This is a genomic window from Saccharothrix sp. NBAS 001, assembly GCF_056640475.1.
In genome coordinates this window covers 569550-627220 of the sequence record NZ_CM153251.1, presented here as the reverse complement: position 1 = coordinate 627220, position 57671 = coordinate 569550, and the positions used below count along the sequence as shown (strand labels likewise).

The 57671-nt window shown below is 68.3% G+C and carries 55 protein-coding genes and 4 tRNA genes (2 of these 59 cut by a window edge); 22 read left to right on the top strand and 37 right to left on the bottom strand.

Annotation, left to right across the window (positions count from 1 at the left end; genetic code table 11):
• Positions 1–1881, top strand: the 3' portion of a protein-coding gene (locus tag AC0HI0_RS02885) for a pPIWI_RE module domain-containing protein (RefSeq protein WP_480930666.1). The gene continues 1521 nt to the left of window position 1, outside the view; only the last 1881 of its 3402 coding nucleotides appear in the window; its start codon lies off the left edge, out of view; it ends in the stop codon at positions 1879–1881.
• Positions 1882–2028: 147 nt separating this feature from the next.
• Here AC0HI0_RS02885 and AC0HI0_RS02880 read toward each other — a convergent pair whose 3' ends face one another.
• Both AC0HI0_RS02880 and AC0HI0_RS02875 read right to left on the bottom strand, forming a co-directional pair.
• Positions 2029–3750 carry a UvrD-helicase domain-containing protein gene (locus tag AC0HI0_RS02880; RefSeq protein ID WP_480930665.1) on the bottom strand — a complete coding sequence of 574 codons (1722 nt, stop codon included), beginning with the start codon at positions 3748–3750 and terminating at the stop codon, positions 2029–2031.
• Positions 3747–5684 carry an ATP-dependent nuclease gene (locus AC0HI0_RS02875; RefSeq protein ID WP_480930664.1) on the bottom strand — a complete coding sequence of 646 codons (1938 nt, stop codon included), beginning with the start codon at positions 5682–5684 and terminating at the stop codon, positions 3747–3749. The genes AC0HI0_RS02880 and AC0HI0_RS02875 overlap by 4 nt, the downstream gene beginning before the upstream one ends.
• 181 nt (positions 5685–5865) lie before the next feature.
• On the opposite strand from AC0HI0_RS02875, the gene AC0HI0_RS02870 reads away from it, so the two are divergent.
• The 4 genes from AC0HI0_RS02870 (at position 5866) to AC0HI0_RS02855 (ending at position 11702) form a co-directional block, all read left to right on the top strand.
• The gene (locus AC0HI0_RS02870) at positions 5866–7020 is read left to right on the top strand and encodes a hypothetical protein (protein ID WP_480930663.1); all 1155 of its coding nucleotides are present in this window, start codon (positions 5866–5868) and stop codon (positions 7018–7020) included.
• Positions 7021–7348: 328 nt separating this feature from the next.
• Positions 7349–7597 (top strand): hypothetical protein, encoded by a 249-nt coding sequence (locus AC0HI0_RS02865; protein WP_480930662.1) that lies wholly within the window; start codon positions 7349–7351, stop codon positions 7595–7597.
• Between the two features lie 42 nt (positions 7598–7639).
• Entirely contained in the window at positions 7640–8269 is a 630-nt protein-coding gene (locus AC0HI0_RS02860; RefSeq protein WP_480930661.1) for a hypothetical protein, read from the top strand.
• A 169-nt stretch (positions 8270–8438) separates the two neighbouring features.
• Entirely contained in the window at positions 8439–11702 is a 3264-nt protein-coding gene (locus AC0HI0_RS02855) for a CHAT domain-containing protein (protein WP_480930660.1), read from the top strand.
• A gap of 475 nt (positions 11703–12177) precedes the next feature.
• On the opposite strand, the gene AC0HI0_RS02850 is transcribed toward AC0HI0_RS02855, so the two are convergent.
• The 3 genes from AC0HI0_RS02850 to AC0HI0_RS02840 form a co-directional block, all read right to left on the bottom strand.
• Positions 12178–12414: a hypothetical protein gene (locus AC0HI0_RS02850; RefSeq protein ID WP_480930659.1), complete on the bottom strand. Its 237-nt coding sequence runs from the start codon at positions 12412–12414 to the stop codon at positions 12178–12180.
• A gap of 75 nt (positions 12415–12489) precedes the next feature.
• Positions 12490–12924, bottom strand: a complete 435-nt coding sequence (locus AC0HI0_RS02845; RefSeq protein WP_480930658.1) for a hypothetical protein — start codon at positions 12922–12924, stop codon at positions 12490–12492.
• Positions 12925–13253: 329 nt separating this feature from the next.
• Entirely contained in the window at positions 13254–14750 is a 1497-nt protein-coding gene (locus AC0HI0_RS02840) for a pentapeptide repeat-containing protein (protein ID WP_480930657.1), read from the bottom strand.
• A 254-nt stretch (positions 14751–15004) separates the two neighbouring features.
• Between AC0HI0_RS02840 and AC0HI0_RS02835 the strand changes: the two genes are divergently transcribed.
• Both AC0HI0_RS02835 and AC0HI0_RS02830 read left to right on the top strand, forming a co-directional pair.
• The gene (locus AC0HI0_RS02835) at positions 15005–15430 is read left to right on the top strand and encodes a hypothetical protein (protein ID WP_480930656.1); all 426 of its coding nucleotides are present in this window, start codon (positions 15005–15007) and stop codon (positions 15428–15430) included.
• Positions 15427–15945: a hypothetical protein gene (locus AC0HI0_RS02830; protein ID WP_480930655.1), complete on the top strand. Its 519-nt coding sequence runs from the start codon at positions 15427–15429 to the stop codon at positions 15943–15945. Before AC0HI0_RS02835 ends, AC0HI0_RS02830 begins: the two co-directional genes overlap by 4 nt.
• A 662-nt stretch (positions 15946–16607) precedes the next feature.
• Here the strand turns inward: AC0HI0_RS02830 and AC0HI0_RS02825 are convergent.
• The 6 genes from AC0HI0_RS02825 to AC0HI0_RS02800 all read right to left on the bottom strand — a co-directional run bounded on the left by AC0HI0_RS02825 (position 16608) and on the right by AC0HI0_RS02800 (position 21562).
• Complete coding sequence (locus tag AC0HI0_RS02825) at positions 16608–17231, bottom strand: hypothetical protein (protein WP_480930654.1); 624 nt, start codon at positions 17229–17231, stop codon at positions 16608–16610.
• A 133-nt stretch (positions 17232–17364) separates the two neighbouring features.
• A complete protein-coding gene (locus tag AC0HI0_RS02820; RefSeq protein ID WP_480930653.1) occupies positions 17365–18315 on the bottom strand; it encodes an ImmA/IrrE family metallo-endopeptidase in 951 nt (316 codons plus the stop codon).
• Positions 18316–18422: 107 nt separating this feature from the next.
• On the bottom strand, positions 18423–19394 hold the full coding sequence (locus AC0HI0_RS02815; RefSeq protein WP_480930652.1) for a hypothetical protein: 972 nt from the start codon (positions 19392–19394) through the stop codon (positions 18423–18425).
• A 96-nt stretch (positions 19395–19490) separates the two neighbouring features.
• Complete coding sequence (locus AC0HI0_RS02810) at positions 19491–20396, bottom strand: hypothetical protein (RefSeq protein ID WP_480930651.1); 906 nt, start codon at positions 20394–20396, stop codon at positions 19491–19493.
• On the bottom strand, positions 20393–20770 hold the full coding sequence (locus tag AC0HI0_RS02805) for a hypothetical protein (protein WP_480930650.1): 378 nt from the start codon (positions 20768–20770) through the stop codon (positions 20393–20395). Before AC0HI0_RS02805 ends, AC0HI0_RS02810 begins: the two co-directional genes overlap by 4 nt.
• 342 nt (positions 20771–21112) lie before the next feature.
• Complete coding sequence (locus AC0HI0_RS02800; protein WP_480930649.1) at positions 21113–21562, bottom strand: hypothetical protein; 450 nt, start codon at positions 21560–21562, stop codon at positions 21113–21115.
• 668 nt (positions 21563–22230) lie between these two features.
• Between AC0HI0_RS02800 and AC0HI0_RS02795 the strand changes: the two genes are divergently transcribed.
• From AC0HI0_RS02795 to AC0HI0_RS02780, 4 genes are all read left to right on the top strand, one after another.
• Positions 22231–24276, top strand: coding sequence for a hypothetical protein (locus AC0HI0_RS02795; protein ID WP_480930648.1), 2046 nt, complete (start codon positions 22231–22233; stop codon positions 24274–24276).
• Complete coding sequence (locus tag AC0HI0_RS02790; RefSeq protein ID WP_480930647.1) at positions 24273–24551, top strand: hypothetical protein; 279 nt, start codon at positions 24273–24275, stop codon at positions 24549–24551. The genes AC0HI0_RS02795 and AC0HI0_RS02790 overlap by 4 nt, the downstream gene beginning before the upstream one ends.
• A 1754-nt stretch (positions 24552–26305) precedes the next feature.
• A complete protein-coding gene (locus AC0HI0_RS02785) occupies positions 26306–27148 on the top strand; it encodes a hypothetical protein (protein ID WP_480930646.1) in 843 nt (280 codons plus the stop codon).
• Between the two features lie 147 nt (positions 27149–27295).
• Positions 27296–27811, top strand: a complete 516-nt coding sequence (locus AC0HI0_RS02780; RefSeq protein ID WP_480930645.1) for a PIG-L deacetylase family protein — start codon at positions 27296–27298, stop codon at positions 27809–27811.
• Between the two features lie 179 nt (positions 27812–27990).
• On the opposite strand, the gene fxsT is transcribed toward AC0HI0_RS02780, so the two are convergent.
• The 6 genes from fxsT to AC0HI0_RS02750 all read right to left on the bottom strand — a co-directional run bounded on the left by fxsT (position 27991) and on the right by AC0HI0_RS02750 (position 36623).
• Entirely contained in the window at positions 27991–30525 is a 2535-nt protein-coding gene (fxsT, locus tag AC0HI0_RS02775; RefSeq protein WP_480930644.1) for an FxSxx-COOH system tetratricopeptide repeat protein, read from the bottom strand.
• A 125-nt stretch (positions 30526–30650) separates the two neighbouring features.
• Positions 30651–31469 carry a hypothetical protein gene (locus tag AC0HI0_RS02770; RefSeq protein WP_480930643.1) on the bottom strand — a complete coding sequence of 273 codons (819 nt, stop codon included), beginning with the start codon at positions 31467–31469 and terminating at the stop codon, positions 30651–30653.
• A 246-nt stretch (positions 31470–31715) separates the two neighbouring features.
• Positions 31716–32696 (bottom strand): TniQ family protein, encoded by a 981-nt coding sequence (locus tag AC0HI0_RS02765; RefSeq protein WP_480930642.1) that lies wholly within the window; start codon positions 32694–32696, stop codon positions 31716–31718.
• Positions 32693–33733 (bottom strand): TniB family NTP-binding protein, encoded by a 1041-nt coding sequence (locus tag AC0HI0_RS02760; protein WP_480930641.1) that lies wholly within the window; start codon positions 33731–33733, stop codon positions 32693–32695. The genes AC0HI0_RS02765 and AC0HI0_RS02760 overlap by 4 nt, the downstream gene beginning before the upstream one ends.
• Positions 33727–35856, bottom strand: a complete 2130-nt coding sequence (locus tag AC0HI0_RS02755) for a Mu transposase C-terminal domain-containing protein (protein WP_480930640.1) — start codon at positions 35854–35856, stop codon at positions 33727–33729. Before AC0HI0_RS02755 ends, AC0HI0_RS02760 begins: the two co-directional genes overlap by 7 nt.
• Positions 35844–36623 (bottom strand): TnsA-like heteromeric transposase endonuclease subunit, encoded by a 780-nt coding sequence (locus AC0HI0_RS02750; RefSeq protein WP_480930639.1) that lies wholly within the window; start codon positions 36621–36623, stop codon positions 35844–35846. Before AC0HI0_RS02750 ends, AC0HI0_RS02755 begins: the two co-directional genes overlap by 13 nt.
• 418 nt (positions 36624–37041) lie before the next feature.
• On the opposite strand from AC0HI0_RS02750, the gene AC0HI0_RS02745 reads away from it, so the two are divergent.
• Positions 37042–37377, top strand: a complete 336-nt coding sequence (locus AC0HI0_RS02745; protein ID WP_480930638.1) for a helix-turn-helix domain-containing protein — start codon at positions 37042–37044, stop codon at positions 37375–37377.
• A gap of 114 nt (positions 37378–37491) precedes the next feature.
• On the top strand, positions 37492–38589 hold the full coding sequence (locus tag AC0HI0_RS02740) for a site-specific integrase (protein WP_480930637.1): 1098 nt from the start codon (positions 37492–37494) through the stop codon (positions 38587–38589).
• A gap of 116 nt (positions 38590–38705) precedes the next feature.
• Here AC0HI0_RS02740 and AC0HI0_RS02735 read toward each other — a convergent pair.
• The 4 genes from AC0HI0_RS02735 to AC0HI0_RS02720 form a co-directional block, all read right to left on the bottom strand.
• Positions 38706–38777, bottom strand: a tRNA-Val gene (locus tag AC0HI0_RS02735).
• A gap of 47 nt (positions 38778–38824) precedes the next feature.
• Entirely contained in the window at positions 38825–39271 is a 447-nt protein-coding gene (locus tag AC0HI0_RS02730) for a TIGR02611 family protein (RefSeq protein WP_480930636.1), read from the bottom strand.
• A complete protein-coding gene (locus tag AC0HI0_RS02725; RefSeq protein WP_480930635.1) occupies positions 39268–40104 on the bottom strand; it encodes an anti-sigma factor in 837 nt (278 codons plus the stop codon). Before AC0HI0_RS02725 ends, AC0HI0_RS02730 begins: the two co-directional genes overlap by 4 nt.
• Complete coding sequence (locus AC0HI0_RS02720; protein WP_480930634.1) at positions 40059–40697, bottom strand: RNA polymerase sigma factor; 639 nt, start codon at positions 40695–40697, stop codon at positions 40059–40061. The genes AC0HI0_RS02725 and AC0HI0_RS02720 overlap by 46 nt, the downstream gene beginning before the upstream one ends.
• 244 nt (positions 40698–40941) lie before the next feature.
• Here AC0HI0_RS02720 and AC0HI0_RS02715 point away from each other — a divergent pair, with 244 nt between their 5' ends.
• From AC0HI0_RS02715 to AC0HI0_RS02700, 4 genes are all read left to right on the top strand, one after another.
• Positions 40942–41367 carry an SsgA family sporulation/cell division regulator gene (locus tag AC0HI0_RS02715; RefSeq protein WP_015100287.1) on the top strand — a complete coding sequence of 142 codons (426 nt, stop codon included), beginning with the start codon at positions 40942–40944 and terminating at the stop codon, positions 41365–41367.
• Between the two features lie 145 nt (positions 41368–41512).
• Positions 41513–41585: transfer RNA gene (locus AC0HI0_RS02710), tRNA-Gly, on the top strand.
• A 60-nt stretch (positions 41586–41645) separates the two neighbouring features.
• Positions 41646–41717 (top strand) — tRNA-Cys (locus tag AC0HI0_RS02705).
• Position 41718: 1 nt separating this feature from the next.
• A tRNA-Val gene (locus AC0HI0_RS02700) sits at positions 41719–41790 on the top strand.
• 70 nt (positions 41791–41860) lie between these two features.
• Here AC0HI0_RS02700 and AC0HI0_RS02695 read toward each other — a convergent pair.
• Positions 41861–42073 carry a hypothetical protein gene (locus tag AC0HI0_RS02695; protein WP_480930633.1) on the bottom strand — a complete coding sequence of 71 codons (213 nt, stop codon included), beginning with the start codon at positions 42071–42073 and terminating at the stop codon, positions 41861–41863.
• Positions 42074–42540: 467 nt separating this feature from the next.
• On the opposite strand from AC0HI0_RS02695, the gene AC0HI0_RS02690 reads away from it, so the two are divergent.
• Together AC0HI0_RS02690 and AC0HI0_RS02685 are read left to right on the top strand one after the other, a co-directional pair.
• A complete protein-coding gene (locus AC0HI0_RS02690; protein WP_480930632.1) occupies positions 42541–42693 on the top strand; it encodes a hypothetical protein in 153 nt (50 codons plus the stop codon).
• A 154-nt stretch (positions 42694–42847) separates the two neighbouring features.
• Positions 42848–43030, top strand: a complete 183-nt coding sequence (locus tag AC0HI0_RS02685) for a hypothetical protein (protein WP_480930631.1) — start codon at positions 42848–42850, stop codon at positions 43028–43030.
• A gap of 224 nt (positions 43031–43254) precedes the next feature.
• Here the strand turns inward: AC0HI0_RS02685 and AC0HI0_RS02680 are convergent, their stop codons facing one another.
• Positions 43255–45291, bottom strand: coding sequence for an NACHT domain-containing protein (locus AC0HI0_RS02680; RefSeq protein WP_480930630.1), 2037 nt, complete (start codon positions 45289–45291; stop codon positions 43255–43257).
• A gap of 666 nt (positions 45292–45957) precedes the next feature.
• On the opposite strand from AC0HI0_RS02680, the gene AC0HI0_RS02675 reads away from it, so the two are divergent.
• A complete protein-coding gene (locus tag AC0HI0_RS02675) occupies positions 45958–46758 on the top strand; it encodes a hypothetical protein (protein ID WP_480930629.1) in 801 nt (266 codons plus the stop codon).
• Here the strand turns inward: AC0HI0_RS02675 and AC0HI0_RS02670 are convergent.
• From AC0HI0_RS02670 to AC0HI0_RS02660, 3 genes are all read right to left on the bottom strand, one after another.
• Positions 46689–46997 carry a hypothetical protein gene (locus AC0HI0_RS02670; protein WP_480930628.1) on the bottom strand — a complete coding sequence of 103 codons (309 nt, stop codon included), beginning with the start codon at positions 46995–46997 and terminating at the stop codon, positions 46689–46691. The genes AC0HI0_RS02675 and AC0HI0_RS02670 overlap by 70 nt on opposite strands.
• Before the next feature lie 115 nt (positions 46998–47112).
• Positions 47113–47256 carry a hypothetical protein gene (locus AC0HI0_RS02665; RefSeq protein ID WP_480930627.1) on the bottom strand — a complete coding sequence of 48 codons (144 nt, stop codon included), beginning with the start codon at positions 47254–47256 and terminating at the stop codon, positions 47113–47115.
• 66 nt (positions 47257–47322) lie between these two features.
• Positions 47323–47754, bottom strand: coding sequence for a hypothetical protein (locus tag AC0HI0_RS02660; protein WP_480930626.1), 432 nt, complete (start codon positions 47752–47754; stop codon positions 47323–47325).
• 974 nt (positions 47755–48728) lie between these two features.
• On the opposite strand from AC0HI0_RS02660, the gene AC0HI0_RS02655 reads away from it, so the two are divergent.
• On the top strand, positions 48729–49277 hold the full coding sequence (locus AC0HI0_RS02655; RefSeq protein WP_480930625.1) for a hypothetical protein: 549 nt from the start codon (positions 48729–48731) through the stop codon (positions 49275–49277).
• Positions 49278–49537: 260 nt separating this feature from the next.
• On the opposite strand, the gene AC0HI0_RS02650 is transcribed toward AC0HI0_RS02655, so the two are convergent.
• The 6 genes from AC0HI0_RS02650 to AC0HI0_RS02625 form a co-directional block, all read right to left on the bottom strand.
• Positions 49538–49924 (bottom strand): DUF4240 domain-containing protein, encoded by a 387-nt coding sequence (locus tag AC0HI0_RS02650; RefSeq protein WP_480930624.1) that lies wholly within the window; start codon positions 49922–49924, stop codon positions 49538–49540.
• Between the two features lie 204 nt (positions 49925–50128).
• On the bottom strand, positions 50129–50404 hold the full coding sequence (locus tag AC0HI0_RS02645) for an IPT/TIG domain-containing protein (RefSeq protein WP_480930623.1): 276 nt from the start codon (positions 50402–50404) through the stop codon (positions 50129–50131).
• Positions 50405–50485: 81 nt separating this feature from the next.
• The gene (locus AC0HI0_RS02640) at positions 50486–51256 is read right to left on the bottom strand and encodes an enterotoxin A family protein (RefSeq protein ID WP_480930622.1); all 771 of its coding nucleotides are present in this window, start codon (positions 51254–51256) and stop codon (positions 50486–50488) included.
• Between the two features lie 188 nt (positions 51257–51444).
• Complete coding sequence (locus tag AC0HI0_RS02635; RefSeq protein ID WP_480930621.1) at positions 51445–51705, bottom strand: IPT/TIG domain-containing protein; 261 nt, start codon at positions 51703–51705, stop codon at positions 51445–51447.
• Positions 51706–51871: 166 nt separating this feature from the next.
• Positions 51872–52141 (bottom strand): IPT/TIG domain-containing protein, encoded by a 270-nt coding sequence (locus AC0HI0_RS02630; protein WP_480930620.1) that lies wholly within the window; start codon positions 52139–52141, stop codon positions 51872–51874.
• Between the two features lie 43 nt (positions 52142–52184).
• Complete coding sequence (locus AC0HI0_RS02625) at positions 52185–52406, bottom strand: hypothetical protein (protein ID WP_480930619.1); 222 nt, start codon at positions 52404–52406, stop codon at positions 52185–52187.
• A 421-nt stretch (positions 52407–52827) separates the two neighbouring features.
• Between AC0HI0_RS02625 and AC0HI0_RS02620 the strand changes: the two genes are divergently transcribed.
• Positions 52828–53370, top strand: coding sequence for a hypothetical protein (locus AC0HI0_RS02620; protein ID WP_480930618.1), 543 nt, complete (start codon positions 52828–52830; stop codon positions 53368–53370).
• Here AC0HI0_RS02620 and AC0HI0_RS02615 read toward each other — a convergent pair.
• From AC0HI0_RS02615 to AC0HI0_RS02595, 5 genes are all read right to left on the bottom strand, one after another.
• Complete coding sequence (locus AC0HI0_RS02615) at positions 53357–54466, bottom strand: WD40 repeat domain-containing protein (protein ID WP_480930617.1); 1110 nt, start codon at positions 54464–54466, stop codon at positions 53357–53359. The genes AC0HI0_RS02620 and AC0HI0_RS02615 overlap by 14 nt on opposite strands.
• 237 nt (positions 54467–54703) lie before the next feature.
• Complete coding sequence (locus AC0HI0_RS02610; protein WP_480930616.1) at positions 54704–55975, bottom strand: MFS transporter; 1272 nt, start codon at positions 55973–55975, stop codon at positions 54704–54706.
• A 181-nt stretch (positions 55976–56156) separates the two neighbouring features.
• Complete coding sequence (locus tag AC0HI0_RS02605) at positions 56157–56771, bottom strand: MBL fold metallo-hydrolase (RefSeq protein WP_480930615.1); 615 nt, start codon at positions 56769–56771, stop codon at positions 56157–56159.
• A 37-nt stretch (positions 56772–56808) separates the two neighbouring features.
• Positions 56809–57546 carry an SDR family NAD(P)-dependent oxidoreductase gene (locus AC0HI0_RS02600; RefSeq protein WP_480930614.1) on the bottom strand — a complete coding sequence of 246 codons (738 nt, stop codon included), beginning with the start codon at positions 57544–57546 and terminating at the stop codon, positions 56809–56811.
• 69 nt (positions 57547–57615) lie between these two features.
• On the bottom strand, positions 57616–57671 hold the end of the coding sequence (locus AC0HI0_RS02595) for an MFS transporter (protein ID WP_480930613.1). Its footprint extends 1288 nt past the window's final position; the window shows 56 of its 1344 coding nt (coding positions 1289–1344); the start codon falls outside the window, past its right edge; its stop codon occupies positions 57616–57618.

The window sequence follows — 57671 nt, the reverse complement described above, 5'->3', positions numbered from 1 at the left end:
CTTCCGTTTCACGATGGTCCCATCGTTCATCTCGCCTTCGGGGTGCGCCGGTGGATGCCGATGCGCGGGAAGCTCACCCCCGAGGAACGACACTCCGTCTACGTGGCTGCGCGTGATCCCAGCCTGGCAGGACCGGATCAACTACAGCATTTCGGCACCGCCAACCTCGTCCTCGGTCGCGCGCGGCAGCCGGGCTTCACGAGCCGCAGACTCCAGTGGTCAGAGCCGATGGCACAGGTACTCGACAAAGCCGGATTGCTCCACCATCTGCCCGATCCGGAGGACCTCGTCACGGACCCCTACAAGTGGTTGCAGCAACAGGATGCCGCAGCGATTCCCTACCGTGCAGGCATGCTCGGCCGGGTGAGGGTCAGCGGTGGCCTGCCCACGATCGATCGGGCTCCGTTGATGGAGTGGGTGGTGGAGGAACTCACCCCGCACCTGCGGCCGATCGAGCCGCTGCCCCGCGTCGCGGGCCAGGTGTACCGGGGCCTGACCCGCGTCACCGACAGCACCCTCCAGTCGACCGCACTGGCCGACGTGGTCGGCGCGCAGTTGAGCATCGAACTGCTCACCGAGACCGAGCCAGCGGCCCAGCACGCCATCGATCGCCTTGAGCACCTACTCGGCATCGAACTCCCCCGTAACCACGACCTGTCCGAAAACGCGATTATCGTGAACCTGGGACCGGTGACAGTCAGCGTGCGACGCACTGCCATCCTCGACGTCACCGACCTCGCCGACGGTCGTTCTGGGCCGGAAGCTGCGGCCAGGGAGTACGCGGACCGCATCACCCGCTCGCTCGACCGCGCCGCACACCCGACGATCACCCTCGTTGAAACGGCGCTGGCAGGTGGATACGGGCACCGCACTGCCGAGGCGAAAGCGGTTCTTCGCCAGGCGTTGGCGAGGACAGGTCGTCTCAGCAGTTTTGTCGCCTCGGTGCGAGCACAGGACCATCCCGGTGCCCTGGGTAAACCGGCATCGCCGGACGCGGGCAGGTTCGCCCGTGCCGTCGACGATCTGTTCGGACAGCTCGGTGTGCGGCCGACCGAACTGCCGGAACCGAATCGCAACACGCTCCCCCGACGCCCGGCGCTCTTGGCGTTCTGGATGATCGGCCAGGGCCGCCGCGGCCGAAACGCGAGGCAGCAACTCCCCATCGCCATCCTCATCGATCTCACCGGCCGGCAGATACGCGTCCGCACGCCGGAAACCACATGGCAACCCCTGCACACCGCACTGCTCACCATCTCCGAGCGGCACGACCTCACCGACCTGCGTCCGGCTTCCGACACAGGGAAGTTCATCAAGGAGGTCGTCGGAGACACCGTCGCAGAGAACACCGACACGCTGCTGCTCAGCTACGCGCAGAACCTCCGTGCCGAGTGGCCCTTCCTCATGAACAGCAGACTGGACGTCGACACGATCGACTTCGGTGACGGACCGCAGCCAATCACCACGCTGCCCGGCCTTCGACACGTACGTGTGCGCACATCCGAACACGGCGAAACACCGGACTGCTACGGCATCAACGGCGACAACATCGGACAACCCAAAGCACTGTGGCGATTCCCGGAACCACGCTTGTTCGCCAGCACCACAGGCAAGCCCCCGACGGCCACGGACTCGACGCTGTTCAACTCGAAACTCGACGCAGGAGCGCGTCACGGCAAGTCGACACGACTCGACCCGCGGGCACAGGTGTGGAACGAGCGGCTCCTCGAAGTCGTGGTCGCCGGACTCCAAGACGGCGATCGACCCGATCACTGGGCCGTCCTCGTCCACAACCTCCGGGACGCAGCCCCCTACATCCACTGGTCCACCAGGCTGCCGTGGCCGCTGCACCTCGCCCAACTTATCGAGGACTGCTTCCCGTGATGGGCTTCCGCCGTCTGGGCGATATTGCACGCGTGCACTCTGGCGGTCAATCACTGGCCGCAGTGGCCGCTCGGCTGGCCGGGGCGGTTGGCCGCTGGCCGGGGGTGGTGTCGCGCCACTGGGCCGCTGAGCCGTCCGATAGTGACGCTAGCCGATCAGAAGTGGGATCCCCCGCGATGCCAGGTGTTTGTAGAGCTGGTCGAGGCGTTCCGGTTTGGCCCCGATGGCGATCAGACGTTGTGCCCGGGTGACCGCCACGTACCAGTTGCGGAGAAGCTCGTCGGTGGCCGGGCTGCCGGTGATCCAGCGTGTTTCCAAGTCTTCGTCGGGTATGAGCAGGAGGACGGCCTGGTGTTCGTCGCCCTTGACCTGGTGGATGTTGTCGACCCGGTAGGACACGGCTGCGGAGGATTGTGCGGTGAGTCGTTCAGGCCTACCGCGTAGTTGGCCGACTGTCCCTCTGGGATTCGCGTCCGGTGGCCGTGGCCACGCTTTGAGGTTCGCGTTGACCTCTTTGGGCCACTCGGTGTGTGGTTCGGGCAGGCTGTGGAGGAAGGCGTAGGCGTGCCGGACGATGTCGCCGTACTCCACCCCGGCTGCTTCGCACCGTGCTTCGAGGCTTCCTTGTCCTGGCTGGTTCGGGTACCAGTAGCGCAACAGCAGCCGAGCGCTGATGTGGCACGCGTCGTCGAGTAGGTCGGGGTCGGCTGTTGCCGATTTCACCACGCGCCAGGCGTGGGAGAGCATGGTCGCAGGGTTGCCTTTCGGGCGCCTGGCTTTGGCTGGCAGGTGCGTGCGGCGTTGTGCGGTGATCAGGCAGTCCGCCCCGTCGATCGCGTGGGCCTGTGCGTGCTCCAGGAACACGTCGATCAGCGGACGACGGCTGGGGGCGTGGCGTGCCACGCCGCCTTTAGGGAAGCTCGTGGGCAGCAGGATCACCGGTGGTTCCGGGGTCGGAGGACGGACCGCGAGGTCGGGTGGCCTGTTGCCGGTTCGCAGGGTGGCGGCGAGCTGGCAGACCACGGTGGAGCTGCGCCAATTGCCGGTGAGTTCGATGGTGTTGCCGAGGTCGGTTTCGAGCTTGTCGAGCCGTGCGGGGTCGGCGTCACGCCACCCGTAGATCATCTGATCCGGGTCCGCGACGACCACCAGCGGAATACCGATGTGGTGTAGTCGATCGAGGATCTCCAGGTCTGTCACGGAGCAGTCCTGGGCCTCGTCGACCACGATCTCCGCGAACCGTGAACGCAGGGGCCCTGTGACACTCCGGCCGGCGGCCAGGTACTCCAACGCAAGCAGGCGGCTCTCGTGGCCCGTCGCGTAGCCGGCCTTCTCCTGAATTTCACGCTGGTCGAAGGCCGCTTTCGTCCAGCGTGCCCACGAGTAGTTGCTGGCCTTGACCAGGCGATCATGCTCGTTCGACAGCAGATCCCGCCGGATCGTCTCCCGCCCGGTCCGAGGTTCGCGCTGGAACGTGAAGCCGCTCAATGGCACCTGGCGGTCGAGCCGGACCTCGGCCTCCACGCGGTCCCAGGTGTCGATCAGCCGCAACGTCCGGTTCACGGGCAGGTACGGGACGACCAGGACATCCCAGATGAAGGCGTCCAGTGTTCCGATGTAGTGCGGGAAGGCGACCGCTTCGGGTCTGCCCTCGCGGTGGCAGCGTCTTCGCATCTGCGTCGCTGCGGCTCTGGTGAAGGAGAGGAGGGCGCGTCCCTGGCGCAGTGCGACGGCAGGACCACGGAGATGCCGGGAGACGATGACATGGGTCTTGCCCGCGCCCGGACAAGCGCGCACGAACAACGGGGCCTTTGCCGTGATTGCCTCGTGCTGTGCCTTCTCGGCCGACTGCTCGGCAGCGGAGGTCATCGGTGTGCGGCCCCGGTGGACGGCGGTGGCACATCGGCGATGTAGCGGATCGCCCTGACGATGTTGTCGGGCACGATGAAGCCGCAGCCGGGGACCAGGTGGTCGGCGAGGGCGTGGGCGAACTCGGCCTTGGAGATCGGCGTGCCGCTGGCCGCGGGTTCCTTCTTCTTCGACACGAACAGAAGCCGGAACAGTCCGGGCCGGTCGGTTACGGGCGCGTCGACGACTCGCTGCCAGCGATCCGCCGACCGTGGTGCGCATTCCAGGAACGCCGCGCGCAGCACCTGCTCGTTCTCCGGGCACATCAGTGTCGGTTCGAAGGTGTGCGGGGCCAGGAACAGGTCGACGATCTCGGCGCCGGCGCCGAGCTGATCGGCCAATGCCCGTGCCTTCGCGGCCCGTGACGGCTCGGCTCCATCCGCCGGGGTGTCGGTATCGGTGATCACCGCGATCCGCCGACCGATGCGGACGCCGTCGACCGAGGTCAGCAGCACCTTCAGATAGGGCTCGAAGTCCACCCCGTCGACCAGGATCAACGTCGAGCCGTGAAACCGGTCCAGCGCCTCCTGCGCCTCCTCCTGCACCACGGGGTCGGCATCCGAAGCCGCCGCGAGAACAAGATCGGCCATCGCGGGCAGCAACAACGCCTCGGACAGCCCTTCCACCAGGACTGTCCGCGTCCCGTAGAGCATCGCGCTCTTGGTGACGTCCAGATACCGGTCCAACTGCTTGATCTGCTTGCGCCCCAGCCCCAGCCCCACGACCGGCACAGCCCGGGCTTGCCACCCGCTGGCTCCCGGGCGCTCGCCTCTGGTCATCACCACCAGGTCTTCCACACTCACCGCCGCGGACAACACCGGCGAGTGCGTGGTCATCACCACCTGGATGTGACCAGCCGGTTCCGCCGGACTGGCCACCGGCCGCTGCCGCGACTTGGCCGCACGACGCTTGAGATACCGCAACAACAAGGTCTGCAACTGCGGATGCAGATGCGCCTCCGGCTCCTCGATCAGCAACAAAGTGAGGTCGGCCTCGCGCGCGGTCTCCAACTCCGCCAGCACCGTGGCGATGTACAGGGCGTTCGCATAACCCAGACCCGACGTGTCGATGGAGGCGGTCAACGGCAACTCCGCATCACCCAGCAGCATCCGCAACGCCCTGGAGATCGCGGCCAGGTTCGCATCGGTCACCGTCAGACCGGTGCGCTGACGGTGCGCACCCGAGGTGATGGCACCGAGCGGGAGGCTGACGGCCGTGCCGACCGCCTGCACCGTCTCGTCGTCGGCCAACGCCGTCAGATGGCCACTGACACGCTCGACGAACTTGTCCACCTGCTCACGGCCTCCGAGCAACGCCTCCAGCATCACCCGGATTCGAGTACCACCGGCGACACCGAGGTCACGGACCGCGTCACGCAGCGCCGGCAGGTGCACATGACGGACCGCTGTCCGCGGAGCCGGCTCACCCACCGATTCACGGCCTTCGCCGACCTGCCACGTCGTGGTACCCCGACGGCGCCCCACAGGCGGACGGGTGTAGACCACAGACCACCGGGCCGACCGTTCGCCGTCGTCCGTGGCACCCGGAAGGAACGCCTCCCGGTATGTCCCCGCCTGATCAGGGCCTATCTCCGCCAGAACCGCCTGAATCTCCACCTGGTCGTCCGGCCCGCAAGCATCGAACACGTCATCTTCGGTGACCGCCGACCCCCTACGACCGTCCAGCGAGTCGGTGACCTGGCGCAGGCTGTCGATCACAGCCGTCTTGCCCGCGTTGTTCTCACCGACCAGAACGGTCACCTCAGGACGCAGTCGCACCTGGACCTCCCGGCAGGACCGGAAGTTCTTGATCACAATTTCCGAGACGAACACGCAGCCCCCACGAGTCAGGACATCCATGATCGCAGCGCCGTTGATCACCAAAAACGCCGCCACCTACGTTCACCCGATCGAGTGAACGGAGGTGGCGGTCTCCATGGGGGTCGGACCGTTGCCCGACGATGTCCTTCATCCCCATGATCAGGCCCTGGCATGGCCTGGAGTGAAAGCCGACTCCAGACCGGCGAGCGGACCGCCGGTAGAACCCGGGGGTCTCACCCGGCGCTAGGTTGGGCCTGTGAAGCCAAGTTGGTTCTTCGTGCCGGAAGAGGATCCCGCCTGGGACATGAACGGTGGTCCCTGGGGGAACTCCCGGTTCAGGGATATCCTTCACCTGGGCAGGGTGGAGCTTGTCCGGCTCCAAGAGCAGGACGAACCCGACGACGTCGACGCGGCGTTCGATCTGAGCCGCCTTGCACACGACGAACTACGCTCCTACGGCACCGACGGCGCACAGAGCCTCGACGGTGACGAGATCGCTGCGGTCCTGAGGACATTGCGCGCGGTCCTGCGAAGGCTCGGCGTTGCGTTCAATCCCCCGTTCAGGGACTTCGCGGGCTTCCAAGGATTCTGGCGTGCGAAGGGGATGGGCGGAAGCGGAGGGTGGGCGGCCCGGCGTGAGTACCTCAGCGGCCTGTTCGACCCGGTCTTCGCCCACCTCGACCGCATCGAGGACGAACGAACCAGACCGCCAGGGCCCCAGGGAGAGGACGGCCGGCCACGCAACCTGATCTTCGCGTCCACGGGGCCGAAACCCGAGATCGTGCTGCGTGACGCGATCGACAACCTCGTCGAGATCACCAGGAACGCCGACCACTGCCTGGTCTACGACCTGCCCTTGGAGCCGTCGGGACTGACCTGGGGCCAACTGTGCGACTGGTGGCGTCGACGACAGCACTTGGACGAAGCCGACGAACTGACGGTCGCACGGGACCTGTACACGAGGCTCGCCGCCTCGGTCCGCACCAACGAGGTCGAGTACCTGGTCTTCCACACCTACTGCCAGTTCTACGGAACCGAGCACGGCCGATCGACGCCCGCGCTCCTACCGCAGATCTACCTGCACTACGACCCGACCACGCGGAGGCAACGCGGTGGGAGACCAGGAGCGCTCGCCCGGGAACGCATGGACTTCCTGCTCCTACTACCCAATCACCGCCGGGTGGTCATCGAAATCGACGGCAAACAGCACTACGCGGACAACGACATCGCCTCACCAAAGCGGTACTCGCAGATGGTGGCCGAGGACCGACGACTTCGGCTCCGCGGGTACGAGGTGTACCGGTTCGGAGGACACGAACTGACCCAGCCCGACGCCGCCACGATGGTCCGAGCGTTCTTCGCACAACTCCTGGCGAGGCCCGACGCGACGACGGCTACAAACGACAACTGAACGGCACGGCCACACAAGCTGCGGCGGTGTCCAGGGTGGTGCGGACCAAGTGGTAGACGTGGCCGTGGGGCCTCCCGATCGCCGTCGGGAGGCACCGTTCACGACGACCGGGCAACCGGACGAGATCCTGATGGACGACCGCACAACCTGCGTGGACTACGACGCGGTCGACACCCGGCGTACCCGTCAACGGCGGCGTGAGCGTGCGGACTTGGCGATCGGGCAGGAGCTCACCCTCGCGCTGCCGTGTGGGGTTCCAGAACTCTGCACATGATCGCGGAGCTGCGGTGATCACGCACAATGAGCCGTAGAGGCATTACCGCGAGGCGTGGCGCTACGACTGCTGTACCTGATCTTCGTCCGGCTCGTTGGCTGGTTGGTCCTGCTCGACCGGTCATCGGCGGCCAAAGACGTGGAACTGCTGGTGCTGCGGCACGAAGTCGCCGTACTACGCCGCACCAACCCCCGTCCGCAGCTGGAGTGGGCCGATCGTCGGCGGCCGGGGCGCCGACCCGTGCGCCCTGCATCGGCGCCGTCAGGTGTCGGCGTGCGACCCGCCGCGGACCCGTTCGTGTGACGATCACCCGACGCGCTGACCGGGGAGGCCACGATGCGGAGCGTGTCCCTCCCCTCGCTCGCCGCCGTGCCGTCCCGGTGCCCGTCGACCGTCCTGCTCGTCGACGCCGAGAACGTCATCGGACCGACCAGGCCCCGGCTGTCACTGGTCCGCGCACGCCTTCGCGCCCTGCTCTCCGCAGCCGGACCCGTCCACCACACCCTCGTCGCCTATCGCGAAGCCTGGCCCGTCGACGACACCGTCCCCTCCGCCCTGGCCGAACTCGGAACCATCCCCTGGCCCGTGCCCGCAGGCCCTGACGCCGCCGAGACCGCGTTGGTCGCCCACGCCGCCTACCTCGCCTCCCGGGGCACGTGGCGGTACCTGGTGGCTTCCGCCGACCACCGCGTCGCCCGGATCGCCGACCACGGCGAACTGCACGTACTGGCATGGGACGACCAACCCGTCGCAGCCAGGCTCGACACCGCAGCGTCCACCGTCCGACGCCTGCCCAAGCTCTCGACCGCCATCCCGCAGCCACCGGCCTGCGCACCCGCGCCACCCGACGACGTCGTGGCCCGCACGTCCCCGCCCGCGGCATGGCACCGGGTCGCCGCTGCGATCGCGACGGGCGCGGCCATCGCCGTGACCAACCGGCTCCTCGACCGCGCGCTGACCCGACGCGCCCGCTGACCATCGGCATCACCGGCGCGGTGGACCCCGCCCATCGGCTGAAGGTGCGCTTCGACCGGTCAGCCACAGTGAAGAGCGCCGTGGGAAGCTACCGGTGCACCGTCGCCGGCCTCCGACATCCCAAATGGTTGGTCCCATGGGTATGGTTCCGCTTGGAGGCGATCGGTGAATGGGCGATGCATCCCCGGTGGCGGCAGGCTCGGCGGTCCGGCAGCGCGCCGCGGGCTCGACGGTGGTGCAAGCCGGCCGCGATGCAACCGTGGAACAACACTTCCACACCGCGACTCCGACACGACCGCGCCAGCTGCCATTGCCCACGACGGGGTTCGTGGGACGCAATGGCCAACTTGAAGCGTTGCACCGCTTGGCGCAGTCCGGTGGCGACACGGTGGTGATCTCCGCGCTGTGCGGCACGGCGGGGGTCGGCAAGACGGCGCTCGCGGTCCACTGGGCGCACCAGGTCGTGGACCTGTTCCCGGACGGCCAGTTGCACGTCGACCTCCACGGGTACGGTCCAGGAGAGCCACTGGCCCCCGGCGAGGTCCTGACACGATTCCTGCGGGCACTCGGCATCGCGACCGTCCCGGCCGACGTGGAGGAGCGAGCCACGCTCTACCGGTCGTCACTCGCCGACCGCCGCATGCTGATCCTGCTCGACAACGCCCGCACCACCGAGCAAGTACTGCCCCTGCTGCCGGCCGCCGCCGGCTGCTTCGTGGTCGTCACCAGCCGCGACACCCTGCCCGAACTGCGTGTCAGGCACGGTGCCCTCAACCTCGACCTGGATCTGCTCACCGTGGACGAGTCCTTGACCCTGCTGCGCAACCTCGTGGGCACCCGGATCGCGGCGCCGTCCGCGGACGCGCTGGCGCTCGTCGAGCGGTGTGCCCGGCTTCCCCTGGCGTTGCGCATGGTCGCCGAGAGCGCGGCCTCCCGCCCCGGACGTCCGCTGCGGGAGCTGGCCGACGAACTCGAGTCCGGGCGGGAACACGACATCCACGCCGTGATCGCGTGGTCGGTCGGTCACCTGGACGAGCACTGTGCGTCGGCGTTCGGCCTGCTCGGCATCCACCCGGGCCGCGACTTCGACCAGACCTCCCTCGCCGCCCTCGTCGGTGTCGATCCGGCCGAGGCGGGTCGGCTGCTCGACGATCTGTCGCGCGCGCACCTGGTGGAGGAGATCCACAGCCGCCGGTTCCGCATGCACGACCTCCTGCGCACCCACGCCCACAGACTCGCGGAGAACCTCGACCCCGTCACCCGACACCTCGCCTTCTCCCGGTTGTTCGATCACTACCTACACGCGAGTGCCCGGGCTACCCGCACGCTGTTCGGCTCCGGCACGCTTCCCCTCCACGCCGCCCCGGTCCCGGACGCCCTGACCGGGCTGGACCACCCTCACTCCGCACGGAACTGGCTGGAGGACGAGTACACGGTCCTCGCGGCGGTCGCCGCCGAGGCGGAGCGCCGTGGCGAACACACTCGCGAGGTAGGGCACCTGTTCCACCACCTCGGTCTGGCCGCGCGGGCCGACGGGGATCCGGTGACCGCACTACGTCATTTCGACCGCGCAGTGGACCTGCTGCGCCCGTGGCGGACCACCACCATCGGACGGATCGCCTTGGACCGCGCGGAGACCCTGCTCGATGCGGGGCTGGTCACCCCTGCGGACGCGATGTTGGCAGCGCTGAGACAGGATCTCTCACGGGTGGATGCCGCCGAGGCCGACCACCTGCGGGCGCTGGCGGCGCTGATACGCGGCGAGACCGACATCGCGCGGCGCCTCGCCCGAGCCGCCGAACGAGTGTTCCGGGCCACCGGGGACCGACGGGCAACGATCGCCGGCCTGGTCGGACTGTCCGCCTCCCCCGGCCGGAAGGCCGCGATCCAGGAGGCAGCCGCCTTGGCGGACACCCTCGACGTGTCCGGAGAACACAAGACCGCGGCCTTCGCACACCTGATGACCGCACGACTGCAGGTCAAGGCGAACCGACTCCGCCAGGCGGAACAGACGCTGGCGGCGATCCGTCCGTCCTCGATCGACCTGCTCGTTTTGCACAGGCTGTGCCGCACCGAACTGCTGCTCGCCGCCGGGCTCGAACACAACGCCATCGAGAACGCCTGGATCGGGCTCCGCGAGCTCGCGACCGCGCGACGAGACCCCACAGAACTCCGGTTCCTCACCGAAATCCACGGACGCGCGCTCGGCGCGCTGACATCGCGCATCGCGTTCGACACGCTCGACCCTCAGCAGGCACTGCAGGTCACCGAACAAACCCGCCTCGCCATGTCACGCTCGACGGTGAGGCGAACGCCCACGCCGATGCTGAACGACCTGCTCACCGAAATGCGCTTCCTGATCCGCGCCCTGTCGGACGCGCCCGGATCGAACGACGAGCAGTCGGCGCGGCAAACCAGGCTGGATCAGTTGCGCTCCGAAGCGGCACTGCTCGGCTGGACCGAGCAGCGAACGACCGAGTCGAGCGTGGCCGATCTCGGACGAGCCCTCGGCGCTCGCGCCCTGCTCTCCTTCACCGCCACCTGGAACGAGCTGACCGCGCTCGTGGTCACCGGGAACTCCGCACACATCGTGCCGTTGGGTCCGGCCCAGTTCACAGCCGACGCGGCGGCACGGCTACGGGCCGACCTGTGCGCACTCGCGCTGGACAACACGCGCCGGAAGGCTGTCGTCCCAGTCCTCACGGCCTCGGCGCACGAGCAGGCCCGACGGCTCGACGAAGCACTGATCACGCCACTGGTCGAGCTGATCGGAGACCGAGACCTCGTGGTCGTGCCCACCGGCGCGCTCACCACCGTGCCCTGGGGGTGCCTCGAATCGTTGTCGGGACGAACGATCGCGGTGGCCCCGTCCGCGACGTCATGGGCCGCCCGCCCACCCACGCATGGTGCCGACCGCGTCGTGGTCGTGGCCGGGTCACACGCCGAGCCGGACGTTCAACACCTGGTCCGACACCACACGCGTGCCACCCTGTTGACCGGCGGCCGTGCGCGCGGCGACACCGTCCTGGCCGCGATGGACGGAGCACGGATCGCGCACCTGACCGTCATGGTCTCCGACCAACACGAGAACACCGCCCTGTCCGTCATCCACCTGGCAGACAGAGACGTGCACGCCCACGAGTTCGCCGAACTCGCCCGACCACCGGAAATCGTCATCCTGGACGGCCCCAGCATCAGAGCCCACCGCCCCTACGACCACCAAAATCAGTTCGGACTCGCGGACGGTCTCCTCCGCGCAGGCGTCCGAAGCGTGGTCATCGCGGCCGGCGACATCGGCGTGACCACCGGGGCACAAGCAATGCGCGAACTCCACATAGCCCTCGCACAGGGCCAATCCCCCGCCCACGCCGTCGCCCAGATCACCAGACGCGACCCATTCCACCGGCCCTACCTCTGCATCGGGCTCGACTGACGGAGACTCCCTGCACGAACAGACCCACAGCCGGCCTCCACGTGTCCAGCACCAGATCCGCCCAGCGCGAACAACGCGATCCAGTCATGCCGCGCGCCGAAGCCGACCACATCCAAGCCTGAAGAGACGACCACTTGTCTACGCGAATAGTGGCACGCCCCTTCCCCGGAATCGCCTAGATCAAGCCACTGCAGTCAGGCACTCCTCCTGTTCCGCGGCCTCGACATCCCGTACCACATCGCCGACACCCTCGACAGCCTCGGCTTGCCTCACGCTGCCCTCGGACAGCATGAACGCGCCCGCGCGGTGTGGTTGGAGGCGCTGGCGCTTTATCGGGACCAAGCACGCACCGCCGACGCCGACCGCGTCCAACGCCGACTCGATGACTTGGGCGACGTCGCGGACTCCGCTTCTGCCGACACGTAACCGACCTCCCGGCTCCCGACGCTGCCCGGCAACGCCGCGAACCACAGGACTAGGACCGGCGCAGCGGCACCGGCTCGCCCTCCCAGAGCACGTCTCCGCCGGATCCTTCATCAACAGGGCCGAGTTCGATTCCTTCCGCGCGCAAAGCATCGATGGCGAGTGCGACCAAGGTCTCGCGTTCCTGGACCCGGTCACGGTGCCCGGCACGGGCCTCGGCGTCCTGGTCGGGGCGTTCGTTGGGCGGGTCGAAGGGCATGCACAGGTAGGCGCAGAGCACGTTGGTCACGGCCTGGCGCAGCACTGCGTCGCCGTCCTGGGCCGGGCGCTCCAGCGCGTAGAGGCCGCCCAGTCGGACCGGTGCCTAGTCCGACCCGAGCTGTTCGACGCCCTTGCCGTACTGGTCGGTCACCCGGCGCGCGGTGGCGTCCTCCCGGTTGTACTTCGCGACCTGCTCGGCGTGCCGCCGGGTGTGCTCGGCGACCTCGCGCTGGAGTTCGTGGGCGCGGTCGGCGTTGTCGCGCTGCAACTCGTAGGCGCGGGCAACGTCGGCCTGGTCGATCTCCTTCTGCACCAGGCCGATCTCGGTGGCATGCTGCCGCCGCCACGCCAGATACAGGGCGAACACCCCGCCACCGCCGATCCCGATCGACAGGCCGGTGCGCAACGCGTCGAACCACGCGGTCACCAACGCCTGGTCGTCCAGCCCGGCGGTGCCCGCCCACCACAACGCCAGCACGATCCCCGCCGTGGCCACCGCGATCCCGCCGGCGACCACCGCGATCGTCCTCGCGGGCATCGGCGCCAACGGCCTCCGCGTCACCGGGACAGGCACCGGCGACGAAACCGGCACGACAGGACGGGGCGGTGGGGCGGCGGGCTGGGCGGTCACGCCGCAGATCATCGTCTCGACCGGCCAGGCCCCGGCCCGGAATCGGGCCGGATACACCCGAACGCCGACGGTGTCGCAGAACGTGTCACGACACGGCGGTCGGCCTCGGGCGAGCCGAGGGCTTGGCGTGCCGGGCCTCCAGCTACCGGGTGCGCTGCCGTCGGGTAAAGCGCGAACAGCCCGCCGCCCACCGCGACCGACACCGCGATCTGGAGGGTGTGAACAGGGTCTGTGGATCAGCCCGCCAGCGGCTCGCCGGGGGTGGGATCGGGCGCGGCCTCGACGAGGTCGTGCCAGGTTCCGTCCAGGCCTACGACCAAGTGGTGATCCGGGGTGGGCCACCACCCTGCGGGCCAGGTCGACCCGATCGTCGCCTGGCGCGAGACCTGGGCCGTGTCGAACCTGACGTCCCCGCCGAACCCCGCCTCGCCAAACTTGGCTTCCTCGCCGAACATCGTCTTTCTGAACCAGGCTTCCCTATCAAACCTCGCCTCGCCGAACTCGACTACCCCACCGAACGTCGTACTACCGAACCTGGCTTCCTCGCCGAACATCGTCTTTCTGAACCAGGCGTCCCCGCCGAACCTCGCCTCATCGAACCAGGCGGTCCCGCCGAACATCGCCTCGCTGAACCAGGCTTCCCTATCGAACGTCGCCTCGCTGAACCTGGCTTCCCTGTCGAACGTCGCCCCGCCGAACCCTGCGTCCCCGCCGAACATCGCCCCGCCGAACCCTGCTACCCCGCCGAACATCGCCCCGCCGAACCAGGCGTCCCCGCCGAACATCGCCTCGCTGAACCTGGCGTCCCCGCCGAACATCGCCCCGCCGAACCCTGCGGTCCCGATGAACGTCGCCCCGCCGAATGCGACGTGGCGCGGATGACAGTGGTCGAGGTCGAGGTCGATGAGGGTGGCATCGGTGAGGTCGAGGTCGATGTCGGGCCAGAATGTGGCATCGGGCCGGTCGGGGTCGTCGCCGGGGCGCAGGTGGTCACGCAGGATGCGTTGGGCGGCGAGTCGGACCTCGCGTTCCTGGACCCGGTCACGATACTCGACGCGGGCCTCGACCCCCGCGTCTTGGCCGGGGTGCTCACCGGGCGGGTCGAAGGGCATCCGGAGGTAGGCGCAGAGCACGTTGGTCACGGTCTGGCGCAGCACTGCGTCGCCGTCCTGGGCCAGGCGCTCCAGCGCGTAGAGGCCGCCCAGTCGGACCGGTGCCTTGTCCGAGCCGAGCTGCTCGACGCCCTTGCCGTACTGCTCGGTCACCCGGCGTGCGGTGGCGTCGGCCTCGGTCGCGGCGGCGACGCGCTCGGCGTGCCGCCGGGTGGTGTCGGCAACGTGCTCGGCGTGGTCCTGAACGCGGTCACGCTGCGCGAGCTCGGCCTCGCGGTGGCGCAACTCGGCGTGGCGGGCCTCCAGTTCCAACTCCTGGGTGCGCTGCCGCCGCGCCGCCAGATAGAGCGCGAACAGACCGCCGCCGCCCACCGCGACCGAGGCGGCCACCTTCACCGCGTCCAGTTGTGCGGCGGCTTTCTTGTCGACGTCGGCCAAGGCCAGGCCGTCGATCCACGACCACAGCCACCAGCCCGACCCGCCCGCCACCGCGAGCACCACCAGGCCGACCACCGGCACCGTCCACCGCGGCAACGGCACCCGCCGCGCCGGCGGCGGGATGCCCGGCACGGGTCGGGGAGACGGCGATGGGGCGCTCGGATCGGTCACGCGCAGGATCATCGCCGGGCCGCCGGGGTAGCGGGGACCTGTCCGGGCGGGTGCACCCGTTCGCACGCACGGTCAGGGCGGCTGGCCGGTGGCCTGGCACATCTCGCACGGGTCGGGGTCGCGAACGGGCTGTAGTCCCAGGTCCTCCTGATAGGGTCTGGCGATCCGGAGCAGATTCGGGAACCACAGGGAGGGTGGAATGGCGGTCACCACGCTTCGGATCTTCCTGAGCTGGTGTCTATCGTGACGTCGACGCCAAGACGGCGTTGCTGGCCGAGCTGCTGGCGACGTTGGGGCTGTTCACGGATCTGCGGGTGGAGTGGTGGGAAGACAGCCACCTGACCTGCGGGGAGGAGTTCACCCCGGCGATCCTGGACCGCATGGACGAGGCCGACTTCGGGTTGCTGTTGGTGTCCACCGACTACCTGGCCAGTCGGTTCATCCGTGAGCACGAGCTGCCGCGGTTCGCCGGTCCGGGTGCGGACCGGGGTGCCCTGCCGGTCAGGCTCTCCCCGTTGCCTCCGTTCGGTCCGGAGGTCGACTTCGGTGGTCTGGCGGAGCTGAACATGTTCTCCCTGGACGGCCGTGCCTTCATCGAGACCTCCGGTCCCCGACGCAGGAGGTTCGGCCTGGATCTGGCGGCCTCCGTCCGCCGTCGTGCCCTGGGCTTGAACGGATACCGCTCCCTGTGACCGTCAAGTTGAACCGCGGGGAGATCGCGGACCGTCTCCACGCCTTGGCCGGGGTTCTGACTCCCCTGCAGCACGCCCGTGTCGAGGCGATCGGTGCCCTGGTCGACGAGCGGGGCCGGTTCGTGCTGCGCGCCGCGCTGGAGGCGGCCGGGTTCGCGGGGGACGACGCCCGCGTCCAGGACGCGTTCCAGGACTTCCGGGACAAGGTCAACGCCCGTGCCCGCGACGCCGGTGTCGACCTGGTGTTGGAACTGGACGCACGCAAGGTCAGACCGGACCACCGCCACGGCTGGTTCACCGGGGATCCGATCGGCCGGGGCCTGGCGTCCTACACCGCGGAGGTTTCCACCCGCACCGGCATCGCCCACCCGGTCGCTCCCGCGGTCGCCGAGATCGGTGACTCCCGACGCCGGCGCGACTACGCCATCACCAGCAAGGACGCGAGCCTGCTCGCATTCCCCACCTCCGTACCCGTCGACTCCGACCACTCCCCCGTAGCCGTACAGAAGAACTGACCACCCGAGCACCGTGTGAGCCCACCGACCCGATCGCGGTCGACGCTCACCGACGACAGTGCCACCCACCCACGGCGCACCCCGAGCACCCCGGTCGCACAGACCTTCCAGAGCGCCCCGCGCAGGGCCGGACGCGCGGACCAACTCACGCTCGCGTAGATCGCGAGGCGGCCGGGCGACCGCGCATCCCAGCGGTCAGTCCTGGAATGATGCACCGACGGTGAACACATCGGGCATCGGGCTTCCCGTCGTCCAGGCGCTGATGAACGAGCTAGACGCCGCAGCCAGTCTCATGAACCGCGCCGTCGAACTGCTCAAGGGCTACCGGTCGGCGGCCCACGACGCGGACCCGCTGCTGGCTCCGATCCAGACGCCATCGCAGTCGGGTACGGCGTCCGGCACTGGGGCCGCGCGGTTGTCCACGCCTATCCTTGGTCGACCCGATCCGCCTGTCGTGGCCCGGATCTGCCGGAACTGTGAAACTCCGTCGAGGCCAGCTGTCCGACCGACGAGGCCGTCGACTTGTTGATGACTGCCTCCAGTGGTCGGGCTGACGCGGACCGCCGTTGCGGGCGACACGTGGTGCGTGGGCCGTGGCCATCGGGTCGCGTACGCGGTCGGCGATGGCTCGACTTCTCATGGACTGGCAACGTCGTCCGCACTCAGACGTCGGGGCTTGCAGTTGTCGTTTGGTTCGCTTCCGCCTCGACGGCAGAAGGGAGTTCAGCGAACGAACACTCGCGGGGAGCGTGCTTCCGGAGGCTTCCAAGGGTGATCGTCATTTGATCGCCCACTGCCGAGTTGAGCCTCGTCGTGGACATGACGTAGAAGTCCCACTGATCGAGGTTGAGCGGGTCGACCACGGCCTTGTCCGTACACGCGAGGACACAGAAGACGTAGACATCGGCTTGGCGTGCGCGTTCAGCGGCGGTCGTGTTCGTCGCGGCATCCCAGCCGGCCGCCGGACGGATGCCGAAGGAGACGTTCGACAGTTTCTCCTGCGGCCAGCTTTGCAGATATGCCGACGACTTCACCTCGATCCGGAGCCCATGGCGAGTGCGCAGGTCGAGGGCGTCCCACTCCAGTCGTGTACCGTCGACGCACTCCAGTGCCCGCCCCACGATGTACTCGGCGAGCACACCACGCATCGTGTTGACCACCAGGTCGGAGCAGGCCCAACTCCAGAACCCGTGAAGGTTCGTACCGACGCTCCGCCCCTTCTGCGTGAACGGCTCGTCACCGGTCTCCGGGGTCACGGTGATCGCGTCCAACTTGTTGTGGGACACAGATTTACTCCCATTCGGTTCAATGTGCCCAGTAGGCATTATGCCCGAACGGCGGCCGGTGGCTTCACCACAGGTCGAGACGAGCCGACGCATGCCGAGGCGTTCGGGGCAGGTGTGTCTGAAGGATCGAACGTCACTCTTCGCCGGCACAGATCTTGCAGATGTCACCGCTGAACATCCTGCCCGGGTGTTCGAGGAAGCACTGGGGGCAGAACCTCGCTCGTGGCGCTGCTGCGGCTTCGCAGGAGCAGCGGCGGCAGGTCGGGCACCTGTGGTCCCCGCACGCAGTGCACGGTGGTTCAGTGGGGCGGAACTCGGCGGTGCAGTGTTCGCACCAGGCCGGTTCGTATCCACCGCCCCAGGAGGAGCGGACCGACAGTCCTCCCCAGCCTGGCTGATCGGCCACGAAGACCGCGAACACGTAGCCGTCGTCGACGACGGCGTCGCCGTGGAACGAGTCGGTCAGGGCGCCGGACGGGAAGCGCAGCTGATCCTCCCCACGCGCGGCCCCGCTCCTCCATGCCTGTTCGAGCAAGGTTCCCTGTTGAGGAGTTCCCCGTCGGACGGGCAGCACGTCGTTGGCTCGGGCGGCGAACCGGAGGACGACTACTTCCTCGCCGTCGTCCCCGAGTCGGGTGTCCGCGATGACGACGTAGCCCGGGACGGCCAACTGCTGGGCCATGCTCACCGCACAGGCTTCACGGCTCGCATCCGACATCCGGACCAGTCGCACGACCGCCGCAGCCGTAACACCACCACCATCGAGAGCGGAGGCCACGAGTTCGTCGCCGATCAACAGCATGGCCGCGAAGGCATCACAGATGTCTTCTTCCAGTGCCTCCCCGTTGTCCCGCTCCTCGAAGAGCAGATCAGCGGTTGCCGGATCGTTGTCGACGAGGAAGTGGGCGAACTCGTGGGCCAGACTGAAAAGCCGGCGGCCATGGCTGGCGGTCGAACCGACGACGATGCGTGGCGGGCTCTCATCCCTGAGGTAGGCCGCCGCGATGGAACATGTCGAAGACTCCGCCCGGCCGGGTTGGTAGTCGAGTACGAGGTCGTCGCGTCGGGAGATCGTGGCTTCCACATCTCGACGCAACTGCTGGGACAAACCCGGTTCGACCCGTTCGCGTCGGTCCAGCAAGCCCGCCGCCAACTCTTTTATCTCCAAAGGAACCCGAGTGCTGCGTGGCACTAGAGGTCACCTCCCGCAAGCACGTCGAGCAGGTCCTCCCACAACTTCACCTCAGAAGGACCTTCAGTGTCGACGAACTGGGTCCGCGCAGCGGCAAGGCCGGGGACATGGTGTGCGGCCGTCACGAGATCGGTGCCGTGCTTCTCGGCGAGGCGGCGGACGACCGAAAACCGTCGAGGGTTGTTCAACGCAACACACAGATCAGCGGACAGCGGTAGCGCCGACGCGGTCAGGTCCTGCGCAGAGACGTCAACGAGTATCTCGCTGAGTTTCTCGGCCTGGTCCGGCGTCAACGGACTCCCGCCTGTAGCGATCCGTCGTGCATCAGGCAGATCGACTATCAGGACGTCGGCCAGGCGCGATGGGCCGATGCCGGCCGCCTTCAGCCTGTCGGGCAGCGGGACGGCCTGGCCGCCCGAGTCGTGTCCGCCGATCTCGGCCGCGGCAACAGCAGCCAATTGCGCCGACAATTCCCTCCTGAACTCCTGCCGCACTTCAAGATCGTCGACGTGCAGAGCGCCCACAGTCGAGGCGACGACGGGGATCCGCCCGGCGAGTGCTGACCTCCACAGCTCGATGAAATCGTCGACGAGCCCACTGTCGAAGATGCCGAGACATGCCTGCAACGAAAACAGTGGCACCGGGGTCGTCAAGGCAGCGAACACCGCGACCGCGACCGGCAGCGGGTTGTCGTCGGCATCGACCACCGCCGTGAACGGATCGGCGTAGTCGACATCGACTGTGGCAGGCGCGAACTCCGCATAGCCGTCATCGACCTCGAGAACGACTCCCAGGACGACGACATCAGCCCAGGAGACCCGCCACATCTGCCCGATCTCGACCTCGGGCAACGCATGCGCCAGCAGCCGCCCGACCTGCCGTACGGCACGCGAGGCTTCAAGGGTCAACCGCAGGTCGCCGCATCGTGCGGAAGCCGTACGATCCGGCGAGCCGTCATCAGCACGCATCATGCCTCCTGCTGGTCCGATACTTCCCCAACCGGGTCGCTGTTTCACGAGCATGCATTGCTAAGACGACGAACCGCGCCGGATCGTCCACGTAGGCGATCACTGCTCGGAGGCCAGGCGTTCGGTCAGCACTCTGAGGATCGCCGCTCCGCCGTCGCCGGGTGGAAGCAGCTTCTGCAGTAGGGATTTCAGCCGTGCCTGGGTCTTCGCGATCGTCGAGTGCCCGAGATCGATGTGCTTGGCAGCCTCGCGTGAACTGAGGTCCAACAAGGGGAGGACCTGGCGCTCCCGCGCGGTGAGCTGATCAAGGATCACCGCGACCTGATCCCCCACTTCGATCTCGGTATAGGGAGACCGGGAAGGCGGATCGAGGACATCGACGGGAACGACGGCGGGCAGGCTGTCCAGATCGAAGCGACGTGCGACCACCCGTCCGAGGCCGGCGAAGGAAACCGCGCCATCGGCAGCGACCAGGACAGCACGTATGAGGGCGACCATGTCGTCGCGCCCGGCCAGCGGTCCTTGCCTGTTCGCTTCCGGGCGCCAACGTCGCTGGACAACGGAGACAGACATCGCCGCGCGCACCAGCGTGGCCTCGTCGCCGCCGAACGACCCCGCTGGCCCACCCCGCATGGCCACGTACTCCCCGTCGACGATCACGTCGTCCATCTCGGCGATGACGTCCTTGATCCGCCGGATCTGCCTTCCCACCACCGTCCCCCGGGCCTGATCACGGAGGAAGTTCAACACCGTGGTCTCCAGCAGCCGGGCCAAAGACGCGTCGTCGGTAGCCAGCGCCGCGAGTTGCACCAACCGCTCGACAGCGCGGGTACCGGTGAGAAAATCATGCGCGGTCGTCATCACCGCCTGCTCGCTCCACACTCGAAAGCCTGCAGGAGGAGGGAAGTTGCGAGCGGTGCCCACCTTGGCGACGGTGTCGTACAGCAGCCTGCCGCCTTCGTTGCCGAGGGTGCCTGTAGTCAGCAGCGTGTCGAGAATGCTCATGCCAACCCCACCATCACCAGGACGTCGTGCAGACACGCATCACCGAGTTGCCCCTGGTAGCTGGTGTGGCTCGGCATCGAGAAGAAGCGCACGTCCACCGTGCGGCGGTAGACTTTCGGGAAGATACCGTCCTTGTTCAACCCGATCGAGCGGTCCGCGGGATGCCTGACGTGCTTGGAGGAGAACTCCCCGACGCTCGTCCGACAGATGATGATCACGTCGTCGAGCACGCCCGGGACGGGGCCACGAACGACGACGACCGGACGAGTGGGCTTCTTGTTCCCGCCATAACAACTGGTGTCGACCCAGAACACGTCTCCGGCTCGCGGCACTCCGGTCGGGTGCGGAAGCGCCGGCGGAAGCTCGACCGCCACTCGTCTCCCCTCTCTGGTGAGCTGACTCTACTGGTGATCCAAGCACCCCCGATCCACCAACCCGCACACGAAAGAGTGCAGGCAGGCCACCGTGTCCTCACTGCACGCAGTGCACCGGGGACACGGGCCGAAGGGCGAGGCGAGGCGAGCCGCCCCGACCACGGCTCGCCTCGATGTCACTTCGTTCGCCGCCTTGGGGTCTGCGCCAAAGCCGACCCGGCCGCCGTCTTCGACGCCTTGCCGGCCCGACCATCGCGCAGAACCTTCGACGCAGCCCGTGCCGCAGCCGCACTGGTGTGCTTCGCCTTCGCCATGTTGATCACCTCCCTGGTACACGCGTCGCTACGCGCTCACGCTCCACCCAGACGGCGAACCAAGAGGATCTGTCCACACGGGCACACCCCGACGAACCCCGGACAAGACCTGTACCGCGCCCCAGGCGCGGCGCCTGTGCCGGTCCAGGGCGTGATCGGGGACTGCGAACAGGACTTCGGCCGCGCCGAAGCACGGCAGATGGAGGTACAGCCGCATCGATGCTGCCGTGGTGCTCGTCGGTTGAATGGCGCCGGTGCTCTCGACCGTCCTGGTCCAGCGGTCTTCGGCGACCGGCACGATCGGCGACGCCGCGTGCCGGTCCAGGACAGCTCGGACGAGTGCGGCCAGGTCGTGGGCCGCGAGTTCGTCGTCGGTGAGGCGATGCGCCGCAGCCAACGCCCGACGCCTGCGTTCGGCCAGGTCGCCGCTCCACTCAGGCAACGGTTCCCTGGGCACGGATGGCTGCGTGGCGTTCACGACCGTGGAGTATGAACTCGTCAGGACGCACACCGCGACCAGGCCCCACCCACCCATCCGGCCGAGCGAAGCGGGTGTCACATAGAGTGCGGGTGTGGCGCGCGAAGAGGTCCGCGGCCTCGTCGGCAGGAAATCCGAGATGGACGAGACGCGGGTCACACCGGCACGAAGTTGTCCTCAAACGGGTGAACTCCATCGCAGAGCAGTACGGGCTACCCACCAGCCTGCGAGGAGGGACCGACGCACCCGAACAACTCGAATGAAGGAGCCTGCCGTACTTTGGTCACTGATCGTCGAGGTCATCTCGGGACCGATACCGCTCGACTGCCCGATCGGTTGATGCACTACTCACCACTGAAGAGCAATTTAACCCTCAGCAGTCCTGCCACCTGCGCTTCCGGGACCGGTGGTCACTGCTAGCGTCCGCGCCGGCGATGGCTCGCCGGCCCTGAACCGCGCGCCGACGGTGACCCGATTTCCCCGTCGACGACACCAGCACGAGCCTCTCGTGGCTGCTGAACGCGACTTCGGATCCGGCGCGCTCCATTCCTCAGGTCCGAGCCGTCTCGTGCCCTCCGGGTGGTAGTGCCGAGGCGACTCCCTCGCATTGATCGCGCATGCGTGGCGCGCAGCAAATGCGCATCGATCAGATTTTCGAGGGAGAGCTCGTGGACGACATCATCGCGGCCGGTGCACCGCGGCAGAGCGTCGACGTGCACGGGCGTCGTGCTTCGACCGCTGCGGAAGCCGAGTTCGCGGTCGACGCCCGCGCGGAACTGCAGGCGCACGCCAGCCGGATCGGCCGACTCACCCACCGCCAGTTCCACACCATCCGGGACCTTGCCATCGCCGCGGGGCTCGCCCCCCGGGTCGCAGCGGTGACGGCGTGGCTGGCCGCGGACCCCCAGGACGCGATCGCACAGCTCAAACGACCACGGGTCGAGATTGTCGCGCAGGGCATCACGGCCAAGGTGATCGAGATCGACGTGATGACCCACCCCTTGGTCCGCGCCCCGGAGAACCTGCGGATGGCCGCACACCGGTACGAGGGCGCGTACCGGATGCCGCCCTACACCTCGGCTGCCGACAACTCGACGCTGCTGCTCAGGCTGGACGGCACGGACGATGTGGACACGGCGATGAGGTTCTACTTCGCCGAGCTGGCGAAGATCGACGCCGAGGTCGTCGCGAACAACAAGTACGGCGACGACATCCGCATTAACGGGATCAGGGTCGGCGGCATCCTGTTCCCGCTGGTGCTCGAGTTCGCCGGGCGGGCACCGGGCATCGCCGGATGGGAGACCGCCGACAGCTACGGCCGCGCCTACTTCACCCAGGACGCCGAGGGGATCGAACCCGCGCACGTGCTGGAGTGGTTGCGCCAGGTCCCGGTCGACGGGCACGAACAGGCGCGGCACCCACTGGCAAGGCGGCGGAACGAAGTCCTGTCGATCGCCGGCAAGGTCCTCGGCGGCACGTGGCTGTCGCGCGGTGAGGTCAAGAAGTTGCGCCGGGCGGTGATGCCGAAGACCAAGCTGGTCCTGTCCGTGGACGGCGACACCCCGCTCGACGAGGTCCGCCGTCGCGTGGTGGCCCTGCAGCACCTGGACCGCCCCACCCCGTTCAGCACCGCCACCGACTGGCAGACCCGCGCCGAGGCCGTGCTGACGCGACTGGCACAGCGCAACAGGTTCGTCCACCCCGGTCCAGAATCCCCGTCCGCGGTGCGCTGGTGGCTGGACCACCCCGTCGAAGCGGTGGCGCGCGCGAACATCAACGCCGACGACATCGCGATGATCGCCATCGCTTCCATGCTGACCGTCCCCAACACCGCTCAGGACAGGCACATCACCGACGCGTTGAAGACCCGAGGTGTCACTGGCACCCTGCGCAGCAATGCCCGCAGCGAGGTGGTCGCCCACGTCGTGTGCCGTGCGCTTCGAGGTGGGCGGACCGTCGAGGGCCCGCGCTCGGCGATGGAGCGCGTCCTGCGGTGGCCGGCCCTGCGCGGCCAGGTACCGGACCCACGTCCGGTGGGGGCGCTGCTCTCCGACGCCCTCGCCGAACTCGACGTGGCGACGGCGCAACGGTCGTTGGGGCACAAGCCCGACATCGGCCCCGCGACGCTGCAACTGGCCAGCAGGGCGGCGTTCCACCTGATCTGCACACCGACGGGTACCGACGTCCTGCTCCCCCGCAGTGCCCACGGCACCGCGTCGGAAGAGGCAGCCGAACCCGACCGGGTGCTCTCGCTGCTGGTCACCACCTCCACCGGCCTGCACCAACTGGCCCAGGCCATCTTCGACGGCCGGAAACGACTGCCCACACGACGCGTGCCACCCGGCGGCCACGCCGCGGACATCGCCGCCCCACCCGCACCCGAGGACACGCTCACCGCAGCCGACCTGCGATGGCTCGCGCTGCACCGCAAACCGGCGATCACCGACGTTTCCGCGACCGCCCTGATCGCGGTCGACTCGCACAACCTGCGTGTCCTGCTCGACCAAGCCCTCGTAACCGTGCAACGCATGGCGGCGCGCACCGATGCGGTGGTGCCCTTGATCGAAGAACGCGGGTGGAGCGATCCCCACGACTGCATGCCCCTCATCGAGGAGTTGGCCAAGCGCACCGGTTACTGGCACCAACTGCACCTCGTAGTGAACCGACCGCGCCCCACCGACGAGTCCACGCCGGCCCGAGGCGGTTCCCGATGACCAACCGCCCCCGCAACCACACACTTGGACAGGCGTCCGCGCACCCGCACGGTCTGCTCGGCTACGTCGTGGAAGACGAGATCCGTACTCGCAACGTCATCCGCCTGCTGCGCTGGCCCATTTGCGGCGCGGTCTCGATCCTGGTAGTGCTCACGCTGCTGCTGTTCTCTATGTCGCCGCCAGTCTCCGCAGCGCTGATTACGACCATGTCCACGGTGTTCGCCGGCGTGGGCCTGCGGTCGTGGCGCCAGAGAAGGCGCCGCAGGTCATCATGAAGATCCAGGGCATTCCGGGCGGCACCGCCTCCAATAGCGCCCTTTGTTATCTTGTCCACACATCCGCCAGCGCAACACACGAGCCAGACTCAAAAACGGCTTCGCCACCGACTGAGCCATCCGCACCTGGACCCATTACCCGACCAAGGCTGCGTGACACAGCACTAGCATCTTCTATGGAAACCTGAACACCAGTAGTAGTGCTCTGTGAAGTCAGATGGCAAGCCTCCGCCTTCTGTTGCGAGGGGTACTCCATCAGAATCAGCGTCACGGACAACTTTTAGGACCTGGTCTTCGTGTATGTAGTCGAGCTCGACCTGCCACCTGCGAATCTGCCCAAGCACGGTCACCTCGATGTTGGTTGTCCACAACTGCGTAGTCGAGACTTTCTGAGGGAGGGAAAAATTGCTGCTGATGGCATCGACATCCACGACATCCAGTTGGTCTCCGCCCGTCACTATAGTGGCGTAATCTTCGGAGTTGGCTTCCGTGCGTGGATCGTGACAGCGGTAACGATATCGAGGTGCGGTGTAATCCACGGGCTCGGTCGATACAAAACGCACACGCAGGGCAGTGATTGTAACACCTTGAGCGGAACGTGGTTGAAGTGCGATTGTGAGGGGGGTCGTGCGTGCGTCCCGTCCGCCTGCGGCCACCGCCGCGCGGTGTGGAGGAAGGCAAATGGCTTCGCCAAACCGATCATCGCTAGATAGCCGCGTTGGCTCGGGAACTTCATCTGGAGGAACTGGTAGTACCTTTGTCCAGTCGTTGGCCAGGTTGGCGCGAGACAGGGTCACACGAGCCGGGCCTGGTTCAGGTGAAGTGCTCGCGGTGCTCGTGAGTGGAGCAGCGTTGATGCTGGGAGTTGAGGCTTCTGTGGACGCGGTTGGTGCGACCTCTCGGACCTGAAGACAGCCGGTCAACCCGGCTGCCCCCACTCCGGATGCGCCCGCAAGCGCCAGCAAAGCACGTCTCAGTCTGTTAGTCACGAAGCACATAGTCGCACTCCCGGGACCGAGGGCGACATCGTAGGATGCGAAATCACTCGAATGACTCAGTGGCCCAGCCAATCTGTCTTGAAACTGAATTGACTTAGGTCGACCTTCCCGGCTTCCCTATTGTCCGTGTATGAGCGCGGCCTCGTTGGCCACTTGATGATCAGCGGTTCCTGCCAGTCTGGGTGCCGACCTCGGTGCAGTCGCGCACTAATCGGTGTTCCGTAGATTGGCTTGAATGGGGCCGTTGCGTGGTTCCCGGTGCCGTATACGATCCACTTGCATCTAAATCGCTACCTGGATCCGCGATGTCTATTATCGCGCTCCAAGGCTGTAATTTTGCTAATTAATATCGCCCTCGAGTATCTGATGTGAAAAATAGCGCAACTGTACTGTCACCGACAGTGAATCCTTCTGCTTCATTCAGGTCTGATCGAGTGAATTGGTGCGACCGAATGGGTTAACGAGTACGACTCGAAGAGGGTTCGGCTACACCTGTCGATAGATTAGCCGTACCTGTCGACAAGACAAACTGCGAGGCACGTCCGCATGTTGGCGCGTCGCCATGTCAGACGCGCCCACAACTTTCAAGAACGAACTCACCGCAGGCAGAGGCTATGGGAATGGAGGGGCACATTGGCACGAAAGAAGCGGCGAAGGGTAGGACGGCGGTCTGCAGCGGCCAACGGGCGACTGGCCCGGCAAGAGTCCGACGCGCAGTCACGCCCACGTCGCTGGTGGAAGAGCACGTTCGTACGTGTGGTCGCGGGTATCGGGGCGATCGTGGTCGCTGCGGTGACTGCCTTGGTGACTTTTTCCGCGCAGAAGTTTTCGGACTCTGCTGTTAACTTCAGCGACAAGGCCGAGCGGATCGCCACGCCGGACGCCATCAAAGTACTCGACGTTCACAGGGTCGTCGACGGCGGCAGTCCGCTAGGCTGGGTCATCCCAAACGGGGTAAGCAGGAGTGAACTGGAGGAGGCTACGAAATCCCCGAGCAATATGCCATCCGTCGAGTGGCTGAATGCGCGCGAGGCTGTGGACATCGCGTCTTCTCAGTGGGAGATAACCCTCGAAGGGCAGCGGACCAAACAGATCGAGATCACTGACATGCGGGTGGTGCTCGACGGTGGAAAGTGCAGTTCGCCACCGGGTGGAGCCCTGATCGAGCGCCCTACATCTGGGCGGGGTGACAAGCTCTCCATGTGGCTGGACCTGGATAAGTCGTACCCGCTAGTGAACCTCATTCAGGAGGACGGCACCTATACCGATAAGCCATTCTTCACACTCGGAACGATCGATCTTCCGAATCAGACGAAGCGTGTGGTTCGGGTGATCGCGAAGACGCAGAAGAAGCAATATTGCCGGTGGCACCTTGAGTTCCAGTACCTAGCCGATGACGAGCGCCGAATCCTAGAAGTCAGGGCTCCAGAAGGTAAATTGTTCTCGGTCACCGGCGGTAACGGTCGTGAACTTGCTGACTATGACCTGGTCCGAACCTCCCCGCTGTTCGGGTGCTCACGAGTACTTACGGGGGCGGAAGCGGTTGCCTTCCACGACGACTACGCCAAGCGCGGGCAGGAAGCCTGTCAACCGAAATAATCTGCTCTCCTATGCACCGCCGCCGGAGCCGATGTCACCATCGCTGTCCCGCGCCACCCTGAACCCCGTGCCAGTGAGGCCGCCGTACTCGGCGCCGGGCTCCACCAGTTCAACGAACCCACCGCGGCGGCCATACGCGAACTCCTGATGGACACCCGCCCCGAAGTCGTCCTCACCCACCCGCTTCGCGATGTGCACCCCGACCACCGACGCATCGCCGAAGCCGTGCTGGAGGCACTACCCGAGGTCGTCATCGCCACCCGACACCCTCGGCGGGTCTACACCACCGACACCTACAACAGCCTCACACTCGACGGCCCCGTTCCCGCCCACACCACCGTCGACATCACCACCACCTGGGCCACCAAGCAACACGCCCTGACCGCGCACACCTCCCAGCCCATCACCGAACACTTCGTCCCGATGACCGAGATCCTCGCCCGGCTCTGGGGAGCACGCATCGTGCTCTCGATCGCCCCACACCACGCTCGGCCACCCAACGACCCTACGACCAGCGCCGCTCCACGGGCATTCCGGTTCGGGTCGGTTGACGTCGGTCCGCGCAGATCGGGCCAGGTCTGGGCAGGTTCGACAGAATCACCCGTTCGGGTGGCGACCCCACTGTCCTGGCTCAACCATTCCGATAAGTGGATCTTGATCTGAGCTGCGGTTTCTCACCTCCGCTGAGTCTCCCGCCGGTGGTGGCGGCTCAGTTCTGGTGAGAACTCTGGAGGCATGGGAGGGATTCCCACCCGGACAGTTGATCTCGATAGGTCCGGGTCACCGTCGCCCGCAACAGGATGTCGTCGGTGTGGGCAAGGTGTAGTGCACGCCGGTAGATGTCATTCACCGGTGTCCATGTCCTGCTGCTCCACAACTTCTTGCCAGTGGGCGAGGTTGTGGCGGGTGGTCAGGGTGTCGGGGTGGTCGGGGCCCAGCACCCTGAGTTGGTCGGGCAGCAGCGCCTCGTACCCGGCGATCGCGCCCGCCGGATCACCGGCCTCACCCCGCCAGTAGGCGAGGTTGTTGCGGGTGGTCAGGGTGCTGCGATGGTCGGGGCCCAAGACTCGCAGCCGGTCGGGCAGCAGCGCCTCCGACTCGGCTGCTGCGCCAGCAGGGTTGCCGGCTTCTCCTCGCCAGTGGGCGAGGTTGTGGCGGGTGGTCAGGGTGTCGGGGTGGTCGGGGCCCAGCACCCTGAGTTCGTCGAGCAACAGCGCCTCGTACCCGGCGATCGCGCCCGCCGGGTCGCCAGCCTCGCCTCGCCAACGGGCGAGGACGTGGCGGGTGGTCAGGGTGTCGGGGTGGTCGGGGCCCAGCACCCGCAGCCGGTCGAGCAACAGCGCCTCGAACTCGGTGACCGCGCTGGCCGGGCCAGCGGTCTTACCCCGCCAACCGGCGAGGTTGTTGCGGGTGCTCAGGGTTTGAGGGTGGTCGGGGCCCAGCACCCTGAGTTGGTCAAGCAACAGCGCCTCGTACCCGGCGATCGCGCCTGCCGGATCACCGGCCTCACCCCGCAAGCGGGCGAGGTTGCCGCAGGCGAGCAGGGTTTGAGGGTGGTCGGGGCCCAGCACCCTGAGTTGGTCAAGCAACAGCGCCTCGAACTCGGTGACCGCGCCAGCCGGGTTACCGGCCTCACCCCGCAAGCGGGCGAGGTTGCCGCAGGCGAGCAGGGTTTGAGGGTGGTCGGGGCCCAGCACCCTGAGTTGGTCGGGCAGCAACGCCTCGTACTCGGCGATTCCGCCGGCCGGGTCACCGGCCTCGTAACGCCAACGGCCGAGGTTGTGGCGGGTGGTCAGGGTGCTGGGATTGTCGGGGCCTTGGACCCGCAGTTCGTCTGCCAGCAGCACCTCGTACTCGGCGACCGCGCCAGCAGGGTCACCGGCCTCACCCCGCAAATGGGCGAGGTGGTGGCGGACGAGCAGGGTGTCGGGGTGGTCGGGGCCCAACTGTGAGTCGGTGTGGTTGTGGAGGGTGCGCCAGTAGGTGAGGGCGGCGTGGACTTGGCCGCTGTCGCCCAGGGAGTCGCCTGTGCGCTGAAGCGCGTCATGGAGTGCGGGGGTAAGTAGGGCGGGGTTGGTATGGGTGTGAAGGGTAGTGATGTTGGCGCGGAGTGCTTGGGCGAGGTCAGGGTGGGTGGTGTCGATGTCGGGCCAGACAGTGTGGAGGGTGTCGGCGCTGGTGTGGGCAAGGCTGTGGAGCCAACCAGGGGTGAGGGTGTCGCGGACAGCGCGTTGGACCAGGGCGTGTACCGCCACCGCCCGCTCTGGGTGGCCTGGTGTGAGGGTGATCAGGGTGAACCGGTGCAGTCGGACCAGTCCGTCGTGGACGTCGTCGTGATCGACCGGCCTGCCCGCGAGGGTGGCGAGGTGATCCAGGACGGGTTGGGCGGTGAACACGGTGAGAGGGATGCCGTTGGGGTCGAGCAGGGAGGCGATCTCCAGCAGCAGTCGGGCCAGGCCCGCCCCGCGCGGCCGTGCCGGGTCTTCGACGCGGTCGGCGCGGTCGATGGAGATCGACCAGGTCGCGGCGATGGTGAGTTGGTGTTCGGGCAGGGCGTGTTCGGGTGGGGTGAGGTCGGCCAGGGTGCGGCGCCGGTCGGCCAGCATGGCCCGGTAGTCGGCGACGGTGAGCAGCGGCTGGTCTGCCAGGAACGCGGCGCCCTGACTCAGCGCCAATGGCAGGAACCCCAACTCGGCCGCCAGCCCTGCCAGCCGGCCCCGGTCACCGCCGTCCGTGGTGCCAGCCAAGGCGTCGGCGAGGTAGGCCAGAGCTTCGTCGGGGGTGAACACGTCCAGCTCGATCACCCGGTGCCCGCCGCGCCCGGATGCTGCGTCGCGTCGGCGGCTGGTCACCACGACCTGCCCGCAGACGCCGGGTGGCGGGTCCAGGCCGCGCAGGTCGGCGGGGTCCTGGACGTCGTCCAACACGATCAGCCAGCGGCGCGAGGTTGCGGCCAGCCATTCCCGGAACCGCTGCGCCGCTTCGTCGGGTGGCCGGTCGGCGATATGCGGGTCCTGTTCGACCAGTACACGCGTGGCGGCTTCGGCGTAGGCGGTGACGATCGCGTCGCGCGAGAGCGCCGACACCCACACCGCCACGTCCACCACCGGATCGGCCCACACCGACCACGCGTGGTCGGCGGCCAGTTGGGTCTTGCCGACCCCGCCCATCCCCGACACCACCACACTGACGCCCCGCCCGGCCCCGACCAGCACGACCGAGCGCCCTGCGGCCAAGGTGTCCACCAAGTCGGCGTGGGCACGGCGCTGTTGGTAGGGCTCCGCCGGCGCGTGCGGCAGCCCGACTCGCACCGGCCACACCACCCGACGCCGGGCCTGGTGGTAATGGACGTTGCCGGCGACCGCGCCGATGGCCATCCCGTCGCCGGTCACGGTGATCCCGCCGTCGACGTAGACCGACACCCCCGCCGCAGCGGGCGGTCCGGCGGTGTCGTCTTGGGCGGGGTGGTGCGCCAGCGCGGAATGCCCGTGGTCCGCGTCGGCTAGCGAGGGCTTCCGGGCTCCGCAGTCGGGCCGGGTGTGCCGATGGTGAGGTGGTCGCCGGTGGCCGCGCCGATGGTGATCCCGGGCCCGCTGCCGTGGACACCGCCGGCGATGCTCACCCCGCGCGGCCCGACACCCTCACCATGAGTTCGTTCCCGGGAATCGACCGCAGGGCCGCCGCCCGTGTGGTCGGCCGACGGCCGTGCTTCCAGGACTGCGGGGTCGGATGGGTAGGGGTGGTCGGGCAGGGCGATCCAGGCCAGGTCCTTGAACCCCTTGACGGCGGCCTGGACCGGCCGGAAGGTGGCCGGGTCGAGCGTGGCGCAGTGCCGCACCACGTCCTCGAACACCGGCCGGGACACCACCATCGCCAGCACGCCGGGCGACGCGGCCAGCGCCTCCTTCACCGGGGCGGCGTCGAGCAGCCGGAACGCGTCGACCAGGGCCGTCGAGGTCACCCCGTGACCGTCGAAGGCGACCTCGCCGGCGTGCACCGCCAGGCGCAACCGCACCCTCGCCTCCTCATGGCTGGTGTTGTTGTGGCCGCGCACCGCCCGCGCCAACGCCTCGGGCAGCACCTCCACCACCGGAGCCTTCGGGAACTCGGGCGGGACGAGCAGGAACAGGCCGTCGCCGCGGTCCTCGTGGTAACACCCGTCCCACGGCACCCCGGCCGCCGCCAACGCCCCGGCCACCACCTTGTACAGGCCCTCGCGGGTGTCGAGCTGGTGGTGCAACGTCCGGGCCGGGGCGCTGAAGCGCTCCACGTCGACCAGGACCATCGTGCGGTGGACCGCGTGCTGGCCAGTGCCCGCCATGCCAACCCTCCGCCGGTGGAAGACCGCGTGGTGCCGTGCTGATGGCCCGATTTCTACCCACCACGGCCAGCAGCTTCCGCGTCATTTCACGCAGTAGTCGCTCGTTCGGCCGCACGGAATCACCCGACCGCGTCCTGCCATCTGCGGCGGCACGGTGGCTCATCGGTCCCTGGGGAATCGTGAAGCTCGCCTCTTCGCTGGGTCGTTCCCAGTCAACCGGACCCAGGTGGTCACCGACCGGGGCGGTTACGGAGAGCCGGCTCGGTGTTTCCGGGAGGGCCGGGAGGGCCGGGAGGATGAGTGAGATGGGTCATGGGTTGACACCCACTGCGCCAGCAGGCCGCGCTCGTGCCAGGTCATTGACCACTCCCAGAACGAGAGCGGGCGGAGGTCGGTGTTGACCCGGGTCTCGAACCGTCGTTGCGCTGCTGCACGGACGGTGTCGTCGGGGTCGGAGAGGACGGTTCGCCAGTAGCCCGAGCAGAGCAGCCTGGTCAGGATGACGACCTCGGGAAACGCTACGGCGTGCGTGAGCGAGTCGGCGCGGTGGTACCAGCCGGCGATGCCGAGCCGTTCGGCGCGTGCCTTGAAGGTTCCGGTCGGTCCGAGAAGGAGTTTGTGGACGAGTTGTTCGGCGAGGTCGACGGCCTTCCGTGCGCGGGCCCGGCCGTGTTTTGAGACCAGGTTGGTCAGGCGTCGTCCGGCAGCGGTGATCTCCGGGACTGCGGTGAGGTCGAACTGGTCGGTGTCGGTCGGGTCGCTGCCGGGTCCGATCCATCTGCGGTGTCGTGTGCAGACGCGCTGTGGCAGCAGTCGCCAGCAGCGGAGGAAGGGCGCGTGGATGGGACGGCGGGTGGCGGTGCAGTGTTCGCAGGGTTTGAGGGGAACGGGGTGGTAGTGGTCGGCTGCGGTTCGCACGGGCTCGGATCGGGTGGATTCGGGTGGCGGGCCAGCGACGGCGGGCGGGAAGACGCGGCGGAGCCGGTCGGTGCTGTACCCGGTCAGCGCGGCCAGGCGGTCGGTGATGTCGGTGTGCACGAACGGGTTGTGGTGGCGCAGCAGGTGGGGCTTGGTGCCCAGCAGTTCGGCCATGTCGTCGTGGTCGATGTGGTTGAGTCGGCCCAGGCGTCGGATGTAGGAGTCGATGTGTTCCCTTGTCGCGGGCTTGTCGATCAGCGGCAGGCGGCGGGGCCATCGGAAGAAGGCCGCGAGGTCGGTCCGGGTCATCGGTGCACGGTCGTGGTGGTGGCGCGGGCCGGGGTGGAGTGGTTGGCGGCGTAGTCCAGTGCGATCGAGTCCAGGTGGGCCTTGCTGATCTTTTCGCCGCCGTCGCGGATGGCGCGGGTGGCGGCGGCGCGGACGAGGTGGGACAGGCTGCCGATCATGCCGCCGGTGCGCTGGTGGAGGTACTGGTCCAGACGTTGCAGGGCTCCTGGGCGGTGCGCGCGCAGCCGTAGTGAACCTTCCATGGTGGCGACCAGCGCCTTCCACTGTTGGCGTTGGGTGCGGGTGCCGTAGGCGAAGGCGGTGGTGGTGATCGGGGTGAACCGGCCGGCGATCTGGCGGCCTCGGACGCCGGAGAACAGGCCGATGCGCTCGACGTCGATCCCGGCGTAGACGAAGGTCGCGGGGATGCGTTCGGCGAAGTACTTGAGCTGGTCGGAGACCTCCGCTCCGGAGCGAGTGGCGAGGTTGAGGTTGTGGATCTCGTCCACCAGGACGAGTTGGGTGCCCGCGTCGGCCAGCACCCCGCACACGGCGTGCACCACGTCGGGCAGGTTGTTGCGCCCGCCCAGCGGCAGCGCCAGGAAGCGGGCGAACTCCATCGCCAACATCCGGGGTGTGGCCGCCGGCGGGACGGTGAGGTAGACGACCGGGATCTCCGGCCCGCCGTGCGGGTGGCGGCGGCGTACCCGTAGTTCGTGGGCGCGTCCGAGTTGGGCGACCGCGGTGGTCTTGCCGGTGCCGGCCGGGCCGTAGACGACCATGCCTCGTCGGGCTCCGGCGATCTGACGGCGGTTGACCAGCATCAGCTCGTAGCCGGTGTTGACGACCTGGGAGACCGTCGGGGTGTTCACCACGACCAGTTCGGAGTGGTAGTCCAGCCGGGCAGCCTGGTGCGACTCCAGTCCGGTCTGGTCGAAAGCGGCCAGGTCCTGCGCGGTGTGTTCGGGCGGCGGTGTCGGTGTGTGGTGGACGAAGCGCTGCCAGCCTTCGCGGGTGGTCAGTGGCTCGTGGGCGTACTCGGCCGGGTGGTTCACCACGGGCGCTCCGCTTCGGCGTGGGCGTCGAAGACCCCGAACGGGACCACCGTGCCCGTGTCCCCCTCGTCGTGCTGTCGGTCGTCGTGTTCGGCGTGTACCGGTGTCACCGGTTCGGCCTCGTGCTCGTCGAGGGGGCTGGGTTTCGACGCGTGCTCGGCAGGACGGCCGGACCGGTCGCGGGCCAGTGCCCGGCGGGCATTTGCGGTGCCGGTCTTGGTGGGTGCCGGGACCGGAGCGGGGGTGGCCGGACCCGCCCCGGCGCGGGTGAGCAGTTCGTCCAGCACGCGGGCGATGGCGATCTGCTCGACGACCCGTTCTCCGCGCCGGAGCAGTTCGTCGTGGGCGGCCCGCCAGGTGAACTCGGCGAACGGAGCGCGCACCAGGGCGCGGTAGGTCCACTCGGCGGTGATCCACCGACCGGCGCGGTGGTCGCGCACCCACACCTGGTCGCAGTCGTAAGGGTCGAAGTGGACCTCCCACAGGCCGCGCTTGGCGGCGATGCCGGAGTGTTGGCGGCGGTGCGGGTCCAGTTCGTCGCTGTCGTAGGTGCGGTGGTTGATCCGCACTCCGTAGTCGTTGACCGCCCGCCACGTCGCCGGCAGCAGCTCCAGGTAGTCCTCCCCGGTCAGCGGCAGCGGCAGGTACCCGGCGGAGGCGACCAGGGCGGCGTAGGTCTCGTTGGGAGTGGCGGCGCGGCCGGGCAGCCGAGGGTGCCGCAGGCCGTCGTGCGGCCGGTTCTGCCACCCGGCCACGATCCACTCCTCGACCAGCCCCGCCAGGTCCCGCAGCGGCCACACGCCTGCCACCGCGCGCCCGCGTCGTGTCGGGTTGTTACCGGTGTAGCCGGCGACGTACTGGGCGAACAGGGTGTTGATCGACCCGAAGCCGTTCTCCACGTGCGCCTTCTCCCACGGGGCGCGCTTGTGGGTGGGCTGCACCGAGATACCCAACCGGTCGCAGGCGGCGGTGAAGGTCCGCGAGACGAACACGCCGCCGTGGTCGACCACGATCGTCTCCGGCACGATCACAGGGCGGCCGACCGCGTCGGCCAGGCGCGGGTCGGCCCGGGTCAGCGCCTCGTGCGGCAACGCCGACGCCCGCATCCCCAGCACCGCCTGCCAACCCGGCCGCAACGGCTCCGGCACCAGCATCCGGGCCAGCAGCAACGTCGCGTCCACCGCCTTCGTGCCGCCGGGCCGCAACGCCGCCGCGCAGATCGTCCGGGTGGCCACGTCCACGGCGTAGGTCAGCTCCGGTCGGATCTCCGAGCCGTCGTCGAGCACCGCGCGCACGTCCAGCACCGTGGTGTCGATCTGCACCAGCTCGCCGGGGCGCAGCGCGGTGATCGGCGTGAACCGGCGCTGCGGCCGGGCCGCCAGCGACCGGCGCGTGGTGGCCTGCCCGAACGTGTGCCGGCCGCCGGTCATCGCCGCGACCAGCCGGTTGAACGTCGCCTTGGACGGCATCGCCACCACTCCCGGCCCGTGCTCGGCCTCCAACGCCGCCTGCACCCGCCGCCGCAACCGGTCCCGCGTCCCGGTCGACTCCCCGACCTCGGCCGCGATCGTCTTCTCCAACGCGGCCACCAGGCGCTCGTCGGCGCGGCCGTGCGGCGAGACGGTCCGCAGTAATCGACCGTCCACCAGACCCCACAATCCCTGGTCGCGGTAGCGGGCCCGCATCCGGCGCAGCGTCGCCAACGACGTGGACTGTCCGGCTGCGGCCAACTCCGCGACCTTGGCCCGCTCCCGCTGCCCCATCGTCGTGACTGCCGGGTCGAACCCCTCCCGCGCGGACGCGTCGGGCGCGGCCCCGGGCGACAGCCCGGTCTCGACCTCCACCACATGCCGCTCCCACCCGCGCGCCGCCTCCAGCACGGCGGGCGGCAGGGTGTCCAACAGGGCCAGCGGCGGCAACACCGGCGTGGGCGAGCCGCCCGTCAACGCGAAGTCCGACTCGGCCAGCAGCACCGGCAGCGCCACCAGCCGCGTCCCGCCCAGCGCGTTCTCCAGCCGCACCGTGGTGCCCTCGATCGCGCCGACCGTGTGCCGGCCGCCGAAGGCCACCACCTCGTCGCCCACCCGCAGCACCCTTCGCCCGGCCGTGCCGGTCACCCCGCCCACCCGGTCTTCCCGGCGTGCACGGGCATCTCCATCGACATCGGCACGTCCAGACCGCACTGCAACCGGCCACGCCACAACAGGTGGTAGGCCACCGGCAGCACCGCGATCGGCTCGCCCACCCGCTCCACACCCTCCAACAACGGCCGAGGCCGGGAGAACACCGTGCACAGCGCCGGCCCGCGCCCCTGACGCGCCGCCTCCGCCGCGAACCGCGGATGCCGGTACCCGGCCAACCACCGCACGTTCGCCAGCAGCACCTCCTCCGGTGCCCCGACCACCTCGTAGGCCCAGCCCACCGAGGCCGCCACCCTCGCCGTCATCTCGAACACCGCCCGGTCCCGGGGCTTGACCAGCTCGTCCGGGCGGCAGTCCAGCAGCAGCGCCGACCCATCCGCGCGACGGGCGAAGAAATCCGGGGCGTGCGAACGCCACCGCCGCCGACCAGACGTCGTGGTCTCCGACCAGAACAGCCACAACGGCTGACTGGCATAGCCCACCACCTGCGGATCGAAGTCCAGCAGCAACGCGTGCTCGCGCTCCAGCCACGACTCGAACCCCACGTGCCCGCCCACCGTCGCCGACCAGTACAGGCCCGGGAAGTTCCGCTGCCCGCGGTAGGAAGGAAACCGGCGCACCGGCGGCACAGCCTCGAACGGCACCGACACCGCCTCGCCCAACGAGGCACGCTGCTCGACGCCGTCGGCGTCCAACCACGCAACCTCGAACTCCTCCTCGGCCGTGGACGCCGAGCCAGCGTTCGCGCGCATCCGCCGATCCAACCGCCTGCTCAGTTCAACTGAGCCACGGGGGCCGTTTCTCAGTTTGACTGAGTCCTACGCACTTCAACTGAGCCAGGACACCCACTTGATGTCGGCAAAAAATCAGGAGCGAGCCGCTCCTGATCCGCTCCCTCACAGCACCCTCGAAGATCGTTTTGTCACCGTCCTGTGACCATTTTCAAGATCGGCAAGAACGCACGAAAAAGCCCGCTGACCTGCGCTTATCGCGCCGATACAGCGGGCTTCCCCTGACCGTCGGGACGACAGGATTTGAACCTGCGACCCCTTGACCCCCAGTAACAGGCTCGCCTCACCCCACTTTACACGCTCCCCAGCTTCTCAACCGGTTAAGCAAAATGCTTCGTCGCTGCCTGTCCCCCGGCGGCCCTTTTTCCGGAGTTCAGGGGTGTCCACGGCGTCGCGCCCCGATGCCGGTCACCTTCCGGAGGCAGTCGTGCACCACCGCCGCGATCGGCAGACCGCCCATGTCTTCCCCGTGCAACTCGACGCCGATCCGACCGGATCACCCGAACCCGCGCCGCCAGAGGCTCACCACACGGCTCGGGTCCGCCTGCTGCACACCCCGGCCCAGGCCGCCCGCCTGCTGGCGGTGCGGGAGTCCTGGATTCGTCGCATGGCCGGACAACGCCGGATTCCCTGCACTTTCCTGGGCAAGCATCTGCGTTTCTCCGACACGGATCTGGACCTCATTGTCCGTCGGGGTGCCCGTCCCGCCCGGTGACCCGCTCCCAGAACAAATGATTGTTGCAATTCTTCACGTATCGAGCGTCACTGTACGTCCGCCCGGACCACGGGCGGGAACTGTTCACGAAAGGCGGTAACCATAATGGCCTGGGTGGAGAAACACGGGGACGGGTTCCGGGTGCGGTATCGACTCCCGGACGGTTCGCTGCAGTCCGAGACGGGATTCGCCACGCGCGGCGAGGCCGACGACCGCGCAGGGGACATCGAGTCCGACCAGAGGCGTGGCCGGTTCGTCGACCCGCGCCTGGCCCAGACCACGGTCGGCGAATGGGTGGTCCGGTGGGTGGAGGCGCACGATGTCAGTGGTGTCACCGAGGCGACCTACGACTCGCACCTTCGCAACCACATCCTGCCCCGGTTCGCCGCCACCGAGTTGGGCGAGCTGTCCCGGATGACGATCAAGGCATGGGCGAAGACCCTGCGACGCTCGTTGAGCGACCGCAGTGTCGCCGACGTGGTCGGCTTGCTGTCGATGATCCTGGGCGAGGCGGTGGACGAGGGGCTCATCGGCGCCAACCCGTGCCGCAAACTCCGGCTCAACTCCGGTGACCAACCTGAACGGCCGCATGCCGACGCCGACGAGGTGACCGCTATCGCCGGCCGCATGGCGATGCCGGCCAACGCCGCCCTGGTCGTCACCGCGGCGTACACCGGGATGCGGTGGGGTGAACTGGCCGGGCTGCAGTGGGAACGGGTCGACGCGGACAAGCAGGAGATCCGCATCGACGCACGGGATGGGGCCCTGCACGAGCTGCGCGGCCGACTCGAACTCGGACCGCCCAAGACCCCGGCCAGCGTCCGCACCGTCCACCTGCCCCGATTCCTGGCCGAACTGCTCGTCGAACTCCGCTGCGACCAACCGACCGGGCGGTTCGTGTTCACCGGCGTCGACGGCGGACTGCACCGACGGTCCAACTTCCGCCGCCGGTTCTGGCTGCCCGCACTCCACGGCGACACCACCCTCGGGTGGCCGCCGATCAAGCCCCACATGCACTTCCACGACCTGCGCCACACCCACAAGACCTGGCTCATCGAGGACCACGTCCCCGAAGTCCTCCAGCACAAGCGCATCGGACACAAGTTCCGCGGCGTCATGGGCGTCTACTCCCACGTCACCCGACCCATGATCGACACCATGCTGCAAGGACTGCAGGTCAGATGGGAGCAATACGGGAGCAGAATGGCGTGAACTCTTCGGAGCAGCAATTGGGGTCGAGATCGCGTGCTCCCAATTTGCCCCCACACACGATCAACGGCCCGCAGACGATAACCGTCTACGAGCCGTTGACCTGGTAAAACACACTGTGGGCGATACAGGGATCGAACCTGTGACCTCTTCGGTGTGAACGAAGCGCTCTCCCGCTGAGCTAATCGCCCGTATTCGGTTTTCCGCCGCTCTCGCGGTGTGACCATACCTTACAACATCAACCCGCAGATCCAAAAATCGGGCTCCGCAGCCACGGCCAGTCGAGCCCGAACCAGCCCCCGACCAGCGAGAACGCCCCGAGCAGCCAGCACGTCACGGCGACGACCAACGCGGTGGCGGTGAGGACCAGCGCCTTCACGAAGAGGTTCTGGCGCTTGAGCCACTCGACCCACGCGTCGTAGTACCGCTTCGCGAACCGCAGCACGCGGCCCGCCCACTCGAACTCCGTCGCCAGGATCGCCAACCCGGCGAACACCACCAGCCAACCCGGGCCGGGGTACGGGATCATCAGGACCCCGCCTACCAGCACCAGACCGCCGACCACGCCCACCCCGATGCGGTAGGTCAGGTTCAGCGCGGGATTGCGGCGGAACCAGTGGCGGTGACCGCTCGGTTCGGTCTGCTCGTCGCGCTGCTCGGCGGTCATCCGCACATCATCGCTCACGCGTTGCCCACCTGGCCCGAGGCCACCACGTCGGTCGGCGTCGCGGGCGCGGCCTTGCCCGGTTCCAGCGAGATCGCGAACACCTTGTGCTGGTGCGACGCGCTCGACCAGCTCAGGAACTGGACGGACGAGTCCGCGCGCACGTTGAACGTCGCCAGCGGCACGGCCTGCGGGGTGCTCTTGCCCCACATCACGTAGGTCTGGTCGGTCGCGTTCGGCGCGAGCTTCATCTCCATGACGGCCGCCTGGTCGTCGCCGGACAGCATGATCGCGATCGGGTCACCGGACGGCGAGCGCAGCACGGCCCGGTTGGTCGCCGGGTTCGCCGCGAGTTCCAACGCCCTGGACAGCTCGCGGTTCTGCTGCTCCTGGGCCGCCACCCGGTCGTCCAGCTGGCTGAACCGCACCCCCGCGACTCCGACCGCGGCCAGCGCCACGACCACCGCGGCGGCCGCGAGCAACCGGCGGCCGAGGCCGCTCTTGCGCCGCTCGTCCAGCCGGATGGGCTCGGGCGGAGCCGGCTGCCGGCTCGGCGTCACGAACTCCTGGGGCGTGTGCTCGATCTCGGCCATCAGACGTGACTTCAGGCGGGCAGGCGGTTCGTACTGCCGAACCGAGCCGCCGAGCGCGGCGGTCACCTCTTCGGTGGACCGAACCACTCCTCGGCACCGCGCGCAGCCCGGCAGGTGGGCGCGCAGTTGCGCCTCCTCGTCCGGTTCGAGCGAGTGCATCGCCCAACCGACCGCGAGCTCCTCCTGAGGGCACCAGTCGTCCCTCCGCTCCCCGGTCACCGATGTGCTCCCGTCGTCTCGCCGCCGGTCTCCCCGGCCCATACCGATCGCAGCGACGTCCGCAACCTGCGGATCGCGGCGAACGTGCGCGACTTGACCGTCCCCAAGGGGATCCCGGTCAGGGCCGCGACTTCTATCTGCGTGTACCCGCCCAGGTAGGCCAAGGCGATCACCTGCCGCTGGTCTTCCGGCAGGCGTTTGAGCGCCTCCCGGACCTCGGCGCCCACGACGCCGCTCAGCGCCGCGTGGTCCGCGCCGTCCGCAGGTGGAACGTTGCGCTCGGATGCCTCGTCGGTCAACGGCACGTTCCGTCGCCGTTGGGTGTTCTCCCGTCGCACGGCGTCGACCGCCCGGTGGTGCACGACGGTCATCAGCCACGTGCCGAAGCCGCCCCGTGACCGGTCGTACCCGGCGGGATTGCGCCACAGTGCGAGGAACGCCTCTTGGACGACGTCCTCCGCGAGGTCCGGATCGACGCATATTCGCCTCGCGAGCGAATACGCCGGGCGGGCGTAGCGGTCGTACAGTTCTCCGAACGCACCCCGGTCACCAGCGGAAACCCGCTCGACCAGCGACGCGTCGGAAGGACGCCCGTCAGGCTCGGGTCGGGGCGCCGGAGCGGGTGAGTCAGCCACCAGAGATGTCCTCACGTCCAACATTCGCGCAACAGCCGGTACCGGGTTCAGGTTAAACCCAGCAAGATGTGGGGCAGCGCGGGTTGGGTGGACACGGAACGCAGCGAGATGGTAGCCCAGAGGAGTTTCATGGGCCCGAACGGGTGATAAACGCCTCGATGTCGAGCGTTCCTCGCCACATACACGTCACAAGTAGAGAGTTCGGTCGTTTCCTTGGCCGTGAAGGGAGAAGAGGGTAACGACGATGCGCAATGACCACGTGACGCTCCGCTCAACAGCAGTCTTCGACCTGCTGGCACCGAGGACCCCGGCCGTCCCCGTGCAGGTGGAACTTCGATATGACACGAAAGACCCCTACGCAGTTGTGGCCGCGTTCCGCACAGGACGCGCCGGCTGGGTCGAATGGGTGTACGCCCGCGACCTGCTGGCCGACGGACTGATCGCCGACGCGGGAGACGGCGACGTCCGGATCCGCCCGGCCGCCGACGACCCCGAGGTCGTCGTGATCGAACTCAGCTCGCCGTCCGGCCACGCCATGTTCGAGGCGTCGGCTCAGGAGTTGGCCGACTTCCTGGACCGCACGTACGACGTCGTGGTGCCCGGCAACGAGCACCTGTGGGTCGACGTGGACGAGGCCCTGACCCACCTGATCTCCAACGACCTGACCTGAAAGCCCAGGTGACAGGCCCTGCGAGGGGCTGCGGGGACCCCCGATTTGATCCAACGGAGGGGGATGTAATAAAGTTCCTCTCGCACCGGGGAAGACGGAACGGAAAGCCCCAAAAGGGCCGGCGGTTCGGGAATCCACGGAGTATGCGGATGTAGCGCAGTTGGTAGCGCATCACCTTGCCAAGGTGAGGGTCGCGAGTTCGAGTCTCGTCATCCGCTCGGCAGAGGGCCCCTTGGGCTCAGGCCAGACTTCCTGGTGTAGCCTTCAGCAGGAATCATGGCGGAGTGGCCGAGTGGCTTAGGCAAGGGCCTGCAAAGCCCTGTACACGGGTTCGATTCCCGTCTCCGCCTCGGACGATTAGCTCAGCGGGAGAGCACTACCTTGACACGGTAGGGGTCACAGGTTCAATCCCTGTATCGTCCACAACAGAACAACGCAGGTCAGAAGCCCGGTTCTCGATCTTGAGGCCGGGCTTCTTGCGTGTGGTGCAAGATCAAAGACGATGAAAGGCGATGGGCTCCGACGCCGGTAGTGCTCGCGCCTCCTCGATCGTGGCCGCCAGGTGGGGGAACCGTCCGATGATTCGGGCCCGCTCGTCCCGATGGAGCGCGAGCAGCGAGGCTGCCCACCGTTGTTCGAGCGTGTCGTCGATCTGCTTCAGCATGACCTCCGTCACATGGTCGTAGGTGCGGGCGATGCCCTTCATCTTCTGACCGAGCCGCGCCCGCCGCACCAACCTCCGGGATGCCGTCCTCGGCCATCCAGGTCGCATGGGTGTGGCGCGCCTCACGGAAGGTGAACCAGGGAAGGATCGGCGGCGTGTGCCCTGCGGCGTCGGGGCGATCGGGCTTGCGCACGTCCCAGGCCGGCCGCCAGAACCGCTGCCGGCGGTTCCCCGCCGCAGCAGCCCGCCCTCCGGAGAGGTGAACACGAACGACCCTCGACGCTCGTCGAGCAGTGCCTCGTAGATCACAGCGATGCTCGGCGGCAATCGCAGCGACCGCGTTCCGGCGGGCGTTTTCGTACGCCCCCGCTTCCCCCTCGACCTCCTCGTGGAGACCCGAGGCACATCCGGCCGAGCGGTCGGACTGGACGATCTCGTACAGGCGCATCGCCGCCCGCAACGCCTGCACCGGCGAAGCGACCAGCCGGTCGTACTCGAACTCGCCCGCCGTGACGCGAATCCCATGGCAGGGGTTGGCCGGGATCACCTTCGCCCGCACCGCCGCGTTCATGATCGTGGAAAACGTCGCGAAGTACGACGCCACCGACGGCTCGGCGTACCCGTCGTGCAACTTGGACAGCCATTTCTCGATCTCGATGTAGCCGTTAAAGATCCCGATCATCGGCCACACACCGCACTCGGGGATCAACCGGTTGTCCAGATGCGACCGGTACTTGACCCGCGTGTTGAGTTCCAGTCGGGGTGCGACAGCGTCGAGCCACTCGTTGGCGAAGTCCCCGAGTCACCGTGGACGACATGGGCGAGCCGCACTTGGTGGCGGCCATGAAAGCGGTGATCGCGGACCGGCGAGGTGAGGACCCGGTTCCGCATTGGCGGCAGGCGGCCGAGTTGGCGGTCGAGGATGCGCACCTCGCCTGGCTGCCGAGGCAGACCGCTCCTGCCGACCGGGCGTGCCGCCCGCCTCACGACAACGGATGATCGACCGGCAGCACGCCATGGAGCGGTCGCCGCCGAGCTGTCGACACGGTTGTCCCCGCTGTTCGAGTTTGTCGTCCTGCAGTTCCCGACACGAAAGGCCGCAGCAGGTTCTCCCGTCTCCCGGCAGTCCCGACGACAGACGTGGCCGGGTGGCGCAGTGGTTCGGTGCCGTGTCGGGCGCGGACCCGGTGGACGGGCCGATCCGAGACCCGGAGGTTTGCCCGTTACTGCGACAGGGCGAGCCGGTCTTGGAGTCGGGCGTGGCGGAACTGGTACACCGCACCGGCTTGGCGCAGCACGCCCCGCCGGGTGGCATCGTCGAGGAACTCGGGCAGCGAGCGCGGCAGGCGGCCGGTGAGCGGCAGGCAGATCCGGGCGAACAAGAGCCACTGGCCCCACGCGGTGAGCGCCAGGCAGTAGCACAGGCCGCCGCCCACGCCGGTGAGCAGCGCCAGGCGCACCACGGCTTCCGGGCTGAAGACGAGCTGCGCGTGCGCACCTTCCGGGCGCTGGAGCAGGAGCACGGCGCCCAGGGTGACCAGGCCCCCGTAGACGAGGCTGAACAGCACGACCCTGCCCAGGACGTTGGCGCGGTTGACGTTGCGCAGGTCGGTGGGCCCGGCCGCGGACGCGATGTCGAGCGGGGATTCCACGGCGGCGGCCACGGCCAGCGCCAGTCCGGTCGGCACGGCGAACACCAACCCCAACGTGGCCCCGTTGACCAGGACGGTCCCCACGTCGCGGACCGTGTCGTAGAGGACGAGGCCCAGCAGCCCGAGCCCCAGCCCGTTGGCCAGTCCGAACCCGCCGCCGGCGGCCACGCCGAACAGGAAGCGCGACAGGATTCCCGGCCGCACCGGGGCGGTCCGGCCGGTGACCCGCATCCGCATGTGCGAGGGCCGGATCCCGTCGCCCTCGGCCCTGGTCAGGACCAGGTGGGCGATGGCGAACGCGGTGCCCGCCAACACCCCGTTGACCGGTGCCTCCACCAGGGTCGACCAGAAGACGAGCGGGGTCAGGGTGCCGAGCAGCGCGAGGAAGGCCAGGACGTTCAGCACGGCGGTCAGCACCACCACGACCGCCGTGCACGCCACCCCGACCACCAACGCCCGGACGCGGCGGCCCAGGGTCGTGCCGAACCGCCACCAAGCCAGGTCGCGGGCGCCGTCGAGTTCGCGGGCCAGGTGGTGCAGGCGGTGCCGGGCCTGGTCGGCGGTCCACCGGGTCGGGGCGCGGTAGACCGACGGGACGAAGCTGTCCAGCAGGTGGTGCCGGATCGCCTCCCCGGTCGGGAAGAGGCCGAGGTCGAGGAGTTCGGCCGGGTCGTGGTCGGGGGTGTCGCCGTAGGTGACCCGGGCCAGCATGACCATCAGCGGCGTGGTCAGGACCGACGCCAGGTCCGAGTCGGGCCGGTGGCGCAGGTCGGCGAGGACGGGGTCCCACGTGTGCGCGGCGGCGGCGCGCGGCAGGTAGGCGGCCACGTCGTCGAGGGTGAGATCGGCGATCACGATGCCCGCGGCGGCGGTCAGGACGTCCGTCGCTGCCACTGCGGCGGTGAACTCCTCGGGGCGGCTGGTCAGCAGCAGCGGCAGCGCGGTGGCGTTGAGCGCCTCCAGCGCGGGGCGGTGCAGGCCGACGCCGAGTTCGTCGAACCCGTCGAGCACCGGCAGCACCCGGTCGGTGTCCACGAGACCGTAGGCCAACGTGCGCCCGTCGTGTCCGCGGACGGCCAGGCCGGGGTGGTCGCGGACGAGCTGGGCGGCAAGCCAGTCGCGCAGCGGGGTGGTGACGGGGTTCCACGAACTCAGGCCGAAGACCACCGGCACGGGGTCGTCGGGTCCGCGCACCGCGAGCAGGTCGAGCACGAACCGCAGCGCCAGCACGGTCTTCCCCGAACCCGCGCCGCCCAGCACCACCAGTCGCCGTGACGCGATGGCGCGGTGGACGTCCACGATCCTGTCCATCCCGGCGAGCACAGGCGGTTCGGCCACCGCGCCGGGCGGCAGGCGGAGGATGTTCTCCCAGTGGTCGGTGGCATCCTCCGGGGCGGCGTGCCAGCGGACCGGCAGCGGGAACGGGTCGTGGACCCGCCGCCGTTCTTCCTCGCGCTGCCACCGCGTGCCGACGGCCCGCGCCAACCGGTCGGCGGCCTCGCCGAGCACATCCCCGGCGGGCCCCTGGACCGTCACGTGCCCGGCCTGCACGACCGGGCCGTGGACCGTTCCGCTGACCTCGTTGACCGTCCGGTCACGCCGTGCCATCGCCCCGCCCTTCGACGGCCCCGCCACGCCGGTCCCGGCCAGCGTAGCGACTCCTCGCCACGGGCCAGAAGCGTCGCGTGGAACTGCCGCGTCGGTAGACCTCCCACGAGGGGAACCGTGTGGCGTCGGCGATGGTGGACGGCCCGGTGGCGCGGTGGATCTCAGGCCGGGTGTGCGGAGGTGTCCCTGGCCGGTCGCAGTCGCGAGGAGATCGCGCCGTTGCTGATGCCGAGGGCGTGGGCGAAGTCGGTTTGCGGACGCCAGCGCCGGCCAAGCGGCGGATGGCTGCGTTGAGATCGTGGAACACCGTGCGCGCGGGGGGCTGACAACGTCATGCGGCCCAGGATGTCGACCAGGCGCGGTGCAAGCGCAGCGGCGCGGCGGGCTGCGATCAGCGAAGAACACGACGGCTGCGGACCCGCAGGGGTCCGCAGCCGTTATCGGTGATGGTCAGGACGGACGAGATGGTGGTACCGGGACGGCTCGGGCGGGTTGCGCTGTGCGTGGTCGCGGGATGTGCGGCACGAGGACGTGGGTTGGGCCGGTCGAGTGGCTGCGGAACGTCGTTCTTTCTTTGTCCGGGCGGTGAAATTCATGATCGTCTGCCGTCTAGGCTCACCGCACGGGCCGATCGGCCCGGTCATCCCCATCGTGTTGGGAGCAACCGTGACTGTGGTGCCCGAGTCCGAGGCGTGGCGGCGTGAGCTGGTGGACGCCTTCGAGGTGCTGCTGGGCAAGCCGCTCGCCTCGTTCGCGGCGGATGCCGAGTACGCCAGTTACTACTGGGACGACATGTTGCAGTACGACGTGCTGGACGACTACATCACGGGCAACGTCGATCCGGACGTGGTGGAGCGCGGCGAGCCGGACGTGGACGACTACCCGTTCAGCCCGGACGCGTGGGCCTTCGACCACTCCCGGTCGATCTGGCTGTTCTCCGGGGACGCGCTCGACCCCGACGGGCCGTTCGGCGAGGCGGTGAGCGCGGCCCTGACGGCGGTCTCGACCGCTGACGGCGAGCGCCGGTTCGCCGTGTCCGGCGCGGATCTCGCGCGTGTGCTGACCGCGCACCGCGACGCCCTCGATGAGGTCGACAGCGAGGAGCTGGCCGGGGAGGTGAAAGCGCTGCTGCGAATCGACACGGACGGGACGTTGTTCGAGGCGATGCGCGCGGTCACGTGGACCACCGGCGGGCCGGAAGCTCTGGTCGAACTGGACGGCAACGTCGAGGTGGAGGCCGGGTGGGCGGAGAAGCTGCTCCAGGTGCCCGACACCCGGCTGCGCGGGCACCTGGGGATGTTGTCGTTGTGCGCGCAGGACTCGCGGAGCGAAGGTGCGTACTACCTCGGCCCCGACCAGTGCTCCGGTGACTTCCGCCGGCTCGCCGAGCGGCCCGGTCACGAGGCGGTGGCCAGTTGGGAGTTCGGCGAGGGGCAGGCGTCCTCGGTGGTGTTCCGGATCAAGTAGCCGGGGCCGATGGGCCTCCCCGACGCCGGGGTCCGCCATGACGGCGTGGTTCGCAGGTGTCGGAGTGGCAGCCGGCACCTGCGGAACGCGGACTCGATCCGACTGGCGGTGGCGTCGAACGCGTCGGCGTAGCCGTGGAGCAGGCCGAGTTTCGCGCGGATCTCGGCGACGTCGGTGACGTCCATCCCGCTCTGGGCGACCTTGCGGATGTCCCAGCCGGTCGACCCTGCCGCACGCATCGCCCGCAAACGCGTCCCCGTGGCGGGACATCGACGTGCCCAGGGTCCTTTCTGCGCACAAAAGTGAGGGCGTGGCTGGGAAAATCGGCCACGCCCTGGTCTCCAAGGAAACTGGTCAAGCGGCCTGGTCGCCGTCCGCCGGTTCGGGAGCGTCAAGCTCGGCGTCGGCCGGGTCGAGGACGGCCAGGTCGACGTCGACGGCCAGGTGGGCGTCGGCGTCCGGGTCGTTGACGAGCTGCTCGACCCAGTGCAGGCGCACCACCGTCACATCCGACCGGCCACGCCGTCCGCTTCACGTTGACGACGTCTTCGTGACCACTCCCGGCTAGGAGACCGTGACCCGGGAGACCTTGCCGTCGAGGCCGTTGTTGCGCACGAAGTTCACCCTGACGTTGGCGTCGTCACGGTTCTGCTCGAAGGTTCCGACGACGATGGTGTTCACCAACCTCTTCACGTGGATGATGGTGTAGTCGTCGTTCTTGCTCTTCGACGGACTGTCGTAGACCGTGATGGTCGCACCGGCCCGTACGGAGACCAGCTTCACCGACCTCGCCTCGTCGTTCTGACGGGGTGCGAAGTCCTGCCCGGACCGGTCGTTGGTCGTGTGGACGATGTTCTGGGTCGCGTTGTTCCCCTCGTAGAACACGATCTGACCCTCCGCCTGCGGGGCTGCGGCCCCTGCGGGCGTTCCTGCCGCCAGCCCGCCCACCATGACCGTGACCGCGGTGACGACCGCGGCGAGAGCCCTGCGATTCATCGCTTCTCCTGTCCCACAGCCGGAGCCCCCTCTGGGCAACCGGTCGCGAACCGTGCCCCGGCCCCGGGTGACCACCCGCGATGCACCGGGCCGGACCAGCGTGACCCAGACCGGCCACCGCGGACAGTGCCCGGTCGACACCCCACCCCAACGAGACCGCCACAGGCACAACCAGTGAAACGGGCCGCGCCGTGCACTCACCGACCAGGGGACGCGATCACCCGCCTGGGACGCATTTCGGCGGCAAGACCCCTCGGACTGACAACCGCAGCACCGACGACCACAACGGTCGGCCATCGCGTGAAGTTGATCGATGCCACGTCGTGACGCGTCTCCACGCTCGCGCAGCATCAGCGCCCGACGCAGATCGCCGCGTCGCGCGTTCGCAACGAGTTCCGACACGCTCCCCCGCAACGTCGGGCAGATCCCGGTCTGCTCGGAACTTCTGGTCCTGGCCTGGGGTTGGATGTCGACCAAGTTCGCGGATCGGGGGGTTGGGGACGCCGAGTGGCGGCGACCTGGGCGGACGAGTTCAGCCGTGCGGTCGCGCCTGTCGGCGGCAATCGGTCGACGGGGCTGTCGGCAGCCGGGCGCGGAGCGAGACAGTCAGCCAGGAATGGGGAACCTGTTCGGTTCGTTCTCCGTCGATCGGCGGCTTCCTCGACGGAATCGCCCCTGGTCGACAGGGAACGGTAGGGCGGACGGCCTCCTCGGCCACGGGCGAACAGCGGGCGTGCCGACATCCGCCGGTGGATTGTGAACGCGCTTTCGGCATTATCGCGGAGAGGAAGCCGGCCGGCCCAGCGTCGAACACCGCCTTGTGCGGGCTGAAATCCAGCGACTCCGGCCGTACATCCGCCCATGCAGCGGATTGCCCCGAATCGGACGAACTCGGAAGAATTGTCCACTCACGGTACTGATTCAGCTCGGGAGGAAGAATGAGTCGGGATCGAGTGAGACCTACTGCCGGGCGGGTGGCCGGCCTCGTGATCACGCTCGCGTTCACGGTCGGCGGTGCGGTCGTTCCCGCGCACGCGACTGGCAGCGGGGAGGCAGGTGCGGCCCCTGGTGCGTCGACGGTGCGGGCGCAGGCCACGGTGGAGTTCTACAGGCTGGTGCACAAGACGAACAAAGACCACTTCCACACGGCGTTCTGGGACGAGGTCATCCGCGCGGTCACCAACGGCGGCTACCACTACGAGCGCATCGGGGCTACCATATTCGCTACGCAGGAGCCCGGGACGGTTCCCTTCTACCGGGTGTTCCGCCCGGCCAACGGGGACCACTACCACACGACGAACCGGGACGAGGTCCTCTACGTGATCTCCAACGACGGTTATGAATACGAAGGAATCAAGGGGTACGTCTACCCGGCGGGCTCCGGTCAAGGCGTGCCGTTCTACCGCCTGCGGAACGGAGTAACCGGAGACCACTACCACACGACAAGCTGGGACGAAGTCCTCCACACGGTCAGAGTCGAGGGCTTCGCTTACGAGGGTGTTGGTGCCAACGTGGTCAGCTGACCAGCACATCGCGGGCAAACCTGTCACGCGGCAGCGCGGTGTTCTGGATGTGGGACCGGTCGGGTCACCGCAGGTCGTATCCAAGATCCGCCTTCGAACCCCGCGACGCCCGCTCAGCGCCAGTCCGAACGGACCTACTCGCGGAATTCTGACGGCCGCTGTCCGACCTGCCGGTCGGTCGGTCGGTCGGTCGGTCACGAGTCTGTCCAGGTGTCCCGTTGCTCCGGCAGCGCCGGTCGCTGTCGGGGTGGGCCGCCGGGTCACATCACGTCGAGTGCCTCGCCGAAGCGCTGCCAGTAGACGTCGAAGGCGACCGGGAAGAGGATCGTCGGGTCGTCCACCCCGACCTCGGCGGGCATCAGGGCGGGGTCGGTGAGCACCGCCTCGTACTGCTTGCGGCCCTGGCTCACCACCCAGTTGGAGATGTCTTCGAGGCCGTCCTCGGACTCGCCGGGCGCGACGTGGGACGTGTACGGCTCGTCGCGCAGCTCCACCGCCATCTCGACGAAGATGTCCTGGAACCGGTGGACTTCTTCCTTGGTCATCGACATCAGCGCGGTGCGCAGGCGTTCCCGGTCCCGTCCGGCCGCGTCGACGGTGCGCCAGAACCGGTCGACGTCCGCCTGGTCGATGTCGTCCTCGGCCACCCCGGGCACCTCCTCATCCCCTGCCCCACCGGGACCCCACGACCGAGCCGCTGGTCCTCGTCGTCCCAGGTGAGCGGGCTCAGGGTACCGACACCGGCGCGGAGGACGTGGTCCGACCGCGACCGGGTCCGGGCGGCGAGAGCGGAGTCGCCCTCGCCGCCCTGGTCGACCCGCCGACAGGCCGATGTCCGCCTAAGGCCGCTATCAGCTGTCCTGACCGTCGGGAAGGAACTTGAAGTGCCCGACGACGAACTCGCCTTCGTCGGTGACCAGCTTGATCTCCACGGTTCCCACGGCGTGGGCCGGGGTGCGGACGTGCAGGGAAGTGGGGCTCACGATCACGAGATCAATCCCGGCGACGTCGTCGAAGAGAACCGCCACCACAGGTTCCAGGGACTCCCCGGTGATGGTCACCTCGTCGCCGCCTTCGGCGCGTCCGGAATTCGGCGTCACGTCAAAGGCCCTCGGGGTCGAGGTCATGTCTCGTCACCTTTTTCAAAAACTTTTGATTTTCTGTCGACCAGCCGGCGGACACCAGCCTCGGCCGTCCCACGACAGCTGCTAAGCCGTTTCCTTGCAGACGTCGTCCGAAGGTTTGATCGGCCCGTTGAAAATGCTCTTCTGGTTGAAACTCGCGCTATAGCCCGGGTTGGCCTCGACGGCGCTGTAGTCGTATTTCTTGCTCGGCTTCTCCTGAACCAGCTTGATCGAGTGCCAGCCGGCGATCTGCGCGTACTCCACGGCAAGCTTGGTGCCCTTGTCCCCACGCGCGGCGAGTTCCTTCTCGTCCGGGTAGGGATACGTCTGGTTGCACTTCTTGTAGACGTCGGCGACGTTGTAGAAGCGATCGGACGTTTTGATCACGTAGACGTAGCGGGTTTCGTTCGGCTTCATGTTGTTGCAGGTCGCGAATTTCTCCGCCACCGCCGGGTCGTAGGACGTGGCCACGTACCCCGAGTCACTCGGCGCGTTCCAGCAGGTACTCACACCTTTCACGTGGTACGGGATTCCGGGCTGATTGCCCTTGGAGTAGAACCCGTGCGCTGCGTTGATCTCCTTCGGTGACCGCGTGTCGCCGCGAACGGAGCAGTCGAAGTTCTTGAGCGTCCCCGCGCCACCCTTGCAGATCTTCTCGATGTCCTTGACCGTCGGCTGCGGCCCGAGGATGCGCTGCCCGTCGACCGGGGTTGCCCGGTGGGAAATCGGAACCGGGGCGACTTCGGCTGCTCCGAGCGGGACCAGGCAGCAGATCAGGCCGGCCGCGATACCGGCGACACGAGCGGTGAACGAACCGGTCTTGGTTGGACGGAGACGATCGGGCAGGAAATTCATGCGAACCTCCTGGGCCGGAACGAATTCACCGTGCACTGCGGCGGAATCGGTTCACTTTCCGTCGACCACCGTCGCATCGGCCGCACCACACCCGTGTTCGGCCGTGTTCGCGCAGTAAGCCCCGTCCCCGCAGCCACGGCCGCTGCGCGCGGGTGGCTGCGGGGACGGACGCCGATCTCTACACCCGACTACGAGTGGTACTGGTACTTGACGGGGTTGCTGACGTTGCCTTCGTCATCGGTGACCGTCACGTTCACCGAACCCGACGGATGGGCGGGCGTGGTGGCGGACACCTCATTGGGTCCGCCGACGCTGATGTTGGTCGCGGGCGATCCCCCGAACGAGACTGAGACGACGTGCGCCAGCAGTTCGCCGCCGAGGGTCACGTTTTCGCCCCCGCTCGAACCTCCGCTGTTCGGGCTGATCGACGAGAGAGACGGGCCTGCCATGGAGTTCTCCTTCTGGGATCGGATAGAACCGCGACGGGGCATCGCCCCGCCGCCGACTGTGGGTGGCGACCGCGGACGGCCGGTATCGGCCCGCGCCCGGATCCGGGCCCGCACAACGGAAGAAGCCCTTGTCGGGTCGCGGCGTCGTTCAGTTGACCGTGCGGGATCACACCGGCGGGGGGAGGTATTCGAAGGGCAGTCGGTTGCTCTCGTTCCCCTCGTCGTCGGTCACCCAGACCTGGACAGTCCCCGCAGAGTTCGGCGGACTCACGCACGTCGCCTTCACCGGGGAGAGCACCTTCAGCCCGATGCCGGGTGTGGGGCCGAAGGTCACGCCCGCCAGGTGCTGCAACAACGTTCCGGTGAGGGTCACCGGCGTTCCCCCGACCGCGTCCCCGACTGCCGGGTCGAGCCTGTCCAGGTGCGGCGAACCCATGACCCGTTCATCGCCGCGAGAGGCGGATTCGGTCGACATGCGGCTAGCGCGCTTCGTAGACAACGTGAACCGGGTTGGAGATATCGCCCTGCGCGTCCTCCAGAGCCACCCAGCCAGGTCCGATGCCCATTCCGTCCGGCACCACGGCTTCAGCGCTCGTGCCCGACGCGTCCACCTTCACCGGTACGGATACGACCGGCGTACCCCCCGCTGCCGTGAACAACGCCTGTGTCACGGTCGCGAGCCCCGGACCGGTGAACGTCACCCTGGTACCGGGTTTCACCGTGGACGGGAAGACCGTGAAAGGGGCGCGGACCCTGACAGGCTGATCTCCGGACATCATTGCTCCTTCGGACTGGACGGCGGTTCCGCGTCCGAATCCGACCTGCCGGACGCCCTGTCGAGCGTGGCAGGGATCCAATCCTCCTGAAGCGACTCATCACCCTTGGGTGCAACGGTTCACTCCGTCCGGTCATGAACACGACGACACCGCCGCAATAAGGCGGATTCCAGCACTCGTCCGGCTGACACCCAGGACGCTCACCGGGGTCGTCGGCGGTCCACGATCCGGGTGGAACGCACGATCGGCTGGTTTGGGCACTGCACCCGCCGATTGCGGGAACCCTTGCATGACCGAGGCCACGGGCCTGTGGATTCGTGGCACAAGCACCACTCAAGGGGGCTCGATGATCACCCGCATCCTCGCTGTACTCGCGTGCACGGCGATGCTGCACGTGCCGGTCGCGCAGGCGGCCAGCGGGCCGAGCCGGTTGGCCGCCTGCGGCACGACCTCGGCGGACCTTGCGGTTACGCGTGGCGAAACGCAGGTCAGGTCGCAGTCGTGGCTGGACGAACGGGTGCCGTACAGCCAGCAGGCGTGCCACCGCAACGACTTCGGCGACTACCGGACCGACTGCTCCGGCTACGTCTCGATGGCCTGGGGGCTGTCCTACTCCCGCACCACGATCACGCTGCGCGAAGTCGCCACCGAGATCCCGCGAGCCGACCTGCTCCCCGGTGACGCGCTGGTCGACCCCGGCCACGCGGCTCTGTTCGTGCGCTGGGCGGACGAGGCGAAGTCGGAACCGGTGGTGCGTGAGCAGGCCGGGCCGGACGGCGCGTTCCCGGCGGAGCGCAAGTGGACGGCGGAGACCGCCCGCGCCTACACGCCCTTGCGGTACAACAACGTGGTCGAGGGCGGTGCGCTTTTCGGTGTCACAGCTCGGTGATCTGGACGGCCCCCTGGTCGACGCCGGTGCCCGGGTCGGTCACGCTGCCCACGTAGAGCGTCCTGCCTCGCGGGTCGACGGCCAGCGAGGTGACCGAGTCGTCGGTGAAGCCGGTCAGGGTGTCCACTGGCTTGCCGGTGGCGGAGTCGAGCACGAGGACGGTCGGCCCGTCGTCCTCGGTGGTCTGCGCGCGCCCGACGTAGAGCCGTTTCCCGTCGGGCCGCAGCGCGAGCGCGCCGAGGTCGTAACGATCGGAGAGGTGCGTGGTGGCGACCACGGCGTGGCGCACCGGGTCGACGATCACCGCGTCCTGAGCCAGGTTCACCCCGTAGAGCCGCGTGCCGTCCTTGCTGAGCACGGGGCTTGCCAACGGCACGGAGATGCCGGGTGGCAGGTCGAGGACGAGGTCGGACACCAGGCTGCCGGTCTTCGTGTCGTAGGTTTCGATCGCGGATTCGTTCTTCTGCGTGTCCGCCTGGAATCCGCCGGTGGTCACGTGGACGGTGCGCTGGTCGGGCGCTACCAGGACGTCGCCGGCCCAGAGCCGCTTCAGGGAGGTCCGGGCGATCACGGTGAGGTGTTCCAGGTCGATGGTGTACAGGCGGCCCAGCGTGCCGAGGGCGGCGTCCCCGTCTTCGGTGACGAACAGGAAGCGGCCGTTGGCGGCGAGCGCTTCCGAGGTCAGGATGTCGACCCCGGGCAGGGTCACGGTGGCCTCGGTTTGGCCGGTCCAGGCGTCGAGCACGGCGATCCGTTGCGGGGTCAGCACGTACAGCCTGCGGCCGTCGGGGCTGACTTCCAGGTCGTTGATCCAGTAGTCCGTGCTCGGCACCTTGGGCGCGTGGGTCGCGAGGAGTTGGCGGGTGGCGTTGTCCACCACCTTCACCTGGACTCTTTCCCGTGACCGCTGGCCGGTGGACAGATAGGTGAGCCGGCCGTCCGGGCTGACCACCGAGTGGCTCGGTTCGACGTCGCCCAGCGGCACCACGTCGATCTGCGGTTCGGTCGCCGCCGACGCCGGCACCGCCCCGCCGAGCACCACGGCGACTGCGGCGATCGCCCGAATTGCCCTGTGAAATAAGGATGAACTGGACACGCCGGTCTCCCCTGCTCACTGTGCCCGGGTGGTTCGGATCGGCCCGAGCGTAGCGCCGGATCAACCGGGATCGCCTTTCGCGGCCGTTGTTTCCGGTCGACCTCGACTTGTTCCGCTGTTCCGCCCGGTTCTTTTCAGCGCACCGGACCAACGGTGGCGGACGCTCGGGCCAATACCGGCTTCGACCTCGTTCCGGACCTCGACGGGCATTCGCCGTCGCCGCGCGTGGAGCGGGAATCAGCGCGCTTGCTCCGCGCTGCCGGTGCGCGCGGGCAGCGGGTCGCCGTTCGACCGGGACAGGACGCGGGGTGCGGTCTCCCGCAGACCGAGGCTGAGCAGCACCACGACCACCGCGCTCACCGCCGCGATGACCATCGCCGCCTCCAGACCCCACCGGTCCGAAGCCCACCCGGCGAGCACGGGACCGAGCGCGCCACCGAGCAGTTCACCCACGCCCATCGTCACGCCGACCACGGTGGCCAGCGCGCCCGGCGGGACGGTCTCGGCGGGGATGACGGCCATGAACAGCGTGAAGCAGCCGACGCCCGTGTAGGTCAGCATCATCACCGCTCCGAGCAGCCACGCGTCGTCCACGAACAGCACCGCCAGCGGGCAGCAGACGGCCAGGACGCTGAAGCCGGCCAGCGCGGGTTTGCGGCCGATCCGGTCCGAGATGGCGGGCGTGACGACACCCCACACCATCCAGGCGACGCCGAGGCAGGTCATCACCGTCCCCATCGTCGCCGACGTGAATCCCTTGACGTTCAACAGGTACAGCGGGGTGAACGTGACGATGGTGGCGAACCACGTGAGGTAGCAGACCGCGATGAGGATGCACAGCACCACGTTGCGCATGCCCAGGGCCTGGCGGAGCGGCACCTTCGCGGGCTTCGCCGTCCGCCCGGCGACCGGAGGCGACGGGCGTTCGCGGACGACCACCGCCATCGCGGCGGCGATCAGCAGACCCGGCAGCAGCGTCACGAAGAACGACCAGCGCCAGCCGACGGACTCGGCGAGCCAGATGAAGGCGAACGGCGCCGCGACGCCACCGAGCAAGCCCGCCGACGCGCCCTGGATCAGGCCCATGTTCAGTCCGCGCCGCTTCGGCCGGGACGCCTGCACCATCAGCGACTGCGCCAACGGGATCACGCCGCCCTCGGCCGCGCCCATCAAGGCTCGCGCGACGAGCAGGCCGACGAAACCGGCGGCCAGCCCGGAAACCGCGGAGATCAGCGAGAACAGCACCACGGCCGTGATCAGCAGCGGCTTGCGCCGCCCGAGCCGGTCGGAGAGCCCTCCCATCAGGATGCCGGAAACGGCCCAGGTGCAGGACAGCGCGCCGGCGGCCAGACCGAGTTGGGTGGGCGAGAGCCCGAACTCGGCATCGATGTACGGTGCCAGGAAGGCCAACGCCTGCCGGTCGAACAGGACGAAGCCGACGCCCAGGAACAGGACGCAGAGCAGGCGGCGCTCGTAGCGGCGCGCCTCGGAGCCGGGTTCGCCGGTCATCACCGCACCACCGCGCAGCGCCGCGTCTGCTTCCGGGGTCTTGTGGCAACCGGGTGGATCATCAGGTGTTCGGGCATCGTTGCCCTGCCTCTCCGTTGAGGACTGAAACGACGTTCGAGGGTTGGTGGCCGCGAAGGCCGGGGCGCGACCGCGTCCCCGGCCGGGTTCGTGGCGGTGTCCGTTACAGCGGGGTGGGTGTCCCGCGCTCCAAGCGGCGCACGACGTCGCCGCCGACCGCGTTGCTCAACATGCCGACGTACTTCGCGGGGTCGAGGGTTTCGCCTTCGTGGATCGGGACGGCCACGCGCGGCGAGACCCGTCGCACGTAGTCGATGGATTCGGCGATCTTGAGCCACGGCCCGTCGATCGCCACCGCGAGCACTCCGACCTCCACCGCGGGCTCGTGGAAGGAGTCGCCGGGGTGGAAGAACGCGCCGCCGTCGATCAGGTAGCCCAGGTTGGCGCAGCCCGGAATCGTGTCGTGCACGGTCGCGTGGCGTCCGCCGACGACGTCGACCGCGGTGTCGCCGAACGTCAGCGCGTCTCCCGGCTCGACCACCCGGTGCTCCGGCAGGCCGGCGATGTCGCCCGGGGCGACCAGCACCGCCCGGCGGTTCCCGGCTTGGAGGAGCCGGACCTTCTCCGGGTCCACGTGGTCGGGGTGCTTGTGCGTGAGCAACACCGCGTCGAGCCCGTCGACGCCGTCGACGTCGGACATGACGCCGGGGTCGATGAGCAGCCGGGCGGAACCGGTGTCCACGAGCACGCAGGCGTGCCCGAGGTGAGTGATCTGCAAGTGCCTCTCCTGCTTGGTAGGTAGGGAAGTTCGTAGGTCAGGTGGTGGTGTGGCCGCCGTCGATGTCGAACACCGCGCCGGTGACGAAGGTCGAATCGCGGGCGAGGAGGTACTCGATGAGGCCGGCGATCTCGTCCGGATCGGCCCAGCGCTTGAACAGCTGCCGACCGGTGAGGATCTCCAGCCCCCGCTGCTTGTCCTCGAACGGGTCGAGGGCCGCGCGCCCCAACGGGGTGTCCACCCCACCGGGGCAGATCGCGTTGCACCGGATGTTGTCGGCCGCGTACTCGGCGGCGACGCCTCGGCTCAACCCGATCACGGCGGACTTGGAGGCGCAGTACACGCTCAGGTTCGGCAGCGCGACCCGGCCGCCGACCGACGAGATGTTGACGATCGAGCCGTACCCGGCGGCGACCATGACCGGCAGGACCGCCTGCATCATGAGCATGTGGGTCTTCACGTTGACCGACATGACCCGGTCGAAGTCCTCGGACGTGGTGTCCCGCAACGACTTGGGCAAGGTGATGCCGGTCGTGTTGACCAGGCCGTCGATCCGGCCGCAGGTCTCGGTCGTCCGCGCGACCAGCTCCGTCGGCAGACTCGCGTCCAGGCCGTCGCCGGCCACCACGATGGGCTCGCGGCCGACCTCGGCGACCAGGTCGGCGGTCTCCCGCAGGGCCCGCTCGTTCACGTCGGTCAAGGCGAGGCGCACGCCGCGCCCGCCCAGGCGCACGGCGGTGGCGCGGCCGATGCCGCCGCCGGCCCCGGTCAGCACGACCACATCTGGTTCAACATCGGTTACGGCCACGGGGCATCTCTCCTGATTCGCGGTGTTCGACGTGGTTCATTTGGTGAGCGGCAACGCGGTCGCGCGCTTTCCGGGTACGAGGACGGTGAGCA

Bases quoted from the DNA above. Each gene is read 5' to 3' on its own strand.
- AC0HI0_RS02880 (WP_480930665.1), bottom strand. From the start codon at position 3,750: ATGACCTCCGCTGCCGAGCAGTCGGCCGAGAAGGCACAGCACGAGGCA.
- AC0HI0_RS02855 (WP_480930660.1), top strand. From the start codon at position 8,439: ATGGGCGATGCATCCCCGGTGGCGGCAGGCTCGGCGGTCCGGCAGCGC.
- AC0HI0_RS02845 (WP_480930658.1), bottom strand. From the start codon at position 12,924: ATGCCCGCGAGGACGATCGCGGTGGTCGCCGGCGGGATCGCGGTGGCC.
- AC0HI0_RS02840 (WP_480930657.1), bottom strand. From the start codon at position 14,750: ATGATCCTGCGCGTGACCGATCCGAGCGCCCCATCGCCGTCTCCCCGA.
- AC0HI0_RS02815 (WP_480930652.1), bottom strand. From the start codon at position 19,394: ATGATGCGTGCTGATGACGGCTCGCCGGATCGTACGGCTTCCGCACGA.
- AC0HI0_RS02810 (WP_480930651.1), bottom strand. From the start codon at position 20,396: ATGAGCATTCTCGACACGCTGCTGACTACAGGCACCCTCGGCAACGAA.
- AC0HI0_RS02790 (WP_480930647.1), top strand. From the start codon at position 24,273: ATGACCAACCGCCCCCGCAACCACACACTTGGACAGGCGTCCGCGCAC.
- AC0HI0_RS02780 (WP_480930645.1), top strand. From the start codon at position 27,296: ATGGACACCCGCCCCGAAGTCGTCCTCACCCACCCGCTTCGCGATGTG.
- fxsT (WP_480930644.1), bottom strand. From the start codon at position 30,525: ATGGCCATCGGCGCGGTCGCCGGCAACGTCCATTACCACCAGGCCCGG.
- AC0HI0_RS02770 (WP_480930643.1), bottom strand. From the start codon at position 31,469: ATGGCGGGCACTGGCCAGCACGCGGTCCACCGCACGATGGTCCTGGTC.
- AC0HI0_RS02765 (WP_480930642.1), bottom strand. From the start codon at position 32,696: ATGACCCGGACCGACCTCGCGGCCTTCTTCCGATGGCCCCGCCGCCTG.
- AC0HI0_RS02750 (WP_480930639.1), bottom strand. From the start codon at position 36,623: ATGCGCGCGAACGCTGGCTCGGCGTCCACGGCCGAGGAGGAGTTCGAG.
- AC0HI0_RS02725 (WP_480930635.1), bottom strand. From the start codon at position 40,104: ATGGGCCGGGGAGACCGGCGGCGAGACGACGGGAGCACATCGGTGACC.
- AC0HI0_RS02715 (WP_015100287.1), top strand. From the start codon at position 40,942: ATGCGCAATGACCACGTGACGCTCCGCTCAACAGCAGTCTTCGACCTG.
- AC0HI0_RS02695 (WP_480930633.1), bottom strand. From the start codon at position 42,073: ATGAAGGGCATCGCCCGCACCTACGACCATGTGACGGAGGTCATGCTG.
- AC0HI0_RS02685 (WP_480930631.1), top strand. From the start codon at position 42,848: ATGGGCGAGCCGCACTTGGTGGCGGCCATGAAAGCGGTGATCGCGGAC.
- AC0HI0_RS02680 (WP_480930630.1), bottom strand. From the start codon at position 45,291: ATGGCACGGCGTGACCGGACGGTCAACGAGGTCAGCGGAACGGTCCAC.
- AC0HI0_RS02670 (WP_480930628.1), bottom strand. From the start codon at position 46,997: ATGCGTGCGGCAGGGTCGACCGGCTGGGACATCCGCAAGGTCGCCCAG.
- AC0HI0_RS02660 (WP_480930626.1), bottom strand. From the start codon at position 47,754: ATGAATCGCAGGGCTCTCGCCGCGGTCGTCACCGCGGTCACGGTCATG.
- AC0HI0_RS02645 (WP_480930623.1), bottom strand. From the start codon at position 50,404: ATGACCTCGACCCCGAGGGCCTTTGACGTGACGCCGAATTCCGGACGC.
- AC0HI0_RS02640 (WP_480930622.1), bottom strand. From the start codon at position 51,256: ATGAATTTCCTGCCCGATCGTCTCCGTCCAACCAAGACCGGTTCGTTC.
- AC0HI0_RS02635 (WP_480930621.1), bottom strand. From the start codon at position 51,705: ATGGCAGGCCCGTCTCTCTCGTCGATCAGCCCGAACAGCGGAGGTTCG.
- AC0HI0_RS02630 (WP_480930620.1), bottom strand. From the start codon at position 52,141: ATGGGTTCGCCGCACCTGGACAGGCTCGACCCGGCAGTCGGGGACGCG.
- AC0HI0_RS02620 (WP_480930618.1), top strand. From the start codon at position 52,828: ATGATCACCCGCATCCTCGCTGTACTCGCGTGCACGGCGATGCTGCAC.
- AC0HI0_RS02610 (WP_480930616.1), bottom strand. From the start codon at position 55,975: ATGACCGGCGAACCCGGCTCCGAGGCGCGCCGCTACGAGCGCCGCCTG.